The sequence below is a fragment of the Conexibacter stalactiti genome, assembly GCF_033542075.1.
GTDB lineage: Bacteria > Actinomycetota > Thermoleophilia > Solirubrobacterales > Solirubrobacteraceae > Conexibacter > Conexibacter stalactiti.
In genome coordinates this window covers 168408-223129 of sequence record NZ_JAWSTH010000001.1, presented here as the reverse complement: position 1 = coordinate 223129, position 54722 = coordinate 168408, and the positions used below count along the sequence as shown (strand labels likewise).

56 protein-coding genes (1 of these 56 only partly in view) are annotated in these 54722 nt (G+C 72.4%); 38 read left to right on the top strand and 18 right to left on the bottom strand.

Features of this window, described 5'->3' with window-relative positions; genetic code table 11:
* Nucleotides 1-36: 36 nt before the first annotated feature.
* Complete coding sequence (gene arfB / locus R7226_RS01025; protein ID WP_318595157.1) at nucleotides 37-450, bottom strand: alternative ribosome rescue aminoacyl-tRNA hydrolase ArfB; 414 nt, start codon at nucleotides 448-450, stop codon at nucleotides 37-39.
* A 154-nt stretch (nucleotides 451-604) separates the two neighbouring features.
* On the opposite strand from arfB, the gene R7226_RS01020 reads away from it, so the two are divergent.
* Together R7226_RS01020 and R7226_RS01015 are read left to right on the top strand one after the other, a co-directional pair.
* A complete protein-coding gene (locus R7226_RS01020; RefSeq protein WP_318595156.1) occupies nucleotides 605-874 on the top strand; it encodes a type II toxin-antitoxin system HicB family antitoxin in 270 nt (89 codons plus the stop codon).
* Nucleotides 875-882: 8 nt separating this feature from the next.
* A complete protein-coding gene (locus R7226_RS01015) occupies nucleotides 883-1299 on the top strand; it encodes a PIN domain-containing protein (RefSeq protein ID WP_318595155.1) in 417 nt (138 codons plus the stop codon).
* A 9-nt stretch (nucleotides 1300-1308) separates the two neighbouring features.
* Here R7226_RS01015 and R7226_RS01010 read toward each other — a convergent pair whose 3' ends face one another.
* The 4 genes from R7226_RS01010 to R7226_RS00995 form a co-directional block, all read right to left on the bottom strand.
* The gene (locus tag R7226_RS01010) at nucleotides 1309-1569 is read right to left on the bottom strand and encodes a LapA family protein (RefSeq protein ID WP_318595154.1); all 261 of its coding nucleotides are present in this window, start codon (nucleotides 1567-1569) and stop codon (nucleotides 1309-1311) included.
* 43 nt (nucleotides 1570-1612) lie between these two features.
* Complete coding sequence (locus tag R7226_RS01005) at nucleotides 1613-2215, bottom strand: biotin transporter BioY (RefSeq protein WP_318595153.1); 603 nt, start codon at nucleotides 2213-2215, stop codon at nucleotides 1613-1615.
* A gap of 175 nt (nucleotides 2216-2390) precedes the next feature.
* Nucleotides 2391-3098 (bottom strand): metal-dependent transcriptional regulator, encoded by a 708-nt coding sequence (locus tag R7226_RS01000; protein WP_318595152.1) that lies wholly within the window; start codon nucleotides 3096-3098, stop codon nucleotides 2391-2393.
* 51 nt (nucleotides 3099-3149) lie between these two features.
* Complete coding sequence (locus R7226_RS00995) at nucleotides 3150-3806, bottom strand: hypothetical protein (protein ID WP_318595151.1); 657 nt, start codon at nucleotides 3804-3806, stop codon at nucleotides 3150-3152.
* A 228-nt stretch (nucleotides 3807-4034) separates the two neighbouring features.
* Here R7226_RS00995 and R7226_RS00990 point away from each other — a divergent pair, with 228 nt between their 5' ends.
* Nucleotides 4035-4559: an RNA polymerase sigma factor gene (locus R7226_RS00990; protein ID WP_318595150.1), complete on the top strand. Its 525-nt coding sequence runs from the start codon at nucleotides 4035-4037 to the stop codon at nucleotides 4557-4559.
* An 11-nt stretch (nucleotides 4560-4570) separates the two neighbouring features.
* Entirely contained in the window at nucleotides 4571-5269 is a 699-nt protein-coding gene (locus R7226_RS00985) for a hypothetical protein (RefSeq protein ID WP_318595149.1), read from the top strand.
* Nucleotides 5270-5318: 49 nt separating this feature from the next.
* On the opposite strand, the gene R7226_RS00980 is transcribed toward R7226_RS00985, so the two are convergent.
* The 3 genes from R7226_RS00980 to R7226_RS00970 all read right to left on the bottom strand — a co-directional run bounded on the left by R7226_RS00980 (nucleotide 5319) and on the right by R7226_RS00970 (nucleotide 6971).
* On the bottom strand, nucleotides 5319-5723 hold the full coding sequence (locus R7226_RS00980) for an FHA domain-containing protein (RefSeq protein WP_318595148.1): 405 nt from the start codon (nucleotides 5721-5723) through the stop codon (nucleotides 5319-5321).
* A 125-nt stretch (nucleotides 5724-5848) separates the two neighbouring features.
* Nucleotides 5849-6538, bottom strand: a complete 690-nt coding sequence (locus R7226_RS00975; RefSeq protein ID WP_318595147.1) for a hypothetical protein — start codon at nucleotides 6536-6538, stop codon at nucleotides 5849-5851.
* A 4-nt stretch (nucleotides 6539-6542) separates the two neighbouring features.
* Entirely contained in the window at nucleotides 6543-6971 is a 429-nt protein-coding gene (locus R7226_RS00970; RefSeq protein WP_318595146.1) for a hypothetical protein, read from the bottom strand.
* A 196-nt stretch (nucleotides 6972-7167) separates the two neighbouring features.
* Between R7226_RS00970 and R7226_RS00965 the strand changes: the two genes are divergently transcribed.
* The 3 genes from R7226_RS00965 (at nucleotide 7168) to hemQ (ending at nucleotide 9440) form a co-directional block, all read left to right on the top strand.
* The gene (locus R7226_RS00965) at nucleotides 7168-7758 is read left to right on the top strand and encodes an RNA polymerase sigma factor (protein WP_318595145.1); all 591 of its coding nucleotides are present in this window, start codon (nucleotides 7168-7170) and stop codon (nucleotides 7756-7758) included.
* Nucleotides 7759-7883: 125 nt separating this feature from the next.
* Nucleotides 7884-8486: a hypothetical protein gene (locus R7226_RS00960; protein WP_318595144.1), complete on the top strand. Its 603-nt coding sequence runs from the start codon at nucleotides 7884-7886 to the stop codon at nucleotides 8484-8486.
* Between the two features lie 246 nt (nucleotides 8487-8732).
* Entirely contained in the window at nucleotides 8733-9440 is a 708-nt protein-coding gene (gene hemQ, locus R7226_RS00955; RefSeq protein WP_404827731.1) for a hydrogen peroxide-dependent heme synthase, read from the top strand.
* Nucleotides 9441-9496: 56 nt separating this feature from the next.
* Here hemQ and nudC read toward each other — a convergent pair whose 3' ends face one another.
* Nucleotides 9497-10426: an NAD(+) diphosphatase gene (gene nudC / locus R7226_RS00950; protein WP_318595142.1), complete on the bottom strand. Its 930-nt coding sequence runs from the start codon at nucleotides 10424-10426 to the stop codon at nucleotides 9497-9499.
* Between the two features lie 81 nt (nucleotides 10427-10507).
* On the opposite strand from nudC, the gene R7226_RS00945 reads away from it, so the two are divergent.
* The 4 genes from R7226_RS00945 (at nucleotide 10508) to R7226_RS00930 (ending at nucleotide 14007) form a co-directional block, all read left to right on the top strand.
* A complete protein-coding gene (locus tag R7226_RS00945) occupies nucleotides 10508-11125 on the top strand; it encodes a TetR/AcrR family transcriptional regulator (RefSeq protein WP_318595141.1) in 618 nt (205 codons plus the stop codon).
* Between the two features lie 152 nt (nucleotides 11126-11277).
* Complete coding sequence (locus R7226_RS00940) at nucleotides 11278-12741, top strand: DHA2 family efflux MFS transporter permease subunit (RefSeq protein WP_318595140.1); 1464 nt, start codon at nucleotides 11278-11280, stop codon at nucleotides 12739-12741.
* Nucleotides 12738-13445 carry an SGNH/GDSL hydrolase family protein gene (locus tag R7226_RS00935; protein WP_318595139.1) on the top strand — a complete coding sequence of 236 codons (708 nt, stop codon included), beginning with the start codon at nucleotides 12738-12740 and terminating at the stop codon, nucleotides 13443-13445. Before R7226_RS00940 ends, R7226_RS00935 begins: the two co-directional genes overlap by 4 nt.
* Nucleotides 13446-13464: 19 nt before the next feature.
* A complete protein-coding gene (locus tag R7226_RS00930) occupies nucleotides 13465-14007 on the top strand; it encodes an NUDIX hydrolase (RefSeq protein WP_318595137.1) in 543 nt (180 codons plus the stop codon).
* On the opposite strand, the gene R7226_RS00925 is transcribed toward R7226_RS00930, so the two are convergent.
* The 4 genes from R7226_RS00925 to R7226_RS00910 form a co-directional block, all read right to left on the bottom strand.
* Nucleotides 14000-14557: a gamma-glutamylcyclotransferase family protein gene (locus R7226_RS00925; RefSeq protein ID WP_318595136.1), complete on the bottom strand. Its 558-nt coding sequence runs from the start codon at nucleotides 14555-14557 to the stop codon at nucleotides 14000-14002. The genes R7226_RS00930 and R7226_RS00925 overlap by 8 nt on opposite strands.
* Nucleotides 14558-14567: 10 nt before the next feature.
* Complete coding sequence (locus R7226_RS00920; RefSeq protein ID WP_318595135.1) at nucleotides 14568-16247, bottom strand: cellulase family glycosylhydrolase; 1680 nt, start codon at nucleotides 16245-16247, stop codon at nucleotides 14568-14570.
* Nucleotides 16248-16389: 142 nt separating this feature from the next.
* Nucleotides 16390-16524, bottom strand: coding sequence for a hypothetical protein (locus tag R7226_RS00915; protein ID WP_318595134.1), 135 nt, complete (start codon nucleotides 16522-16524; stop codon nucleotides 16390-16392).
* A gap of 2 nt (nucleotides 16525-16526) precedes the next feature.
* On the bottom strand, nucleotides 16527-17711 hold the full coding sequence (locus R7226_RS00910) for a glycosyltransferase family 2 protein (protein ID WP_318595133.1): 1185 nt from the start codon (nucleotides 17709-17711) through the stop codon (nucleotides 16527-16529).
* A 464-nt stretch (nucleotides 17712-18175) separates the two neighbouring features.
* Here R7226_RS00910 and R7226_RS00905 point away from each other — a divergent pair, with 464 nt between their 5' ends.
* The 11 genes from R7226_RS00905 to R7226_RS00855 all read left to right on the top strand — a co-directional run bounded on the left by R7226_RS00905 (nucleotide 18176) and on the right by R7226_RS00855 (nucleotide 28475).
* On the top strand, nucleotides 18176-18847 hold the full coding sequence (locus tag R7226_RS00905; protein ID WP_318595132.1) for a sensor histidine kinase: 672 nt from the start codon (nucleotides 18176-18178) through the stop codon (nucleotides 18845-18847).
* On the top strand, nucleotides 18844-19485 hold the full coding sequence (locus R7226_RS00900) for a response regulator transcription factor (RefSeq protein ID WP_318595131.1): 642 nt from the start codon (nucleotides 18844-18846) through the stop codon (nucleotides 19483-19485). Before R7226_RS00905 ends, R7226_RS00900 begins: the two co-directional genes overlap by 4 nt.
* A complete protein-coding gene (locus R7226_RS00895) occupies nucleotides 19485-20084 on the top strand; it encodes an HXXEE domain-containing protein (protein ID WP_318595130.1) in 600 nt (199 codons plus the stop codon). Before R7226_RS00900 ends, R7226_RS00895 begins: the two co-directional genes overlap by 1 nt.
* A gap of 75 nt (nucleotides 20085-20159) precedes the next feature.
* Complete coding sequence (locus R7226_RS00890) at nucleotides 20160-20588, top strand: VOC family protein (protein WP_318595129.1); 429 nt, start codon at nucleotides 20160-20162, stop codon at nucleotides 20586-20588.
* Nucleotides 20589-20734: 146 nt separating this feature from the next.
* Nucleotides 20735-22417 carry a DUF1800 domain-containing protein gene (locus tag R7226_RS00885; protein WP_318595128.1) on the top strand — a complete coding sequence of 561 codons (1683 nt, stop codon included), beginning with the start codon at nucleotides 20735-20737 and terminating at the stop codon, nucleotides 22415-22417.
* Nucleotides 22417-23766: a DUF1501 domain-containing protein gene (locus R7226_RS00880; RefSeq protein WP_318595127.1), complete on the top strand. Its 1350-nt coding sequence runs from the start codon at nucleotides 22417-22419 to the stop codon at nucleotides 23764-23766. The genes R7226_RS00885 and R7226_RS00880 overlap by 1 nt, the downstream gene beginning before the upstream one ends.
* A gap of 177 nt (nucleotides 23767-23943) precedes the next feature.
* Nucleotides 23944-24957 (top strand): M48 family metallopeptidase, encoded by a 1014-nt coding sequence (locus tag R7226_RS00875; protein ID WP_318595126.1) that lies wholly within the window; start codon nucleotides 23944-23946, stop codon nucleotides 24955-24957.
* Nucleotides 24958-24997: 40 nt separating this feature from the next.
* On the top strand, nucleotides 24998-26101 hold the full coding sequence (locus R7226_RS00870) for a PIN domain-containing protein (RefSeq protein ID WP_318595125.1): 1104 nt from the start codon (nucleotides 24998-25000) through the stop codon (nucleotides 26099-26101).
* 82 nt (nucleotides 26102-26183) lie between these two features.
* Nucleotides 26184-27185, top strand: a complete 1002-nt coding sequence (locus tag R7226_RS00865; protein WP_318595124.1) for a Gfo/Idh/MocA family protein — start codon at nucleotides 26184-26186, stop codon at nucleotides 27183-27185.
* 47 nt (nucleotides 27186-27232) lie between these two features.
* Complete coding sequence (locus tag R7226_RS00860; protein ID WP_318595123.1) at nucleotides 27233-27823, top strand: hypothetical protein; 591 nt, start codon at nucleotides 27233-27235, stop codon at nucleotides 27821-27823.
* Nucleotides 27824-27866: 43 nt separating this feature from the next.
* Entirely contained in the window at nucleotides 27867-28475 is a 609-nt protein-coding gene (locus R7226_RS00855) for an RES family NAD+ phosphorylase (protein WP_318595122.1), read from the top strand.
* Between the two features lie 7 nt (nucleotides 28476-28482).
* On the opposite strand, the gene R7226_RS00850 is transcribed toward R7226_RS00855, so the two are convergent.
* Complete coding sequence (locus R7226_RS00850) at nucleotides 28483-29223, bottom strand: MBL fold metallo-hydrolase (protein ID WP_318595121.1); 741 nt, start codon at nucleotides 29221-29223, stop codon at nucleotides 28483-28485.
* 200 nt (nucleotides 29224-29423) lie between these two features.
* On the opposite strand from R7226_RS00850, the gene R7226_RS00845 reads away from it, so the two are divergent.
* From R7226_RS00845 to R7226_RS00795, 11 genes are read left to right on the top strand one after another with little or no spacing between them, the layout of a single operon-like run.
* Nucleotides 29424-30821 carry an ABC transporter substrate-binding protein gene (locus R7226_RS00845; RefSeq protein WP_318595120.1) on the top strand — a complete coding sequence of 466 codons (1398 nt, stop codon included), beginning with the start codon at nucleotides 29424-29426 and terminating at the stop codon, nucleotides 30819-30821.
* Nucleotides 30805-31788: a carbohydrate ABC transporter permease gene (locus R7226_RS00840; RefSeq protein ID WP_318595119.1), complete on the top strand. Its 984-nt coding sequence runs from the start codon at nucleotides 30805-30807 to the stop codon at nucleotides 31786-31788. The genes R7226_RS00845 and R7226_RS00840 overlap by 17 nt, the downstream gene beginning before the upstream one ends.
* Nucleotides 31785-32714 (top strand): carbohydrate ABC transporter permease, encoded by a 930-nt coding sequence (locus R7226_RS00835; RefSeq protein WP_318595118.1) that lies wholly within the window; start codon nucleotides 31785-31787, stop codon nucleotides 32712-32714. Before R7226_RS00840 ends, R7226_RS00835 begins: the two co-directional genes overlap by 4 nt.
* Nucleotides 32711-33661 carry a phosphotriesterase family protein gene (locus R7226_RS00830; RefSeq protein ID WP_318595117.1) on the top strand — a complete coding sequence of 317 codons (951 nt, stop codon included), beginning with the start codon at nucleotides 32711-32713 and terminating at the stop codon, nucleotides 33659-33661. Before R7226_RS00835 ends, R7226_RS00830 begins: the two co-directional genes overlap by 4 nt.
* On the top strand, nucleotides 33658-34890 hold the full coding sequence (locus tag R7226_RS00825) for an aminotransferase class V-fold PLP-dependent enzyme (protein ID WP_318595116.1): 1233 nt from the start codon (nucleotides 33658-33660) through the stop codon (nucleotides 34888-34890). The genes R7226_RS00830 and R7226_RS00825 overlap by 4 nt, the downstream gene beginning before the upstream one ends.
* Nucleotides 34887-35645, top strand: a complete 759-nt coding sequence (locus R7226_RS00820; RefSeq protein ID WP_318595115.1) for an SDR family NAD(P)-dependent oxidoreductase — start codon at nucleotides 34887-34889, stop codon at nucleotides 35643-35645. The genes R7226_RS00825 and R7226_RS00820 overlap by 4 nt, the downstream gene beginning before the upstream one ends.
* A 3-nt stretch (nucleotides 35646-35648) precedes the next feature.
* Nucleotides 35649-36812 (top strand): amidohydrolase/deacetylase family metallohydrolase, encoded by a 1164-nt coding sequence (locus R7226_RS00815; protein WP_318595114.1) that lies wholly within the window; start codon nucleotides 35649-35651, stop codon nucleotides 36810-36812.
* On the top strand, nucleotides 36809-37183 hold the full coding sequence (locus R7226_RS00810) for a RidA family protein (RefSeq protein ID WP_318595113.1): 375 nt from the start codon (nucleotides 36809-36811) through the stop codon (nucleotides 37181-37183). The genes R7226_RS00815 and R7226_RS00810 overlap by 4 nt, the downstream gene beginning before the upstream one ends.
* Complete coding sequence (locus R7226_RS00805; RefSeq protein WP_318595112.1) at nucleotides 37180-37995, top strand: IclR family transcriptional regulator; 816 nt, start codon at nucleotides 37180-37182, stop codon at nucleotides 37993-37995. The genes R7226_RS00810 and R7226_RS00805 overlap by 4 nt, the downstream gene beginning before the upstream one ends.
* Nucleotides 37992-39098, top strand: a complete 1107-nt coding sequence (locus tag R7226_RS00800) for an alanine racemase (RefSeq protein WP_318595111.1) — start codon at nucleotides 37992-37994, stop codon at nucleotides 39096-39098. Before R7226_RS00805 ends, R7226_RS00800 begins: the two co-directional genes overlap by 4 nt.
* Nucleotides 39099-39111: 13 nt before the next feature.
* A complete protein-coding gene (locus R7226_RS00795; RefSeq protein WP_318595110.1) occupies nucleotides 39112-40287 on the top strand; it encodes an ABC transporter ATP-binding protein in 1176 nt (391 codons plus the stop codon).
* 12 nt (nucleotides 40288-40299) lie between these two features.
* On the opposite strand, the gene R7226_RS00790 is transcribed toward R7226_RS00795, so the two are convergent.
* From R7226_RS00790 to R7226_RS00780, 3 genes are read right to left on the bottom strand one after another with little or no spacing between them, the layout of a single operon-like run.
* The gene (locus tag R7226_RS00790; protein ID WP_318595109.1) at nucleotides 40300-40734 is read right to left on the bottom strand and encodes a type II toxin-antitoxin system VapC family toxin; all 435 of its coding nucleotides are present in this window, start codon (nucleotides 40732-40734) and stop codon (nucleotides 40300-40302) included.
* Entirely contained in the window at nucleotides 40731-40961 is a 231-nt protein-coding gene (locus tag R7226_RS00785; RefSeq protein WP_318595108.1) for a CopG family ribbon-helix-helix protein, read from the bottom strand. The genes R7226_RS00790 and R7226_RS00785 overlap by 4 nt, the downstream gene beginning before the upstream one ends.
* A 56-nt stretch (nucleotides 40962-41017) precedes the next feature.
* Nucleotides 41018-42502 carry a sugar porter family MFS transporter gene (locus R7226_RS00780; RefSeq protein ID WP_318595206.1) on the bottom strand — a complete coding sequence of 495 codons (1485 nt, stop codon included), beginning with the start codon at nucleotides 42500-42502 and terminating at the stop codon, nucleotides 41018-41020.
* 94 nt (nucleotides 42503-42596) lie between these two features.
* Between R7226_RS00780 and R7226_RS00775 the strand changes: the two genes are divergently transcribed.
* Nucleotides 42597-44267 carry a CocE/NonD family hydrolase gene (locus R7226_RS00775; RefSeq protein ID WP_318595107.1) on the top strand — a complete coding sequence of 557 codons (1671 nt, stop codon included), beginning with the start codon at nucleotides 42597-42599 and terminating at the stop codon, nucleotides 44265-44267.
* A gap of 108 nt (nucleotides 44268-44375) precedes the next feature.
* Nucleotides 44376-47522 carry a TolB family protein gene (locus tag R7226_RS00770; RefSeq protein WP_318595106.1) on the top strand — a complete coding sequence of 1049 codons (3147 nt, stop codon included), beginning with the start codon at nucleotides 44376-44378 and terminating at the stop codon, nucleotides 47520-47522.
* A 111-nt stretch (nucleotides 47523-47633) separates the two neighbouring features.
* Here the strand turns inward: R7226_RS00770 and R7226_RS00765 are convergent, their stop codons facing one another.
* Nucleotides 47634-49301: an alpha/beta hydrolase gene (locus R7226_RS00765; RefSeq protein ID WP_318595105.1), complete on the bottom strand. Its 1668-nt coding sequence runs from the start codon at nucleotides 49299-49301 to the stop codon at nucleotides 47634-47636.
* Nucleotides 49302-49481: 180 nt separating this feature from the next.
* Here R7226_RS00765 and R7226_RS00760 point away from each other — a divergent pair, with 180 nt between their 5' ends.
* From R7226_RS00760 to R7226_RS00750, 3 genes are all read left to right on the top strand, one after another.
* Nucleotides 49482-52091 (top strand): TolB-like translocation protein, encoded by a 2610-nt coding sequence (locus tag R7226_RS00760; RefSeq protein ID WP_318595104.1) that lies wholly within the window; start codon nucleotides 49482-49484, stop codon nucleotides 52089-52091.
* Nucleotides 52092-52213: 122 nt separating this feature from the next.
* The gene (locus tag R7226_RS00755) at nucleotides 52214-54427 is read left to right on the top strand and encodes a sensor domain-containing protein (protein ID WP_318595103.1); all 2214 of its coding nucleotides are present in this window, start codon (nucleotides 52214-52216) and stop codon (nucleotides 54425-54427) included.
* Nucleotides 54424-54722, top strand: the beginning of a protein-coding gene (locus R7226_RS00750) for an ammonium transporter (RefSeq protein ID WP_318595102.1). Its footprint extends 1063 nt past the window's final position; 299 of the gene's 1362 nt are visible here — the first part of the coding sequence; the start codon lies at nucleotides 54424-54426; the stop codon falls past the right edge of the window. The genes R7226_RS00755 and R7226_RS00750 overlap by 4 nt, the downstream gene beginning before the upstream one ends.

The window sequence follows — 54722 nt, the reverse complement described above, 5'->3', positions numbered from 1 at the left end:
GCGGCGGAGGCTAGCGCGCAGGTGTGGCACGGCGCCTCAGTCGTCGCCGCGCGGCGGGCGCCGTGCCTGCTTGCGTGCTGAGTTGCGCTGCTTCGCCTGCGCGTGGCGTCTTCTCGACGCTCGTGTCGGTCTCGTCTTCGTCCGCGGGCGGGGGACGGCGAGCGCGGCAGCGAGCCGTTCGCGCAGGCGCTCGAGCGCCAGCTCGCGGTTGACCGCCTGGCTGCGGGCGTCCTGCGACACCGCCGTCACCCGCCGCCCGAGTCTCGCGGCGATGCGCGCCTTCTGCCACGGCGCCAGCGTCGCGGAGGCGTCGACGTCGAAGACGGCCTCGATCCGGGATGCGGTCACGTTCGCGTGCTGCCCGCCCGGGCCCGAGGAGCGGCTCGCGCGCAGCGTCACCTCCGACAGCGGCAGCGCGAGGTGGTCGGTGATCGGCATCGGATCGTCCACGCCGTCCAGTATCGCGATCGGCGCCGCTCGCTCGCTCTCAGACCTCCCTTGCTCGCCCCTCTGCAACAGGGAACGCGCAGTCTGCAACATCTGTGCTTCTTCCCTGCAAATTGCGGCCCTTGCCCGCTTGAGATAGCCGGGATATCCTGCTCTCATGGCCAAGGTGCTCGTAACCATCGAAGATCCCCTCCTCAAGCGCATCGACCGCACCGCTCGCGATCGCGGCCTGACGCGCAGCGCCTACATCTCCGACCTCGCGCGCAGAGACCTCGACGCGCAGATCGGCCCCGGCGCCGACCCCAAGGTTCATGAAGCGCTCGACAACCTGCGGGCGCTGTTCGCAGACGCCGAGTACGCGACCGATGAGGACGTCACGAGCCTCGTGCGGAGAATGCGCGACGAGCGACTGGACCGCTTCTCGTGATCGACCTGGTGGTGGACGCCAATGTCGTGCTGAAGTGGCTGAGACCGGATGAGCTGCCATCCTCACGGGAAGCCGACCTTCTCTACGTCGCCCACAAGGCGGGTCGTGTCCGCGTCACGGCTCCGACGATGCTTCCGTTGGAGGTGTTGAACGTGACGGCGCGCAAGTGGCGCGTCGCGCCGGCGGTGGTCGCTGAGACGGCGCACTGGTTTGATGTGCTCGGTCTTCAGCTGGCGGCGCCCGACCTGCCGGCCGTCGCGCGCTGGGTCAAGACCGGCCTCAGTGCCTACGACGCCGCGTACGTGGCGGTCGCGGAGGCGATCGGGGCAGAGCTGATCACCGCCGACCGGCAGATCGTCGCGGCGGCACCCGGCCATGCGCGGTCGCTCGCCGACGTCGCGGCCGTCCCCGGCCTCGGCGGCTGAGCGCGCCGCTCAGCTGTCGCGCCGGCCCTTGCCGCCGCGCCGGCCCAGCACCATGCCGATCGCCGCGCCGATCAGCAGGCAGAGGACGATCACGATGATCAGCGGCAGCTTCGCCGAGCCGAATATCAGATCGACTCTGACCTGCTCGAGGTTGACGATCGCGAAGAGGGCGGCGATTGCCGCGAGGATCGCGACCGCGATCAGACGTGCTCTGTCTCTGCTCGAACGGGTTGTGGCGGTTCCGTCGGGGTCCTGCGCGGGAGAGGCCATGGGCCGGGATCATCCCCGACCCGGCCTCCCGCATCAACCGTTGTCAGCCGCGCTCGACGCGTCTGACGATCTGCCAGGCGGACGGCAGCACGATCGCGCCGACGATGGCCTTGATGATGCCGCCGACGATGAAGATCGCGAAGCCGTTGTGGATCGTCCAGCTCCAATCCTCGCCGACCGCCAGCTTGAGGCCGACGAGGCCGAAGGCGAAGACGATCAGCTGCGCGGCGACGAACGAGATGAACGCCGTCAGCACCTTGCGGTCGGCGCCGCGCTCGGCGAGGTAGCCGACGACGCCGGTGGCGAAGATGAAGCCGATGATGTAACCGCCGCTGGCGCCGGTGATCACGTCCCAGCCGGAGTTGCCCTCGGCATAGACCGGCAGGAAGAGGCCGAGCAGCGCGTACAGCAGCATCGCGGCGGTGCCGCGACGAGCGCCGAGCGTCGCGCCGACGAGGCCGACCGCCAGCGTCTGACCGGTGACCGGGACCGGCGACGGCGGGACGGGGATCGCGACCTGCGCCAGCAGCGCGGTCAGCCCGGCGCCGGCCAGCACGAGCGCGAGGTCACGAACGCGCGCGCCAGGGATCGCGTCGGCGAGGACGAGGCCGCGCTGCTGCGCGGGCGCGGCGGATGCGATGGCCATGAAGCTCCTTTGCGGTGAAAGTCGGAACGGCGTACGACACGACGGGTCTACCTGATCTCAGGGGGAGACGCGTGCACGCGCGGCACATTTTGCGGCACCCGGGCGGCGGGAGCCCCCGGTCCGGGGGGTGGCCGCACGCCCGGAACGCGGCTGCGGCCGGAATGACCGCTCGCGCTCAGCCGCCGGAGCGGCGCACGAACAGGCTGCGGGCGGCCTTCGCGGCGATCACGCGCTCGTCGCCGAGGTCGCCGTCGCGGTCCATCCGCACGCGCAGGTGGCCGGCGGCGGTCTGCACGTCCTCGACGTGCACGTGCGCGCCAGGGCGGAAGCCCTCCTCCCACAACCAGCCGATCAGCTCGCCGTCGTCCTTCGCAACGCGCACGATCTCGCAGGCATCGCCGGCGCTCAGCTCCGCGAGCGTCAGCAGCTGCTCGTTCTCGGCCTGCTCCTCCTCCGGCGCGACCGGCCACCCGTGCGGGCAGCGCTCCGGGTAGCCGAGCCGCTCGTGCAGCCGCTCGACCATCTCGTCGGTGAAGCTGTCGCCGACGGTCTCGGCGGCGGCGTGGACGTCGGCCGGCGCGTAGTCGAGGAAGTCGGACAGGAAGCGCTCGACGATGCGGCGGCGCCGCACGACCTGCTCGGCACGCTCGATGCCCGCGGGCGTCAGCGAGATCCAGCGGTTGGGCATCCGCTCGACGAGGCCCTCGTCCTCCAGCCGTCTGAGCGTCTCGCCGACGGCGGCGCGCGAGACGCCCAGCCTGTCGGCGACGCGCGCGGCGATCGGCGTCGCCGCATCTGCCGGACGGTATTCCCCGACCGGGAAGACGAGCGCGTAGATCGCTTCGAGATAGTCGTCGGCCGTGTGGCCGCGGACGTTGCCCACGCAGCCGATCATAGGGGTTCGCTGCGATCCGCAGGCTGGCTCTCTCGCGGGCTAGTTGAGGCGTGCGCGCACGCGCTGGAGATCACGCTCCATCCGCTCGCGCGCCTCCTCTCCGACCGGCAGCGCCAGCCGCAGCTCGGCCGCCTGCAGCGCCCACGTCACGTTGCCGATCCGCTCGGCGCGCTCGGCGATGCGGTTCAGCAGCAGCGCCGCGAGCTGGTGCGCGCACTGCCAGCCGACCTCGTCCTCGCGGCCGCCGAGGTCGACGAGCCGGCCCGGCTGGGCCATGTCGGCGACGTGCGGGTCGGCGAAGGCGGCGTGCGCGAGGTACTGCTCGCGGCCGCGACCGACGATCCCGAGCGGTATGCCGACGCGCCGGCCGGCCTCGACGGCGACGACGGTCAGCGGCAGCGCGTGACCGGCGTTGCGGCGCAGCACGCGGTGCAGCAGGAGGTCGTCGAGCACGCAGTCGCGGGCGATTCTCTGCGGCGTCGCGACGGTCGTGAAGCGTTCGGCGACGGCGGCCGCGCAGCCGAGCAGCTGCTCGCGCGGCGCGGCGTGGCGCAGGTCCATCAGCTCGCCGGCGAGCGCGTCCAGCTCGGCGTCGGCCTCGTCGGCGTCGAGCGGCTCGAACTCAGCCCCGAGCGCGAGCGCGAGGTCTGCGTGAGCTGGGCATTCTGAGACGGCTTGGAGCGCGAATGGGAGCATGGAGGTCACGGTCGTTTTAGGGTGACCTAATACATACTGACATGGTCGGGAATCGAAACGCAAGTCAACCCACGCAGACCAGTGACGCGCCCGGCTCGAACGGCTGCGCTTCCGTGACGACAACGAGGCGGTCGCGCGCCAGCACCGGCGCGGCGGCCGCGCCAGCACCGGCGCGGCCGCGCTCGCGAATCGCGCCGCCGCGCTTGCCGCCGGCGCTACAGTCGCCCGATGGCGCGCCTCGAGCCGCAGGCGCTCGTCCGGCACCTCGACCGCCTGCACCGGGCGGCGTGGGCGCTGTGCGGCTCACGCGAGGAGGCCGAGGACCTGGTCCAGGAGACGGTCGCGCGGGTGCTGGAGAAACCGCGCGAGCTGCGCGGCGAGCAGGAGCTGGCGTACCTCGTGCGAGCGCTGCGCAACACCTTCCTGACGGGCCGCCGGACGGCCTCTCGACGCCCGCGCGAGAGCGCGCCGCTCGACGCGGTCGCGACGCCCGATCGGCGTGCCTCCGGGCGCCCGGAGGCGGCGCTCGCGGCCCACGAGCTGCTCGACGCGATCGCGGCGCTGCCGCAGGACTTCCGCCTCGCGCTCGTCGCCGTCGACGTCGCGGGTCTCTCCTATCGCGAGGCGGCTGACGTGCTCGGGACACGCGAGGCGACGATCGCGACCCGTCTGCATCGGGCGCGCGAGCGCGTCGCCCGCACGCTGGAGGGCGACGAGCGGGAAGGCACGGGCAGTGAACGGAGTCTGAAGTGACGGAAGAGCCGATGGAGCCCAGAGTCGACCTGACAGCGCTGGAGCACGTGACCCCCTCGCCCGCGCTGCGGTCGTGGGTGGAGGCGGCCGTCGCCGAGGCGGAGGCGGTGGAGAGCGCGGCGAGCCACGACTCCGCGCCCGGCGCAACGCCGTCGGCGGCCGCGACGTCGCGCCCCGCCCCTCCGCGCCGGCGCCGTTCGCGCCGCCCGCTCGCTCTGGCCGGCGCGCTCGCCTGCCTTGTCGTGGTCGTGCTGGCGGCGGCGCTGCTGCTGAGCGGCGGCGACGGAGGCGGTGCGCCGAGCGTGCCGCAGGTCGCCCCGGTCGCGCTGCGCTCCGCGAGAGCGCCGGCGCCGGCCGTGCGCGGCGACGGGCTGCTGGCGGCGTCGATCGACGGCGTCGCGTTCCCGGCGTGGGCGAGCTGGCGGGCGACCGGCGAGCGCAGCGACCGCGTCGAAGGGCGTGAGGTGCGCACGGTCTTCTACGCCAACCGCGGGGGTGACCGCGTCGGCTACGCGATCGTCGGGGGCGACGCGCTGCCCTTCGGCGGGCGCTACGTCAGATGGCGCGGGATCCCGATGTGGGTCTACGAGCTGGGCGACGCGACCGCGGTGATGTGGCTGCGCGACGGCCGCACCTGCATCGTCGCCGGGCGCGGGGTGGGAACGGACACGCTGCTGGCACTGGCCGGTGCGGACACGAGACCGGCCTGAACGCCGGCCGCGCGGCTGTCCCGCGACGGGAGAGCGCGGTGAGGCGCGCTCAGCCGGGGACGTCGACGTACTGCAGCACGACGCGACCGATCACGACGACGTCGCCGTGGCGCAGCTCCGCCTCCTGGATCCGCCGGCCGTTGACGAAGGTGCCGTTGGAGCTGCGGTCGTCGAGGATCCGCACGGCGCCGCGGCGCTGCGTGACGATCGCGTGACGGCGCGAGACGCTGACGTCCTCGAGCTGGATGTCGGCCGTGAAGCCGCGGCCGAGATGGGTGATCGTGCGTTCGAGCGGCAGCAGCCGCTCGCTGCCGCCCTCCTCGATCGTGAAGTAGCGGCCCGGTGCCGGGCGTCCGACGCCCGCGACGCGGTCACCGTCCGCCGGGCCCTGCAACGCGTCGAGCGCCACGGTGGGCTCGAACGCGGTGGTGTGTTCCGTCGGCGTGGTGGTCATCACTTCACCTCAGCGCGATTACCTCAAGAGAACCTCAAGGAAAGCGAAGATCGCCGTGCGAGCGGTGAGGATCCGGTGAACGACGGGTGCGCGGGCGGCCGCGCCGCCGCCCGCGCACCGCGCTCTCAGTCGCCGCTGCCTGCGCCCAGGCTCTGCTCGACGCCATCGGCGTCGGTCCAGTTGACCGCCACGGTCGGCTGGTCGAACCGCGCGAGGTAGCCGTTGGAGATGACCGGCAGCGTCACGCTGCTGCCGTCGGCGAGGTCGACGGTGACCTCGTCGACGCCGTCGGGCATGAGGCCGTACAGCTCCGTGATGACGTTGTCGGGGCTGTACGTCAACAGGAAGTAGCCGTCGGCGGCCTGATCCGCGAATGCGCAGGTCTGGCCCGGGCCGTGCAGCTCCGGGAAGACGGCGAGCAGGCACTGCGATCCGTCCGCCTTCGGCGTCACGAAGACGATCGCCTCCGGCGCTTCGACGTCGCCCTCGCCCGCGAGCCGTGCCGCCGGCGGCGGCGTCAGCTGCCGGGATTCTGCGACGTCGAGGCGGGGATCGTCGATGTGCGTGGTGGCCGGGATCGCGTCGCCGCCCGGTTCGCGCAGCAGCGCGAACTGCTCCTCGAACTCGGCCTCGAGCTCGGCGACGACGGCAGCCGGCGGCTGCGGGTCGTAGCTGTGGGCGGGCTGCGGCGCCGCCGTCGGCGCGTCCTCGGAGTGGGCGGTGCCGCCGCCGGTCAGGGCGACGAACGCCGCGACGATCGCGGCGCAGGCGAGCAGGGCAAGCAGCCGCTGCACCGTGGCTGTGGTGAATGACATGCGTCTAGTGATCCTTGATCCCGGAGAAGAGGCTCCACGTGAGCCCCATCGTGTCCTCGTTCTTGCCGCGCGCGTAGCCCCACGTCCCGCCCGCGGGAGCCGGCGAGATGACCTCGCCGCTTCCGGTCGCGCCGTAACCGCACCAGGCCGCGAACGCGTTTCCGCTCGAGCCGTCCTGCTGTGGGCCGTTCTTGCCGACGGCGCAGTGGTACATGGCGTTGGGTTGGTAGTACTTCACACGGATCAGCAGCGTGTGGTCCGTGTTGGTGCAGCCGACACCGAACGCGAGCGTCATCGTGCCGCCGCCGGCTGGGCAGAAGGCCGTCGATGCCGCATGCGACGACGCGACGCACGTCAGCAGCGTCGCGCACGCCGCGACGAGCGCCACGACGCCGCGCCACGGCCGCGCGCGGGTGATGAGGCGATATGACATAGACCCCCCTGGTTGGGTTCCAGCGCCGAATATGGATGTTTGATGAGGTTTCCGGCGCGATCGGCAGGTTAAGTGGACCCACTGTCACCGTCAAGCAGTCACAGTGAGAGGTGAGGAAGGTGACAAGCGGCGTCGCCCGTTCTGCTGAGGCGAGGTCGCTGTCACAAGATCAGGTGCTCGTGGCACTACCTCTCCGATGAGCCTCCGGCGCACATCCGGCGACAGCTGCGACCTCGCTCGGTCGGTCACCGACCCGCGCGCGTTCGAGCTGGTCTATGACGCCTACGCGACGCGGGTGCTGGCCTTCCTGGCACGCCGCACCTTCGACGCCGAGGCGGCGCGCGACCTGACGGCTGAGACCTTCGCGCAGGCGTACCAGGGCCGCCGTCGCTTCCGCGGCTCAACCGACGACGAGACGGCGGCGTGGCTGTACGGCATCGCGCGCAACCTGCTGAACCGCTACATACGAACGGGCGTCGTCGAGCGCAAGGCGGTTGAGCGGCTCGGCATCCGCGTGCCGCAGCTGGTCGAGGCCGACTACGAGCGGATCGTCCAGCTCGCCGGCCTCGCCGACCTGCGCGCGGTGATCGCCGAGGAGTTCAGCAGGCTGCGGCCCGATCAGCAGACGGCCGTCCACCTGCGCGTCGTCGAGGAGCTGTCGTATCCGGAGATCGCGACGCGGCTGGCGATCAGCGAGCAGACGGCGCGTGCCCGCGTCTCGCGCGGGCTGCGTCAGCTCGTCGCCGGCGTCGAGAACGTCCCCGGGATGAAGGAGGGGCTGACGTGAGCGCCGTCGAACCGCCCTTCCTCGCCGGTCTGCGGCAGGAGTTCGAGCGCGTCGCCGAGGCCGATGCGGCGGCAGGTCGCCCGGCGCCACGGCGCCGCCCGCGGCCGCGAGCGCTGCGGCTGCGCGTGGCGCTGCCGGTGCTGACGGCGTTCGCGCTGCTGGCGGCGATCGCCGTGGTCGCGACCGGGGCAGTCTCGCTCTCGATCGATCTCGGCGGCTCCGACCCGGTGCCGATGAACGCTCCGAGCGAGGGCGCCGCGAGCGGGTTCAGCGATGAGCTGGTTGCCCGCGTCGGCGTCCTGAGCCGCGCGCGCACCGACGGCGACGCGATCGATCCGAGCCTTGTCAGATCGTTGCCGCCTGACCTGCGTCTGGGGCAGTCGCTGCGTGTCGTGCCGCCGCCGGGCGCCGATCCCACGGCCGCGTCGCAGCTCGCGATCTGGTTGGTGCCGACCGCAAGCGGCTCTGTGGCGGTCACCGTCTGGCAGGCCCAGGGTGGTGAGGCGGGCAACCCGACGCAGTTCGATGCCGCTGGGTTGGCGAGCGGGCGTACGTCTGCGCTCGTCGGCGAGCAGATCTTCGGCGTCGCGCCCGATGGCGTCGATCGGGTCACGGTCAGGGATGGGGCTGGCCGCGAGACCGAGCTGCCCGTGAACGACAACGTGTTCATCGGGAACTTCGAGGGTGCTCGCCCCCTCATCACCTGGGAGGGGATGAGAGGACCTTAGTTTCACGAAGCCGGGGCGGCGGGGATCGGGGTTGCCGCAGGTCGCGTGGCCTGCGGCAGCCCCGACACGAAGTCGCCAGCAAGTGTCCGGGGGAGACGGCCGGGCGAGCGCGTGCGGGAGCGCGCTCCACGGCCGATCGCTTCCGGTGGGTCGCCGGTCGGTAGCGGACGTCGCCGGGCAGCGGCGCACGCGGGCACCAGCAACTGCGGGCGGACGAGACGGACCGGGCGCGCGTCGTCGCCTACGATGGCGGGACCGCCGCAGCGAGACGCTTGGAGACCGCCAGTGACCGCCGAACAGAACCTCTTCACCCTCTACGCCGCCTTCAGCGCGCCGGCCGCCCGCCGGCTGGCGCCGGAGCGGCGCGCGGCGGCGGCCGTCGAGGCGGCGGCCGCGCTCGCGAGCAGCGGGGCGACGGTTCGCGGCACCTACTCGCTGCAGGGCTTCCGCGCCGAGGCCGACCTGCTGCTGTGGCTGATCGCGCCGACCGCCGACGCGCTGCAGGACGCGATCGTCGCCTTCCGTCAGACCGAGCTGGGCCGCTCGCTCGACGCGCACTGGACCAACATCGGCGTCCATCGCGAGGCCGAGTTCGCGAAGTCCCACATCCCCGCGTTCCTCGCCGGGGAGGAGCCGCGCAAGTACGTCTGCGTCTACCCGTTCGTGCGCTCGCTGGAGTGGTACCTGCTGGAGCCCGACGCGCGCTCGGGGATGCTGCGCGAGCACGGCATGATGGGTCGCGAGTACCCGGACGTCCGCGCCAACACGGTCAGCGCCTTCGCGCTCGGCGACTACGAGTGGCTGCTCGCCTTCGAGGCCGACGACCTGACGCGGATCGTCGACCTGATGCGCCACCTGCGCGGCGCCGACGCGCGCCGCCACACGCGCGAGGAGCTGCCGTTCTTCACCGGAATCCGCAAAGGGCTCGCGGATGTTGTCGCTGACCTTCCGTAGCGGATTCCGCGAATCCAGCAAGCGCCTGGCCGACGTGGTGGCCGACCTGCCGTAGCTCAGTCGCCGGCGAGCCAGCCGTCGAGCAGCCGCCGCGCGATCGCCAGCGGCGGCGGCAGCAGCAACGTCGCGCCGGCGTCGGTCGCCTCCCACGTGCCCGACGCCTCGGCGGCCGCGGCCGCCGCGACCTCGGCGCGCGTGAACCAGCGCACGTCCTCCAGCTCGCCGTCGAGCACGGCCGCCTCGCCGCCGGCGTACTCGGCGGTGAAGCCGAGCATCAGAGAGCTGGGGAAGGGCCACGGCTGGCTGCTGACGTAGCGCGGCGCGCGCACCGTCACGCCGGCCTCCTCCAGTACCTCGCGCGCGACCGCCTCCTCGAGCGACTCGGCCGCCTCGACGAAGCCGGCGAGCGCCGAGTAGCGCCCGCGCGGCCACGACGGCTGCCGCCCGAGCAGCACGCGGTCGCCGTCGAGCACGAGCATGATCACGACGGGGTCGGTGCGCGGGTGGTGCTCGCCGTGGCAGACCGGGCAGCGGCGGACGTGGCCGCCGTCCTCGACGTCGGTCACCGCGCCGCAGCGCGCGCAGTGCGCGTGGGTCCGATGCCAGCCGAGCAGCGCGGAGGCGTAGGCGGCGAGGCCGCCGACCTCCTGCGGCAGCAGCGCGCCGGCCTCGCGCAGCCCCAGCACGCGCGCGCCCGGCGTCAGCGGCCGGTGGGCATGGACGTGCTCGACGTCGACGGCGAACAGCGCGCTGCCGTCCGGCTCGACGCCGAGCAGCACCGTCGTGCCGGCGCCGCCGGGGATCAGCTCCAGCGGCAGCCGCACCAGCTGCGGCTCCTCCTCGCCGCTGACGAGGATCCCGTCGCGCGTGACCGCGAGCGTGCGGCTGGCGGGGTCGTGCAGCCGCTCCTGGACCCACGCGGCATCTCTGCGGCGGGGTCCGGCGCGGTCGAGCTGCGCGCCCGTGAACGTGTTCGGCGGGACCATCCATGGACTGTCGCAGATGGGACGGGAGGCGCAGTCTTCGCTCCGACCGGCCACAGACCGACCGGTCGCTAAGATCGAGGCATGGCACGCAGAACCGCCGCTGACGCGCGCGACACTCGTGGACGGATCGTCTCCCGCGCGCTGAGGATCGCAGCGACCGACGGGCTCGAAGGGGTCACGATCGGCCGTCTCGCCGACAGCCTGGAGATGAGCAAGTCGGGCGTGCTCAACCACTTCCGCACGAAGGAGCTGCTGCAGCTCGCGGTGATCGAGCAGGCGTCGGAGATCTTCCGCGTGGAGGTCTGGGAGCCGGCGCGCGAGGAGCAGCGCGGCCTCGACCGGCTGCTCGCGATCGAGCACAAGTGGATCGACCTGATCAGCGGCGAGACGTGGCCGAGCGGCTGCTTCTGGACGGCTGCGGCGGCCGAGTTCGACGGCCGGCCGGGCCCGGTCCGCGACGCGCTGGCGGAGGCGCTCGGGCGCTTCGACGCGGCGATGCAGCGCGAGGTCGGCCGCGCGGTCGAGGCTGGCGAGCTGCCGGAGGGCACCGATCCCGGGCAGGTCGTCTTCGAGCTGCGCGGCGTCGTGATGGCGACCAACCAGCAGCTCCAGCTGCAGGACGACACCTCCGCGCCGGAACGCGCGAAGGCGGCAGTGCGGCGGATCCTCGGCGCTCCGGCGCAGCTTCCGGCGTCCTAACGCGGCCGCAACATACAGTCCGACCGATCGGACTCTAAATGCGCTAGAGTGGGCGCCGAGTTCGCCACCCCTGCACCCGGGCGGCGTCGATCGGCAGTCGCGCGGCGACGCCGCAGCGACGCTGCCCGGGTTCTCGCCCAGGAGGTTCCGAGATGTCTTTCACCGCCTCGTCGCCGGAGGCTCCTCCGGCGACGCGTCCACGCGTGCCCGAACCGGCCAGGCCGGGACCCGCGATCGCCGTCGCCTCGGCCGCGACCTTCGTCGCGTTCCTCGACGTGACCGTCGTCAACGTCGCGCTGCCCGACCTCCAGCGCGACTTCCCCGGCGACTCGCTCGTGGCGCTGTCGTGGGTCGTCGCGATCTACGGCGTGCTGTTCGCCGCGCTGCTGACGCCGGCCGGCCGGCTCGCCGACGTCGTCGGCCGCAAGACCGTCTTCCTCGGCGGCTTCGCCGCCTTCACGCTCACCTCGGCGCTCTGCGCGCTGGCGCCGAGCGTGCCGCTGCTGATCGCGCTGCGCGCGCTCCAGGGCGCAAGCGCCGCGTTCATGATCCCCGCCGCGCTCGGGATCGTGCTCGCCGTCTCCAGACCGGAGAAGCGCGCCGCCGCGGTCGGCCTGTGGGGCGCGACGACCTCGATAGCGGCCGCGCTCGGCCCGGCGCTCGGCGGCCTGCTGATCGACGGCTGGAGCTGGCGCGCCGTCTTCCTCATCAACGTGCCGATCGGCCTCGCCGTGCTGTGGGCCGGCTGGCGGCTGCTGCCGTCGCTGCGGCGCGGCGACCGGCAGCTGCCCGACCTGCTCGGCTCGCTGCTGCTCGCCGCCGGCTTCGCGCTCGTGCTCGTCGCGCTGACCGAGACGGCGCAGTGGGGCTGGCTCGACGGCCGCACCTTCGCCTGCGCGCTCGCCGGCCTGCTGCTGCTCGCCGTCGTCTGGCGGCGCACGCGCACGCATGCCGCGCCGGCCGTCGACACGACGCTGTGGCGCAACCGCGTCTACGCCGCCGCCAGCGTCGGCGCCGCGCTCTACGGCGTCGCGCTGTTCGCCTGGATGCTCGCCTGCGTCCTGTTCGTGACGGGCGTCTGGGGTTACTCGATCGTCGAGGCGGGGCTGGCGATCACGCCCGGCGCCTTCAGCTCGGCCGTCGCGGCGGTGCTCGCCGGCAGAGCGGTCGAGCGGCACGGACCGGCGCCGGTCGTCGCGATCGGCTCGCTGCTGTTCGCCGCCGCGGGCGTGTGGTGCGTGCTCGGGATCGGCGAGACGCCTGAGTTCTTGGCCTTCTGGCTGCCGCTCGGGATCGTCGGCGGCGCCGGCATGGGCAGCGCGACCGTCGGCCTCACCGCGGCTGGCGCGCGGGCGCTGCCGCCGGAGCAGTTCGCCGCCGGCACCGGCCTGCTGATGACCGCCCGCCAGCTCGGCGGGGCGCTCGGCGTCGCGGCGCTGGCGGCGATCCTCGACGCGAGCGACGGCGGCCTCGGCGGCTTCCGCGGCGTCTTCGCGATGTGCACCGCGGCGACCGTGCTGACGGCGATCTCGGCGCTGTGGCTGAGGCGCCGGCCGGCCGCCGGCGAGACGACCACGACCACGACCACCACGACACCCGAGGCGGTGACGGCATGAGCCTCCCACTCCATCCCAACGAGCTGGTCGACCCCGACGTGCTCGGCGGCCATCAGGAGCACGCGCTGTTGCGCGAGCTGCCGTGGTCGCGCTTCGCCGTGCTCGGCGACAGCGTCGCCGAGGGGGTCGGCGACCCGGTCGACGGCTACGCCGGTCTCTTCTGGGCGGACCGTGTCGTGCGCGCGATGCGCACGCAGCGGCCGTCGCTGGCCTACCTCAACCTCGGCCGCCGCGGGCTGCTCGCGGCCGAGGTGCGCGAGCAGCAGCTGGCGCAGGCGCTCGCCTTCGCGCCCGATCTCGCGGTCGTCTGCGCCGGCGGCAACGACACGATGCTGCGCCAGTTCGACCATGAGGCGGTCGAGCGCGAGCTCGACGCGACCGTCGGCGCGCTGCGCGACGGCGGCGCCGACGTGCTGCTGTTCACGCTCTTCGACATCGGGCAGGCGGTCGAGATGCCGGAGCCGTGGGGTTCGCGCCTGCGCGACCGGCTGTCGTCGCTGGCGCTTGTGACGACCTCGGTCGCGCGCCGCCACGACGCGCTCGTCGCCGACTGCGCGACGCACCCGCGCGCCGCCGATCCGTCGATCTACAGCAGCGACATGATGCACCTCAACATGCGCGGCCACGCGATCGCGGCCGGCGCGGCGATTCGCACGCTCTCGCGCGCGATCCATCCGCCGGTGGAGGCGGCTGGCGTGGCGTGAGCGGCTAGGGTGTCGAGCCGTGTCCTGGCAGAGGCTCGACACCCGCATCGCCTATGAGAACCAGTGGATCCGCGTGCGCGAGGACCAGGTCGTCAAGCCCGACGGCTCGCGCGGGATCTATGGCGTCATCGAGGTCGTCAACCCGGCCGTCTTCGTCGTCGCGCTGACGGCGCGCGAGGAGGTCGTGCTGGTCGAGCTGGAGCGCTACACGATCGGACGCACGTCGCTGGAGGTGCCGGCCGGCGCGACCGACGGCGAGGATCCGCTCGTCGCCGCCAGACGCGAGCTGCGCGAGGAGACCGGCCTCGTCGCCGCGCGGTGGCAGCAGGTCGGCGAGATGAACGCGCTCAACGGCGTCGCGAACGCGCCGGAGGTCGTCTTCCTCGCGACCGAGCTGAGCGACGGCGGCGACGGCGACGAGCGCGCCGAGGAGGGGATCACCGCCGTGCGCGAGGTCCCGTTCGGCGACGCGCTGAGACTGATCGGGACCGGCGAGATCGTCGACGGCGAGACGATCGCCTCGCTCGCGCTCGCCGGCATCGCGCTCGGCCGCTTCAGCTGAGGTCGATCCGCTCCAGCGCGACGATCTCGCAGCCCTCCGGCGGCGGCTCTGTCGAGGCGCGGTAGGCGGCCAGCTGCTCGTCGCCGAGCCGGCGGAAGGCGTGCTCGACGTCGTCGACGTACTCCTGGCTGATCAGCAGCCGCCGCTCGCGCGCGCCGGCGCGCAGCCGCTCCCGCCCCGCCGCGCTGCCGACGTACGCCCAGACGCGCCCCGGCGCCGCGCTGATGCGGTCGGTCACCTCGACGCGGCGGTAGTTGCGTTCGCGCTCGTCGAGCCGTTCGAGACCGGCCGCGTCGACCGGGAGGCAGAGGCCGTTGACGCTGCTGCCGGCGGCGCGCACGATGTCGAGAAAGGCGACGAAGGCGTGCGGACGGGCATGCGTCGCACGCTGGCGATACCACTTGTAGCCGGGCAGGTCGCGGCGGTTGTCCATCGCCACGCCCCAGCAGCGGCGATGGCCCGAAAGCGTCGCCAGGCGGCCATGACCGAAGTCAGCCGCCAGCGAGCCGTAGCCGAAGATCCAGTCGCCGCTCGCCGAGATCGCGCTCACGCGCGAAGGCCTACCCGATCGTGACGTCGCCGGCGCTCCCGGAGCCCTCGACGCAGAAGCCGGTCGCCGCGTAGGCGGCGCCGCCGGCGAGCTGCGCCCATGCCGGCAGCGTCAGCGTGATCCGCCCGCTGTCGCCGGAGCGCTCGGCGTTCCAGGTCTGCGTCACGCGCGTGCCGGCCGGCAGCGTGAAGGCGGCGCGCACGCCGGCCAGCGCCGCATCGGGGCCGCTGATCTCGAGATGGCCGCACCAGCCGGCGTTCCAGCTGTTCTCGACGACGACCGTCGCGCTCAGCGAGCCGGGCGCGGGCGGCCCCGGGGCGGGCGCGGCCGGCTGAGCAGGAGCGGCCGGCTGCGCGGGGGCGGGCTGGGAGGGCGCCGCGGGGCTCGCGGGGCTCGCGGGCGCTCTCGCGGCCGGCTTGCCCGCTCTTGGCACAGCACCTCTGCGGACTCTGCCGCGCGACCGTCTCGGCGCGGTGAAGACGGCGCCGCTGCCGCGGAAAGCGACGCGCTGGCGGGCGATCATCCGCTGCAGCAGCGCGGTCTTCGCCGGCTGCACCGAGGTCCAGTCGTCCTTCAGCACGCCGCCGGTGTCGCCCGAGTTCGGGTTCAGCGCCCAGTAGGTCCACGACGCGCCGGTGCGGCTGATGTAGTCGAAGAACTGGCGCTGCCAGCGACCCTCGGCGCTCGTCATGTCGACGTTGCGGCCGCCGAACTCGCCGACGAGGATCGGCGCGATCCCCTGCTCGGCGATGAAGCCGAAGCCGGTCTTCCAGCGCTGCTCCAGCAGCGCCGGCGTGTTCGCTCTGCCGAACCACGGCTGCGGGAAGACGCCGGGACCGTACTCGTGCGGCGAGTAGACGAGGCGGCCGGCGCGGTCGAGGCGCACCGGGTGCTTGCGCACGCCTTCGAGGTTGCCGCCCCACCAGTGCGTGTCGAGCTGCTGGCCGGGCACGGGCGCGCCGCCGCCGACCCCTTCGACGACGATCAGCCAGTTCGGCGCGATCCCGAGCACGGCGTTGCCGGCGCGCTCGGCCGCGCGGCGCCAGTCGGTCGGGCCGCCGGTCCCCCACGTCGCCTCGGCGTGCGGCTCGTTCTTGAGGTCGGCGCCGATCACGTTCGGCTGGTCGCGGTAGCGCTTGGCGAGCAGCTTCCAGGTCTCGACCCAGTCGTCCTCGCTGAAGCCCTGGCCGTACCAGAGCCCCTCGGTGTAGGCGTTGTCCGCGTGCGAGTGGTTGTCGAGCAGGATCAGCAGGCCCTGGCGCTCGGCCTCCTGCACGATCGCGTCGATCGCCTCCAGCGGCGTCGCGCCTCTCAGCGCCGCGTTCTTGCCGGCGGCGAAGTCGGCGCCGGTGACGGCCTCGCGCGAGCGGATCGCGGCGAGCGAGAACGGCAGCCGGATCGTGTTGAAGCCGAGTCGGCGGACCTGTGCCAGCACGTCTCTGTAGTCGCGCGACCAGAGCCCGTGGGCGAGGTGGTTGCTGGTCTCGAAGCCGAACCAGTTGACGCCCTGCAGCACGACCGGGCGGCCGGCGGCGTCGACGATTCTGGAGCCCTTGGTCGCCAGCGGCGTCGCGATCATGCCGCCAGCCTTGCGGGCTCTGGCGCCGGAGGCGCCGGGAGCGCCGCTCGCGGCCGCGACAGCGAGTGCGACGAGCAGGCTGGTGGCGATGAGGGTGAGGGAGCGACGCATGGAGGAACTATGCACATTGATCGGAGCTTTCGACGCGGTCTGGAGCGGAAAGCGGCAGCGGCGGACGAACGGCCGAAAAACACGCAAAGGCCCGCCTCTCCGGAAAGGCGGGCCCTCGCGTGGTACTTCCCCAGGTTGGCCGCTAGGGGAAGATGTGGCGCACTCGGCGGAAGAGGTTGCGCACCATCTCCAGCGTCGAGAGCAAGGTCAGGACGATCAGCACCTTCCAGCCGATGTCGACCGGGGTCGACAGCACGTTGTTGAGCGTGTCGCGCATGCTCAGACCACCTCTCCGGTCGCGATCATCGTCTGGCCGGCGGGGAGCCCCTCGGCCTTGTACTGGCGGGCCCAGCCGTCGCGGCGGATGCCGACGACGACGGTCGCCCAGGAGGTCACCCACGCGAACAGGCGGAACCAGAGGTAGATCTCGACCATCACCAGCGTGCCGGCGAGGAAGAGGTCGAGCCGCGTGTGGTTGGGGACCTTGCGGGCGTGCTTGAAGTTCAGCACGGCGGCGAGCACCGGCGGGACGACCCAGATCCAGTTCCACTCGAAGGCGCCGATCAGCAGCGAGGTGCCGAGCAGCAGCACGAAGAGGCCGCGCGTCAGCGCGTTGATGCCGTTCTTCAGCTGCACGCGCCACGGGTACATCGTCGTGGCGCCGATCTTCGAGCCGAGCAGCAGGCGGATCATGCCCTCGTCCCACTTGCGGCGCTGGGCCCACAGCGATCTGATCGTCAGCATCGGGCCGGCGTAGGCGCGCGCCGTCGCCGAGACCTTCGTCTCCCAGCCGCGCGCGGACAGCATCCACGTCAGCTCCATGTCTTCGACCTGCGCCTCTGGATCCCACGGGGAGAGGCGGCGCTCCTCGTCGACGATCTGCTGCAGCGCGTCGACGCGGAAGAGCGTCGCCTGACCGCCGAGCACGTACGTGTTGCGCTTGCGGTGGAGGATGTCGATCGTCCAGGAGGCGAACTCGAGCCGCTGCATGCGCACGAGCAGACGCGCCCACTTCGACTGGCCGAGGTCGGGGTCGAAGGTGTAGCGGGCCATCACGCCGCCGACCTTCGGGTTGGCCTCCAGCTCGTCCTCCATCGCCGCGAGCGAGTCGGGCGAGAGGACGGTGTCGGCGTCGACGCCGAGCATGTAGTCGAAGCCGTAGGCGACGTACTGCTGCCAGGCGGTGCGGAGCGCGCCGACCTTGCGGTCTCTGTTGCCGACCGTCTCGATCACCGTCACGCGGCGGCCGAAGCGGCGCGCGATCTCGACTGTCTTGTCGGTGCAGTTGTCGGCGACGACGACGATCCGCTCGGGCCGGCGGGTCTGCGCCAGCAGCCCCTGCAGGACGCTGGCGATCGTGCCTTCCTCGTTGTGCGCGGGGACGACCACGACGATCTTCGCGGTGCGCGTCTTCGGCGGGCGGTTCTGGAAGCGGTGCACCGCCATCGATGCGTTCCAGTACATCTGCGTCAGCTTGTTCGAGACGCTCGCGCGCGGCTGCGGCCGGGCCGACGCGGGCTGCTCGTACGGGACCAGCGCGGTGCTGGTGCTCTGACGCTGCGCCTTGCGCAGCTTTCGGCTCAGCCGGCCCCGCTTGGGGGCTCCGTGGCTTTGCCTGCGGTCGAAACGCGTGCCGTCCTCGTGAGGACTGCGCGAGCGTCTCGTCGCGGGGGAAGTCGTGCGATCTGCGGCCATGCACCGATGGTGGGGCACGCAAGATGTGCGCACATGGGGCATTCACGCGCAAAACCTGTGCGAGATCTCGCACCTTTGGTGAGGTTTGTGCATGCCCTGTGAACTTCGGGAGGGCATGCCCACCTATCTGTGGTCTTGAAACACGATGAGTTGACATGCGCCTAAAGCAAGGGGGTAAGGCTGCCGACATGGGACACGTGGAGCGTTCCGCACCCCCTTTCCTGCGCAGTCGCGTGCAAGAGGCCGTCGAGGCCGAGCGTGCGCAGACGCGCGCGTGGCTGCACGACTCCGTGCTGCAGGTGCTCGAATACCTCGCCAGCGGCGGCTACGCCGACGAGCCCGACGCGCGCGAGCTGGCGCGCATCGCCGCGGACGCCGCCACCGAGCTGCGCGCCTACGTCGAGGGCGAGGACCCGGACAGAGCGGCCAGGGGCGAAGGCGAGCTGTGCGCCCGCCTCCTCGCCGCCGTCGAAGAAGAGCGGGCGCTCGCCGACCACGAGATCGGCCTCGTCTTCGGCGAGTTCGAGACGCCGGTCGAAGGCTGGGCGGCCGAGCAACTGGCGCTCGCCGCGCGCGAGGCGCTGCGCAACACCCGCAAGCACGCGCGCGCGACGCGCGCGCTCGTGACCGCCGACGTCGTCGGCGGAGCCGCGACCGTCATCGTCAGCGACGACGGCGCCGGCTTCGTCGTCGGCGCGGTGCGGCGCGGCGGCGCGGGTCTGCGCGAGTCGATCGTCGGCCGGCTGGCGCGCGCCGGCGGCCACGCCGGCATCCGCTCGCGACCCGGCCATGGCACGCGCGTGACGCTGCGGCTCCCGCTCACCGACGCGCAGGGCGACGCGACGCCCGGCGCCGAGCGTGACGTCGACATCGATGACGGCACGAGCGCGGGGCGCGCGGCGTGAACATCCGCGTGCTGGTCGTCGAGGACTTCCCGCTCGTCCGCGACGGGGTCGTCGCCGCGCTCTCGCGAGACCCCGGGATCGAGGTCGTCGGCGCCGCCGGTGACGGCCGCGAGGGACTGGAGCTGGCGCACAGGCTCCGCCCCGACGTGATCCTGCTCGACCTGCACATGCCGGAGCTGGGCGGGATGATGGTGCTGGAGCGGCTGCGCACCGAGCTGCCGGCGACCCGCTCGATCGTGATGACCGCGAGCGAGAAGGCCGAGCCGCTGCTCGACGCGGTCGCGGCGGGCGCCGCCGGCTACCTCACCAAGCGCACCAGCGGGGAGGAGCTGCGCCAGGCGATCCTGACCGTCCACGGCGGCGGCTCGGTGATCGCGCCTCAGCTCGCGCCCCACCTGCTGCAGGCCTACTCGCGCGCGTCGACCGGCGAGGCGCCCGACGTGCGCCAGAAGCTGACCGCGACCGAGCACGAGGTGCTGCGGCTGGTCGCGCAGGGGCTGACCGACAGACAGATCGCCGAGCACCTCTTCGTCTCGCCGCGCACGGTCCAGAACCACCTCGCGCGGATACGCGACAAGACCAACCTCAGACGCCGCTCGGAGCTGGCGCGCTGGGCCGTTCTGCACGCCGTCTACTGATGGCGCTGCCGGCCGATCGCACCCACGGCCGCTGGCCGTACCTCGCCGCCGCGGCCGCGCCGATCGCGACCGCCGTCGTCGTCGCGCGCCGCGACCAGCTCGGCGAGGACGTCCGCTGGGCGCTGTGGACGGCGCCGGCGGCGCTGCTGTGGCACCAGACCGAGGAGTGGTTCTGGCCCGGCGGCTTCCTGCCGTGGTTCAACCGCGAGGTGCTCGGCAGCGACGCCGACGAGTTCCCGATCACGCGCCGCGGCGGGCTCGTCATCAACGTCGCGATCGGCTGGGGCGTGACGGCCGCTGCCGCGCGCGGCGGGATGCGCACGCCGGCGCTCGGGGCCAGCGCGCTCGCCGTCAACGTCGCCAACGGCGCGATGCACGTCGCGCTCGCCGCGCGCAGACGGCGCTTGAACCCCGGCACCGTCAGCTCCGCGACGCTCTTCCTGCCGCTTGGCGTCGCCGGCCTCGCAGCGATCGCGCGCGACCCGCGCGGCGGCGCCCGGCCGCTGGCGATCGGGCTCGCGGTCGGCGCCGCCTCGGGCGCCGGCACCTTCGCCGGGATGCGCGCACGGCTGGCGCGATCCCGTCGCCGCGCCGGCTGACTCCCGCCGCATCGCCGGCTGACCTCGCCGCCGCCTGAGCCCTCGCCGCGCGCGCCGCGCGCTACCGTCAGCGCCATGCCCACCGCCTTCGTCCACACCTGCGTGCGCGCGCTCGACGTCGATGCGTCACTGCGCTTCTACGAGCTGCTTGGCTTCGAGCAGCGCGGCCGGCTGACCTTCGAGTCGGCCTACAACGTCTACCTCGGCCTGCCTGGCGGCGGCGACACGCTGGAGCTGACGGTCAACGTCGGCCGCACCGAGCCGTACGACCTCGGCGACGGCTACAACCACCTCGCGCTGACGGTCGACGACCTCGACGCGCTGCTGGCGAAGCTCGCCGCGGCGGGGATCAAGCCGGAGAAGCCGCCGTACGCGCCCGGCGGGCGCGAGGAGATCGGCCGCATCTGCTTCGTCGCCGACCCCGACGGCTACCGCATCGAGCTGATCGACGGCGGCGCCTTCCCAACGCCGCAGGACCCGCCGCACCCCGCCACGACGGCCTGACACGCCCGCCTCGACTGTTCGTCCATTCCTCCCTCCGTTGGGGGAGGTGGGAGGGAGGAACGTCGCATGACGCGGCCCTGCCGCCGCCGTAGCTTCACGGTTACGCCGCGCTCCTCGCCAGGAGGGCAACGGGTGCGGCGCCCACGATGCCGAGACCGTCGAGATCAGCGAAGAAGCGCAAGGCGCGCAAGCCCGTCTGTCGCAAGACGACGGTCAAGCCCAAGCGCGCGTCGAACAAGCGCGCCGCGAAGAAGCAGCGCGCCGCCGCGCGCTGCAGAGCGCCGGTCAAGCGAGCGGCGAGAAGAAGAACGACGCCGAAGAAGCGTCCCGTCGTCAGACGGCCGCCCTCGACCACCCATCCGTCGCTGCCGTCGCTGCCCGCTGACACGCCCGTCCCGGGACTGCCGCCGGTCGACACGCCGCCGCCTCCACCCCCGCCGCCCGATCCGCCGCCGTCGGATCCGCCGCCGGCCGGCGTCCATCGCTACAACGGTCCGTTCGGGATCGAGCAGGCGACGCGCCTGCTGTGGCGCGCCGGCTTCGGCCCACGCCGCGGCGAGGCGGCGCACTACGCCGCGCTCGGGCTCGACGGCGCGGTCGCCGCGCTGACGCGCGCCAGCGGCGCCGCCCAGCTGATCGGGCCGGAGCCGTACGCCCAGAACCCCGACGGCGGCGGCTACGAGCCGATCCAGCCCGGCGTCAGATTCGAGCACGACCATCTCCACTGGATGGACCGGATGGTCCGCTCGACGCAGCCGTTCGTGGAGCGGATGGCGTTGCTGTGGCACGACTGGTTCGGCGTCAGCGACGACAACGTCGGCCAGTACACGCTGCTGGCCAGACACATCGACCTCTTCCGCGCCCACGGCCGCGGCTCGTTCCGCGACCTCGCACGGCTGGTGATGCAGGACGGCGCGATGCTCGTGCGGCTCGACGGCGTCTTCAGCCAGCGCCACCGCCCCAACGAGAACTTCGCGCGCGAGCTGATGGAGCTGTTCACGCTCGGCCCCGACCGCGGCGCCTACACCGAGCGCGACATCCGCGAGGCGGCGCGCGGGCTGACCGGCTGGAGCGGCGACTTTCACCAGCCCAACGGCTGGGCCCACTTCTACTTCGACGCGCAGTGGCACGACACGACGACGAAGAGAATCTTCGGCGTCGTCGACGACTACGACCCCGACGACGTCGTCGACGCCTGCGTCACCCATCAGCTGCATCCGTCGTTCTTCGTGCTGAAGCTGTGGTCGGCGTTCGTCGCGACGCCGCCGCCGGCCGACCAGCGGGTCGCGCTCGAGCGGCTCTACATCGAGCGCGGGCACGCGGTCCTGCCCGTGGTCGAGGCGATCCTCAAGCACCCCGCCGTCTACGAAGGGCCGCCGCTCGTCAAGTCACCGGTCGTCTACGCCGCCGGGCTGCTGCGCGCGCTCGGGAGCGGAATCCAGACGATCGGCTGGACGGGGATCACCGCCAACGCCGGTCAGCGGCTCCACTACCCGCCGAACATCTCCGGTTGGCGCGAGGACCGCTGGCTCGACACCTCGACGCTGCACGCGCGCTGGGAGCTGGCCGGGCTCGCGCTCGATCCGCACGCGCTCGACGGCAGCTCGCCGTATCCCGCGCAGGAGACGCCGGCCGAGGCGGTCGCGATGGCGCTGCGCTTCTGGGACGACCCGCCGCTGCGCGGCGACACGGTGGAGATCCTGGTCGAGACCGCGGGGCGGCTGGCGCAGGTCGCCGACGGCAACCTGCCGCCGCAGGGCCGCAACGCGCTGCGCCAGACGATCCTGCGCCATCTCGTGATCGCCAGCCCCGACGGACAGGTCTGCTGATGAGCGGTTGCAACGAGAATGTCCGCGCCGGCCAGGTCCGCCGCGCCGTCGCCGGCGAGGGGCTGCCGGCGATCGAGCCGGGGATGCCGCTGCCGGCCGGCACCGGCATGACGCGCCGCTCGCTGCTGCTCGGCGGCGCCGGGCTGGCGCTGACCGTCTTCGGCGGCCGCATGCTGGCGCCGGAGGCGTTCGCCGAGGGGGTCGCTGCGGCCAGTGCCTCCTCGGCGGACGCGCCCGTGATCGTCTCCGTCTTCCTCTCCGGCGGCGTCGACGGGATCGCGCTGCTGCCGCCGGTCACCGATCCGCGCTACACGCCCTCGCTGCGGCCGACGCTGTGGGTCGACCCGGCCGGCACGCTCGCGCTGAGAGGCAGCACGGCGATGCGGTGGCATCCGAGCGCGACCGCGTTCAAGGACCTCCACGACCGGGGGCGGCTGACGCTCTTCCCCGCGATCGGCTACACCAACGCGAACGGCTCGCACTTCACCTCGCGTCACTTCTACGAGGTCGGCGCGACCGACCCCGACGGCGTCACCGGCTGGCTCGGCCGCTGGCTCGACGTCGTCGGCGAGGACCACAACCCCGTCCAGGGCTTCACCGTCGGCCAGACGCTGTCGCCGTCGATGGCGACGGCGCGCGTCGCCGTCGCGGCCGCCGAGTCACCGCAGCAGTACGACTTCACGACTCCCGGCGTCTACGGCGGCTGGCACCAGGAGCTGCTGCGCGGCTACGAGCGTCTCGGCACGCTGACGTCGTCGGATCCGGTGCTGGGCGCGGCGCGCGCGATGCACCGCGACGCCGCCGACCTGCGTCGCTCACTGTCGGCGCCGTTGGGGAGCGGCGCGGACGGCTATCCGGGGAACCGCCTCGGCAGCCGGCTGCGCGACATGGCGCGACTGCTCGGCGTCGGCCTGCCGATCCGCGCCGCGGCCGTCGACGCGCACGCCGACTTCGACACCCACGCCGGCCAGGGCGACACGTTCCCGGAGCAGATCGACGAGTGCGGCAGAGCGCTCGCCGCCTTCCAGGCCGACCTCGAGGCGCGCGGCATCGCCGATCGCGTGCTGACGGTGATCTGGAGCGAGTTCGGCCGCCGGCCCGATGAGAACGGCTCGGGCGGGACCGACCACGGCGCCGGTGGCGTCGCCTTCGTGATGGGCACGCGCGTGCGCGGCGGGATCGAAGGCGAGTTCCCCGGCCTGCAGTCGCTCGACGGCGAGGGCAACCTGCTGCCGACGACCGACTTCCGCGCGCTCTACGCGAGCATCCTGGAGCAGTGGGTCGACGCCGACGCCGAGGCGCTGATCCCCGGCGCCGCCGGCTTCGCGCGTTATGCGCTCTTGAGATAGTGGCGTGACCGGCCACGTTTGCTTGGTCGGGCTTGTCCTCGCCGCGCCTGGCGGCGTCCTCGATCACTCGAAAGACCCCGGTCTTACTCGGATCTGCGTCCTTGCCAGCCACGACGATGACTGCGCCGGACCCAGCAAACGCAACCGGTCACACCACAGCCCGCTAACGTGGCGTGAATGACCGCGTCTGACGCACCCGTCAAGGGCTTCCAGCTGAAGGACATCTCGCCGCGCGCCTGGCAGCACCCTGCCGACCGCGCCGCGACTGCCGCACTGGCCTCCGTGCCGTACCTCGACAAGGTCGTGCGGATGTTGATCCAGCTGGGCTACGAGCGGGCGCTGCGGCAGGCGTCGCTGGGCGCCTCGGTGCGGCTCGGCGAGCAGCAGCTGCCGGAGGTCTGGAGCGACCACGTCTTCGCGTACACGACGCTCGACATGGGCGACACGCCGTCGCTCTACGTGACGCAGAGACCGTTCGCCAACGCCTTCGCGATCGGCGCCAAGGCCCCGATCGTCGTCGTCAACTCCGAGCTGCTGCGGCTGCTCGACGCGCCCCAGCGCCGCGCCGTCTTCGCGCACGAGGCCGCGCACATCCTCAGCGACCACCAGCTCTACCGCACGGCGCTGTTGATCCTGTTGCAGCTGACCGAGTCCTCGCGCATGCCGCTGCCGCTGATGCCGGTCCGCACCGCGCTGCTGGAGTGGTCGCGCGCGACCGAGCTGAGCTGTGACCGCGCCGCGGCGCTCGTGACGCGCGACCCGCTCGCCGTCTGCCGCACGCTGATGTCGATCACGGCCGGCGCGATGACCGACCAGCTCGACCTCGACGCCTTCATGACGCAGTCGATGGAGTACGCCGAGAAGGGCAACGGGATAGAGCGGCTGACACGCCTGATGCTCGACCTCGGCGTCACCCATCCGCTGCCGGTGCGGCGCACGCGCGAGCTGATGACGTGGGTTCGCAGCGGCGACTTCGACCGCATCGTCGGCGGCGAGTACATCAAGCGCGACGACCCGGTCAGCGTCAGAGCGGAGAGCGGTGAGGCCGTCTCGTTCTACAGCGATCGCTTCAAGGACGCCTTCAAGGACGCCGGCGAGACGATCGGCCAGGGCGGCCAGCAGCTCGCCGACTGGCTGCGCAAGGCGAAGGACGACCTCGGCGGCAGCGGCGGAGACGACGCCGACAGATAGCCGCGGAGGGCCGATGAGAGCAGGAGGTGGGACCGGCGTCGTGCTCGACACGAACGCCGTCGGCCTGCAACGCCCGCTGCGTGGCAGCGACGTGCGCTTCCTCGTCGAAGCGCATCGGGATGAGCAGATCAACCTGCTGTGCCCGCGGGTCGTCTTCGACGAAGTGGTCGGCCGTTGGGACCGCGAGTTTCGCGTGGCTGTCGAGCGGCACACGCAGGCCCAGGAGGCAGTCGCGCGCTTCGACGTCCGCGTCACCCACCAGACGAGACTGGACCCGGACGACGAAGCGAGTCGCCTGCGTGCACGTCTGACGGCTTCGCTGCAGGAGGCAGGCATCGAGCTCGTCGAGCTGCCTTCTGTCGGGCACGCTGAGGTGCTTGCTCGCGCATTGCGGCGACAGCAGCCGTTCGACGCCAGAGGCCGAGACGGCTACCGAGACACGCTCCTCTGGGAGACGGTCCTCTCGCTGGCACCGCGGTTCGAGCGCCTGCTGCTGGTCTCGACCGACGTTGTGGCATTCGGCGAGCAGCGAAAGCGCCGCGAGCTCGCTCAGCAGCTCAGGGCTGAGTATGTTGCTCGGGGCGGCAGGGAGAACGGACTGCAGTGGGCGACCGATCCGCGTGAGGCGATCGCAATGCTGGCGCTGGCCCCCTCAGATGCTCGCATCGCGGCTCAAGAGGTCTTTGACCACCACCGTCGGGCCTTCACCGCACGCCTGGCAGAGATCTGGGCAGACAGCGGAGAGTCTCCTCTGATGCACCTCCCCATCGATCTGAGTCGGTTCGGTCCGCCGTGGAACGAGCTGACCGCGAACTCAACGTGGGTTTCATGGGTGAACAGCGTGACGCAGGTGCGGATCGGTCAGGCGCGGGCTAAGGACGACGAAACGCTCTTCGCGACCATCGTCGCCGAGGTAGGTGTCGAGATCACCCTCGTCCTTTCGACGACACAGTTCGAGCAGGCTGCGCAGCGAGCGGATCTGAATCGACTGCTTCGCGCGCACCTGTCCTCGATCGAGGATGACCGCTGCGACTTCGTGCTGCCGGCGCGGGTCGAGGTCACGATGACTGCCACGTTCCAGCCAAGGGCACGCGTGATGCACGTCGGGGACGACATCGAGATCCTCTCGGGACGGATCGCCTGAGATCTGACACCAGAGATGTTTGCGGTAGCGTCACGTTCCTAGCTGTGATTCGGGATTCACGTATGGGAACGGAGTGCTGGTGATGGAAGCTGTCGAGGGCGCGCCGATCCGGCTCGGGATCGCCGGTGGCGGGATCATGGGCGAGCGCATCGCGGAGGCTGCGGCGGCGCTGCCCGGCGTCGACGTGCGGGCGCTCGCCGACGCCAACGCGGACAGCCGCGCGCGGCTGCACGAGCGCTTTGGCGGCGCGGCGTTCGCGAGCTGGGAGGAGCTGGTCGCAAGCGAGGAGATCGACGCGGTCTACATCGGGCTGCCGCACCACCTGCACGCCGCCGCCGCCTGCGCGGCGGCGGAGGCCGGGCTGCACATCCTGCTCGACAAGCCGCTCTGCAACACGCTGGAGGAGGGCGACCGGATCCTCGCGGCGGTGGAGCGCGCCGGCGTGCGGCTGATGGTCGGCTTCAGCCACCGTTTCCACGTCGAGCTGGCGACCGCGCGGCGGCTGCTGGCGGCCGGCGAGCTGGGCGATCCCGTCGTGGCGGTCGACACGATCGTCGACAGCGCACCCGGCGGGCCCGGCTGGTACTGGGACGCCGCCGCCGGCGGCGGCGTCGTGCAGCTGCAGATGCACCACAGCTTCGACCGCCTCGCCTGGCTGCTCGACAGCCCGATCGTGCGCGTGCAGGCGAGCATCCACGAGCGGCCGGTCCGCGGCGATGCGCCGGTTGACGTCTCCGCCGCCGTCGCGCTGACCTTCGCCAACGGCGCCGTCGGCACCTCGGCCGCCTCGTTCGTCACCGGTTACGACGGCGACGGGATCGTCGAGCTGGCAATCCAGGGCACGCACGGCCACGTCCGGATCGAGACGTGGCAGTCGATCGCGGTGCAGACCACGCGCTCTGCTTTCGACCAGCGCCAGCGCCGTGACGACTGGCTCGGCGCCGAGATCGCCGAGTTCGCGGCCGCGATCCGCGAGCGGCGCGAGCCGAGCGTCAACGGCAGGGACGGCCACCGCGCGCTGCGCGTCGCGCTCGCGGTACGGGAGTCTGCCCGCAGCGGCATGGCGGTCGACGTCGCGCCGTAGCAGTTGGCGTTTGGGAGTAAGTCCTTACATGCCTTACACTGTCTCTCATGAGTGCGCTCAGAGAGCTCGACCGGCTGCTCGCCGCCGACCGGATAGCGGCGGGCAAGCTTCCTGAGCGCGAGCTGCGGACGCTGCGGGAGGAGACCGAGCGGCTCGCCGCGGCGCTGGAGAGCCCGGCGGGCGACCTGCTCCCCGCGGTCTCGTCGCTCACCGGCGAGCGGATGCCGACGCCCGTCGCGGTCGCGATCGCGCGTCGCGCCAACCTCCGCCACAGCTTCGAGCTGCGTCGCGCCGTGCTCGCGGACACGCTCTCGGTCGGCGAGGTCGCGGAGACGCTGGGGATCGGGCGCCAGTCGGTTCACGATCGCATCCGCCACCGCACGCTGTTGGCGGTCAAGGACCACGACCGCTTTCGGCTGCCGGCGTGGCAGTTCGACGCCGCGCAGCCGAGCGGCACGCTGGTAGGGCTCGCGCAGGTGCTCGGAGAATTGCGCGACCGCCCGCTGAACCCGTTCGCGCAGCTGGTCTGGTTCACGACGCCGAAGCGGTCGCTGCGCGACCGCGCGCCGTTCGACGCGCTCGCCGCCGGCGATCTCGCCGACGTGCTCGCCGAGGCGCGCACGGTCGGCGCCGCCTGACCGGCGTATGGCCAGAGGTCGCCGCGTCGCCTCGGGGCGTCGCATGCTGCTCGCCGCTCCGCCTGGTCGTCTCGCGAACCCGCGCATCGTGGTGCTGGGCCCCGGCGATCCGCTCCTGCGGATCGACGCCCCGGCTGCGCACGACGCGCCGGCAGCCGGCTTCCGTCGCTATGGGCCGCTGCTGCGGTTCGACCACCATCGCGCCGCGGCCGCGGCGCCCGAACACGATGACGAGCGCGGCGTCCTCTACTGTGCGCGCACGCTCGTCTGCTGCGTCGCCGAGGTCTTCGGCGACCGGGGCGTCGTGCAGCGCGACGGCCATCGCTTCGCGCGGCTGGCGCCGACGCGGGAGCTGCGACTGCTCGACCTGCGCGAGACGGCGGCGACCGCGGCCGGCACGATCCCCGCGATCGGGAGCGTCGGCGAACGCGAGCTGACGCAGGCCTGGGCGCGCTGGTGGTACGAGCAGCCTGAGCTGGGCCGCCTTGACGGGGTGATCTACTCGAGCGCCCAGTGCGGCCATGACGCGGTCGCGCTGTGGGAGCGTGCGGATGGCGCCGTCAGCGCGGTTGTCCAGCTTCCGCTCGACGCCGCGGAGCTGGCCGACGAGCTGGTCGTCGCGGCAGCGGCCGTCCAGCTCGCGGTCGTCTGAGGCCCATTCACGGGAAGCGCGCCGCCAGGCCGGGGTCGTGGTCGGCGACGACGAGGTCGCAGGTGCGCTTCCAGCGCTTGATCTCGCGGCGGCACTGCGCCACGTCCTCGCTCACGCCGACGGGGATCTCGTGGTCGAGGTTGGCCTGCAGGAAGGCGGTCTCGAGGATCCCGACGAGGCCGTCGGCGGTCGTCACTCTCACGCCGGCCGAGCCGGGGTGGTGGCCGCCGGTCGTCTCGAAGGTGACGCCGGGGACGACCTCGACCGGGCCGTCGGTGACGTGCAGGCGGCCGTCGATCGCCAGCTCGCGCAGGAAGGCCCACGAGCGGGCGGTGAAGTAGAGCGCGGTCGGTGGGTGGCCGGGCGGGTCGCACAGCAGCTCGGCGATGCCGGCCTTCGAAAGGTAGACCCGCGCGCGCGGCAGCAGCTCCGGCAGCAGCCCGCCCGAGTGGTAGGTGACCGGCTGCGTGATGCAGCACCAGTCGACGTCGGCCGGCACCAGGTCGTGGGCGGCGAGCACGTCGCCGAGCGGTGTCACGTCGCGGTACTCGTCGGTCGCGCGCAGGGCGGCGAGGTCGTCGGCGTGCGGCGGCAGGCCTGCGTCGACGAGGCCGACGCCGTGCGGCCCGCGCACGATCCAGACGTGGAAGGTCAGCTCGTGGATCGCGTCGTCGCTGCGGCCGAAGAAGCACTTCGAGGTCGGCACGGGGTGGATGGCGACCGGGCAGGCGGTCAGCGCGTGGTGCATGGCGCGGACCCTATCTGGACGTCACCCAACGATTCAAGTATGAGTATCTGGATTCTCCAGTGAGAAATTTTCACGGTGAACCCTTGCGCTCGGTGCACGCGGTGGGTAAGAATATCCATACAAGAATTCAGATTCACGTATGAGAATCTGATTCGGAGCTCCCCCGCTGTCGCGCTGAGGAACTACGAAAGGGAAGAGGGATGCACGAGGAGCATCAGGACGGCGCACGCGCCGACGAGGGTCTGCGCGTCTCGCGCAGATCGCTGCTGCGCGGCGCCGCCGCGGCCGGTCTCTCGCTGCCGCTGATGGGCGCGCTCGCCGCCTGCGGCAGCAGCGACGACGACGGCGCCTCGGCGGGCACCGGGACCGGCACCGGCGGTGGCGGGGACGCCTACACCGGCGCGCTCGCGATGACCGCGTGGGAGGCCTATCCCGACCAGATCAGAGAGAACCTCAGAGCCTTCCAGCAGCAGTACGGCAACGAGGTCGACCTCACGCTGATCCCCAACATCGGCTACGGCCCCGCGATCCAGACGCGCCTGCAGGGCGGTCAGGAGATCGACGCCTACTACAACTTCGCGTACAACTCGACGAAGTTCGTCGACGCCGGCTGGGCGAAGGAGCTGAACGACCTCCCGGGCGTCGACGAGATGCTCGCCGACATGTTCGAGACCTCCGCCGCGCGGCACAAGCTGCCCGACGGCCGCATCGTCTCGGTGCCGTACTTCTCGGCCGTGCACCTGCTGATGTACAACGAGGCGCAGCTCAGAAGAGCCGGCTTCAGCGCCCCGCCGGAGTCGTACAGCGACATCTACGACCAGTGCGAGAAGCTCAAGGCCGACGGCGTCCGCGCGCCGTACGCCGCCTACTGGACGAAGCAGTTCTCGGAGGAGTACTTCACGCTCTACCTCGTCTCCGAGGGCGTCGTGCCGTTCGACGACGAGGGCAACCCGACCTTCCAGGACGACCCCAAGACGGAGGCGATCTTCGACTGGTGGGTCTCGATGTACCAGGACGGGATGACCGCCAAGTCGATCCTCACCGACGACCCGGGCAAGCACGTCGCGGCGATGGCGCAAGGGACCTCGAGCTTCTTCACCCTGCACCACTACTTCCTCAAGGAGATCCGCAACGCGAGAGGGCCGCAGTCGAGAAACGTGACGATGAGCTACCGGATCCCCGGCAGCTCCGGCGAGTCGCTGCAGATCGGCGAGGTCGTGCAGATGGGCACCTCGGCCGAGGGCGGCCGCGCCGACAGAGCGTGGGAGCTGCTCAAGTTCTACGGCTGGAAGGACAAGGACGGCCGCTACGGCACGTTCATCTCGTGGGCCGAGTCGGCCGCGCTGCTCGGCCCCTACCCGGGCCTCTTCCAGGATCCGGACTTCAGAGCCGCCTTCCCCGACTACTTCGACCTGCCCGAGCTGCAGAGAGCGTTCGAGACCTCGCAGGTCGTGCCCGCGCGCGTGCTGCCGTGGTACTCGTCGTTCGCGACGAAGGTCGGCGACCGCGTGCAGGCGATGCTGCTGGGACAGGCGAGCGTGAAGGACACGATCTCCTCGCTGGCGGACGACGCGAAGAACTTTGCCGCCGCAGGCTGACAGCCCGGCGGTCCCCGGCCGCCCGTCCGAATCCCCCCGGCCGCGTGAGCTGCGGGCGCGAGCGCGGCGGCGCTCGCGCCGCGCCGCGGCCGACCGCCGCTTCGGCCTCTACCTCGCGCTGCCGGCGATGGTCGTCGTGCTCGGGCTGATCGCCTGGCCCGCGATCCAGACCGTCGTCTACAGCCTCCAGAGAGTCGCGCTCAACGGCGACACGAGATGGGTCGGGCTCAGAAACTTCGAGCTGCTGTTCAAGAACCCGGACTTCATCCACTCGCTGTGGCTGACCTCCCTCTACGCCGTCCTCTTCCTGCTCGTCTCGACGCTGCTGGGGCTCGCCTTCGCGCTGCTGCTGAACGAGCGCTTCCGCGGCCGCTGGCTGGCGCGCACGCTGCTGATCGTCCCGTGGGCCTGCCCGTGGGTGATCGCCGGCATCATCTGGAAGTGGTTCGCCGACGGCGACGTCGGCGCCCTCAACGGCGCGCTCTACCAGCTCGGCGTCATCGACGAGTACAAGGCGTGGCTGTCGACCGACACCGGCGCGCTCATCATCTCCGTGCTCGCTGCCGCGTGGCGGCAGGCGTCGTTCGCGGCGCTGCTGTTCCTCGCCGGCCTGCAGACGATCCCGCACGAGCTGCCGGAGGCCGCCAAGGTCGACGGCGCGACCGCGTGGCAGCGGCTGCGGCTGATCACGCTGCCGTGGCTGAAGCCCGTGATCGTCGTCGTGATCGTCATCAACGTGATCTTCGGCTTCATGCAGTTCGACGTGATCTACGCGTTGACGCAGGGCGGCCCCGGCAACGCGACGGAGGTGCTGTCGATCTTCCTCTACCAGCAGCTGTTCGTGTACACCAACGTCGGCATGGGCTCGGCCGTCGCGGTCGTGCTCGGCGTCGTGGCGCTGCTGATCGGGCTGCTGTTCGTGAAGCTGCTCTACCGCTCCGGCGACGTGACGGAGGGCAACGCATGAGTGCCGTCGCAGCAGGCGCGGCGCCGATGCGCAGACGCCGCCCGAAGAGACGCAACACCGTGCGGCAGTGCCTGATCTACATCGGCGTCCTGCTGTTCGCGATCTGGGTCCTCTTCCCGCTCTACTTCACGATCGCCTCCAGCTTCATGAAGCCCTCCGAGGTCGGCAGCGTGCCGTACCACTGGATCCCGCAGGAGCCGACGCTGAAGAACTACACGGCGATCCTGCAAGGCGACTCGACGCCGTTCGCCGACGATGCCGGCGCCGGCGTGACCGCCTCGAGCACCAACGCCGTCGAGCGGCTGATGCCGGCGATGGGCCGCAGCGTGCTCGTCGGGCTGGTGGTCGTCCTGATCAACCTCGTCGTCGGCGGGGCGGCGGCGTACGCCTTCTCGCGCTACCCCTTCCGCGGCGCGAAGATCGCCTACCTCGGCCTGCTCGCCTCGCGCGTCGTGCCGGCGATCGCGATCGTCTCGCCGTTCTTCGTCTTCTTCCGCAAGACGGAGCTGTTGAACACCGCGCCCGCGCTGATCATCAGCTACCTCGTCTTCACGCTGCCGTTGGCGATCTGGCTGTTGAAGTCGTACTTCGACAGCGTGCCGAAGGAGCTGGAGGAGGCAGCGATGCTCGACGGCGCGTCGCGCCTGAAGTGCCTGATCTCGATCGTCCTGCCGCTCGCGCGGCCGGGGTTGATCGCGGCCGGACTGCTCGTCTTCCTCGAAGCGTGGAGCGAGTTCTTCTACGCGCTCGTGCTGACCAACGAGCTGACCGTGCCGCCGGTCGTGGCGGGCTTGCAGAACCTGCAGCAGTTCTCGTGGACCACGTTGGCCGCGGCGTCGATCTTCAGCCTCATCCCACCGGTGCTGATCGCCGTCGTCTTCCAGCGCTACATCGTCAGCGGGCTCGCCCGCGGGAGTGTTCGATGAGCAGCAGCAACGACCGCGTCATGACCGTGCTCGGGCCGATCGCGCCCGAGCAGATGGGCATCACGCTCAGTCACGACCACATCCTCGTCGACGGGTGGGGGATCCGCGAGCTGTACGACGCGATCCTCGACGACGAGGAGCTGGCCGTCGCCGAGGTCGCCCGCTACAAGGCGGCCGGCGGCGGCACGATCTGCGACCCGACCAACATCGGGCTCGCGCGCGACCCCGCCGCGCTGAAGCGGATCAGCGAGCGCACCGGCGTCAACGTCGTGATGGGCGCGGGCTGGTACCGCGAGCGCGTCTACCCCGACTACGTCCAGGAGGAGCTGCCCGACCAGCTCGCCGAGCGGCTCGTCGCCGAGATCGTCGACGGCGTCGACGGGACCGGCGTGCGGCCGGGCTTCATCGGCGAGATCGGGACCGAGCGCCACCACGTGACACCGGCGCAGGAGCGCGTCTTCCGCGCCGCCGGTCGCGCGCACACGCGCACCGGGATCCCGATCATGACCCACACGACCCACTGGGGCGAGCTGGCGCTGGAGCAGATCGACCTGCTCGGCGAGGAGGGCGTCGACCCGAGCAGGGTGATCATCTCCCACCTCGGCGACCGGCCCGGCATCCGCCACTGGCTGCCGATCGCCGAGCGCGGCGCCTGGCTCGACGTCGACAACCTCGCCTTCATCGGCGGCTACGCGCCGCTGTCGGTGCGCGCCGACAACGTCGCGGGGCTGTGCGCGGAAGGACTCGTCGGCCAGATCATGCTGTCGAACGACATCTGCGAGCTGGGCCAGCTCGCCTTCTACGACGGCTGCGGCTACGACAACGTGATCGTCACCTTCATGCCGATGCTGCGCGAGCGCGGCGTCAGCGAGGAGCAGATCCACACGATGACGGTCGAGAACCCGGCGAAGGCGTTCGCGTGGGACTTGGCTCGGGTCGGGCTGTGAGCGGACTGCTCGACAGCCTCGGCGTCCGCCCGCTGATCAACGCGGTCGGCCCCGCGACGCGGCTCGGCTCCGGCGTGCTCGCGCCGGAGGTGCTCGACGCGATGCGCGAGGCGGCCGGCGCCTACGTGCGGATGCATGAGCTGCAGGCCGCCGCCGGCGCCGAGATCGCAGCGCTCGCGGGCGCCGAGGCCGCGTACGTCACCAACGGCGCCGCCGGCGCGCTGCTGCTGGCGGCCGCCGCCTGCATCGCCGGCGACGACCCGGCGCTGATGAACCGGCTGCCGGACGCGCGCGGCGCGCGCGACGAGATCGTCGTGCACCGCGGCCAGCGGATCGGCTACGACCACGCGCTGCGGACCGCCGGCGCGCGGCTGGTCGAGATCGGCTTCCCCGACCTCACCTTCCCCTACGAGCTGGACGCGGCGATCGGCGAGCGCACCGCCGCCGTCGCCTACTTCTCCAACAGCGGCGCCAACGCGCTGCCGCTGGAGCAGGTCGTCGCGATCGCGCACGCGCGCGGGGTGCCGGTGATCCTCGACGCCTCGCTGGCGGTGCCGCCGTTGGAGAACCTCAGACGGTTCGCCGCGCTCGGCGTCGACCTCGTCGCCGTCAGCGGCGGCAAGTGGATCGCCGGCCCGGCCGCCTCCGGCTTCCTCTACGGCCGCGCCGACCTGATCCGCTCGGTCGCGCTGCAGCAGCAGGACCAGGACGTGCGGATCGAGACCTGGCACGGCGCGCCGCTGATCGCCGACGGCACCGTCGCGGGTCCGCCGCACCAGGGGATCGGCCGCGCGTTGAAGGTCGGCAAGGAGGAGATCGCCGGCCTGCTCGCCGCGCTGCGCGCCTATGCCGCCCGCGACCACGCCGCCGACCAGGCGCACTGGCGTGCCGACGCGCTTGCGGTCGTCGACGCCTGCGCCGGGATCACCGGCGTCGACGCCCGTCTGCTGCCCACCGGCGGCCGCGAGCGCGGCTGGCCGGTCGCCGAGCTGGCGCTCGACGAGGCGGCACTCGGCCGCACCGCCTACGACGTCGTGCGCACGCTCGCCGACGGCGAGCCGGCGATCGCGCTCGACGAGGCGCTCGCCTGGCGCGGGCTGCTGCGCGTCACGCCGACGCACCTGCGGGAGGGTGAGGCGGCGGTCGTCGCGACCGCGCTCGCCCGGGTGCTGCGCGCGGCGCCGAGAACTTCGACTCAGACCATGGACAGGAAGGACACGGAGGCATGACCGGGACGGCGGTAGTGGTCGGCGGGGGGCGTGGGATCGGACGCGCGATCGCGATCGAGCTGGCGCGCGACGAGGGCGTCGAGCGGCTGATCGTCGCTGACATCGACGAGGCGCTCGCGCAGGAGACGGCGAGCGCGGCCTCGGCGGACGCGGAGACCGTCGCGCTGCCGGTCGACCTCGCCGACGCCGCGTCGGTGCAGGCGCTGTTCGACGCCAGCCGCGACGCGACGCGCGTTGCGATCCCGGGCGGCGTCTTCAGCGCCGCGCCGTCGCTGGAGCTGGAACGCGACGAGATGGAGCGGATCCTGCGCGTCAACCTCGTCGGCTGCTTCCACGCCGCGCGGCTGTACGCCGGCGAGATGGCGGCCGGCGACGGCGGCGCGATCGTCGGGATCGCGTCGATCGCCGCGCGCATGCCGCGGATGCGGCAGGCCGCCTACTCGGCCTCGAAGGCCGGGCTGCGACAGGCGCTGAGGGTGCTCGCGATGGAAGTCGCCGGCGACGGCGTGCGGATCAACACCGTCTCGCCCGGCCCGACCGACACGCCGATGATGCGCGAGCTGCAGAGCGACCACTCCTCCGTCGACGACCTCGCCGCCGGCAGCGCCGTCGCGCTGCGGCCGCGGATCCCGACCGGCCGTGTCGGCCGCGTCGAGGACATCGCCGTCGCGACGCGCTTCCTGCTGTCGCCCGGCGCCGCCCACATCGTGATGCAGGACCTCGTCGTCGACGGCGGCGAACTGCTGGGGATGTAGCCGGTGGACGCACTGCTCCTCCATGGCGGCGAGGTCTACGACCCGGAAGCGGCGGGTGCCGGCGGTCACGGCGCGCTGCGGCGCGCCGACGTGCTGCTGGTGGACGGGCGCGTCGCCGCGGTCGGCGAGGCGCTGTCGCTGCCGGAAGGGACGCGCGCGGTCGACTGCGCCGGGCTGCTGGTGACGCCCGGCCTCGTCGACCTGCACGCGCACGTCTTCGTCGGCCAGGACCTCGGCGTCGACCCCGACGTCGTCGGCCCGCCATCCGGCACGACGACCTTCGTCGACACCGGCAGCGCCGGCGCGCACCTGTTCGGCGCCTTCCGCCGCGGCACGATCGACCGCGCCGGCACGCGCGTGCGCGCCTTCCTCAACATCTCCTCGATCGGCGCGACCTCGATCCTGCTCGCGGGCGAGCTGGAGAACCTCGCCTACGCGAACGAGGACGTCTGCCTCGCCGGCGCGCGCGAGCACGCCGATCGCGTGATCGGGATCAAGGTGCGCGCCTCCGGCAACGTCGTCGGTCGCTCTGGAGCGGAGCCGATGCACCGCGCCCGCCGCGTCGCCGACACGCTCGGGCTGCCGCTGATGGTCCACCTCGGGCCGGCGCCGCCCGGCAGCGACGAGATCATGGCGACGCTGCGCAAGGGCGACGTGCTGACGCACTGCTACACCGGCTTCGAGGACAACCGTCTGTCGGTCGGCGGCCGCGTTCGCGAGTCAGTGCTGGAGGCGCGCGAGCGCGGCGTCGTCTTCGACGTCGCGCACGGCATGTCGGCCTTCGACGCCGAGGTCGCGACCGAGATGCTGGCGGCCGGCTTCCGCCCCGACACGATCTCCAGCGACGTGCACGCCTACTCGCTCGACGCCGTCGGCGACCTGCCGACGGTGATGTCGAAGTTCCTCGCGCTCGGGATGGAGCTGGAGGAGGTGCTCGCCTGCGCCACGCTGAAGCCGGCGCTGCACGCGGGGATGGCGGCTGACGGCGTCGGTACATTGCGCGTCGGGGCACCCGCCGACGTGGCCGCGTTCGAGCTCGTCGCAGGTCCGGTCGCCTACGCGGACACGCGCGGCGGCACGTTCGAGGGCAGCCGGCGCCTGCGCACGGCGCTGACGGTGCGCGCAGGGGTCATCGTGCATGAAGCGCTGAAGGAGGGACGGCAGTGAAGCAAGCTGTTGACGGAGGCTCGCCGACCGGGGCCTACTCGCCGGGCGTGATCGCCGAAGGGCGGTTCGTGCACGTCTCCGGGCAGGGACCGCTCGCCGACGGCGCCTACAGGCCCGGCACGATCGAGCAGGAGACCGCGCTGACGCTGCGCAACCTGGAGGCGATCCTGGTCGCGGCCGGCGCCTCGCTCGCCGACGTCGTCAAGTGCGGCGTCTTCCTCAGAGCGATCGACGACTTCGCCGGGATGGACGCTGCCTACCGCGCGGCGTTCGCCGGCGCCGAGGTGCTGCCGGCGCGTACGACCGTCGGGGGCCAGGAGCTGGCGTTCGGGATCAAGGTCGAGATCGACGCCGTGGCGGTGCTGAGATGAGCGCCGAGGAGCAGGGCTTCACGAGCGTCAAGTCGGCCGACCGCGTGCTGGTCGTGCTGGAGCTGCTGGCCGGGCGCGAGCCGATGCGGCTGATGGACATCGCCGACGAGCTGGAGCTGCCGCGCTCCTCGACGTCGAACCTGCTGCGCACGATGGCCCGCCGCCGCTTCGTCGAGATGACCGACGACGGCCGCCGCTACCGGATCGGCTCGCGCGTGCGCGAGCTGGCGCGCGCGAGCGAACGTGACGGCGACATCGTCTCGCTCGCGCAGCCGCTGATGGACCGCCTCGTCGAGCAGACCGGCGAGACCGTGCAGCTCGCGCAGCTGGAGGCGATGGAGGTCGTCTACCTCGCGATCAGCGAGTCACCGCACCCGATGAAGCTCGTTTCGGAGGTCGGCAAGCGGCTGTTCGCGCACGGCACCGGCGTCGGCAAGACGCTGCTGGCGATGCTCGACCCGGAGGAGGCCGAGCGGCGGCTGCGCTCGGTCGAGCTGCCGCGCTTCACCGCCTCGACGATCGTCGACGTCGACGAGCTGCTCGACGGGTTGACGGAGATCCGCGCGAGGGGCTACGGCACCGACGACGAGGAGTACGTGCTCGGCTGCCGCTGCGTCGCGATGCCGGTCTTCGGACCGCGCGGCGACACGATCGCGGCGATGTCGGTCTCGATACCGACGCCGCGCTACGACGACGAGGTCGGCGAGCGCGCGCTGGCGACGCTGCGCGCCGCCGTCGAGGAGCTGTCGCGGCAGGCCGGCTACGTCGCGCCGGCGGCCCCGGCCGGCGGCGCCGTGACGGGAGCGGCGTGACGCTCGACGCGCTCGACACGCCCGCGCTCGTCGTCGACCTCGAGGCGCTGCGCGCCAACGTCGTCGCAATGGCCGCGACCGCCGACGCCGCCGGCGTCGCGCTGCGTCCGCACGCGAAGACGCACAAGTCGCTGCACGTCGCGCGGCTGCAGCTCGACGCGGGCGCGGTGGGCCTCACGGTCGCCAAGCTCGGCGAGGCCGAGGTGTTCGCGGACGGCGGCGTCGAGGATCTGCTGATCGCCTATCCGCTCGTCGGCTCGCTCAAGCTCGCGCGGCTCGTCGCGCTGGCGCGGCGCGTGCCGCGGCTGTCGGTCGCCGTCGATGCGATCGCGACCGCCGAGGCGATCTCCGCCGCGGTCGCGGCCGCCGGCGGGATCGAGCTGGGCGTGCGCGCCGAGGTCGACACCGGGATGCACCGGCTCGGCCTCGCGCCGGCCTCCGACGAGCTGGTCGCGCTGGCCCAGGCCGTCGACCGCCTGCCCGGGCTGCGCTTCGACGGCGTGATGACGCACGAGGGCCAGGCGTACCAAGCGCGCGACGAGGCCGAGCTGGCCGCCGCGGCGGCCACCGCCTGCGACGCGATGGTGCGCAGCGCCGAGGCGATCCGCGCGGCCGGCGTCGACTGCGCGGTCGTCTCGATGGGGTCGACCGCGACCGCTCGCTTCGCCGCCGGCCATCCCGGCGTCACCGAGATCCGCCCCGGCACGTACGTCTTCAACGATCGCAGCCAGCTCGCGCACGGCAGCGCGACCGTTGCCGGTCTCGCCGCGACGGTGCTGGCGACGGTCGTCAGCCGGCCGTCGGCGGGGATCGCCTGCATCGACGCCGGCGCGAAGGCGCTGACCTCCGACCGCATGATCGTCCGCGACGCGGCGCCCGACTACGGCGCCGTGGCCGAGCGCGGCTGGCCGGTCGTGCGCGCCAGCGAGGAGCACGGCCTCGTCGCGCTGCCGGAGGGCGCGGTGGTTGCCGTCGGCGACCGCCTCGCGATCGTGCCGAACCACATCTGCCCCGTCGTGAACCTGTTCGACGCCGTCGCGGTCGTCGAGCGGGGACGCGTCGTCGACCACTGGCCCGTGGCTGCCCGCGGGCGCATGACCTGAGAAGGAGCACCCGATGGCCGCGATCAAGCTGAACGGCGTCTGCAAGGAGTACGAGGGCAGCGGAGCGCTCGCGGTCGAGGACGTCGACCTGGAGATCGCTGACGGCGAGTTCATGGTGCTCGTCGGCCCCTCCGGCTGCGGCAAGTCGACGCTGCTGCGGATGATCGCCGGCCTCGAGGACGTCACCTATGGCGAGATCGCGATCGGCGACCGCGACGTGACCGACCTCGAACCGCGCGAGCGCGACGTCGCGATGGTCTTCCAGAACTACGCGCTCTACCCGCACCTGTCGGTGCGCGAGAACATCGGCTTCGGGCTGAAGCTGCGCAAGACCGCGAAGGCCGAGATGAACGAGCGCGTCGAGCGGGTCGCGCGCTCGCTCGGCCTGACCGAGTACCTCGACCGCAAGCCGGCGCAGCTCTCCGGCGGCCAGCGCCAGCGCGTCGCGATGGGCCGCGCGATGGTGCGCCAGCCGGCGGCGTACCTGATGGACGAGCCGCTCTCGAACCTCGACGCGAAGCTGCGGGTCGCGATGCGCGCCGAGCTGGCGCGGCTGCACGAGCAGCTCGGCGTCACGACCGTCTACGTCACGCACGACCAGGTCGAGGCGATGACGCTCGGGACGCGCGTCGCCGTCCTGCGCGGCGGGCTGCTGCAGCAGTGCGACACGCCCGAGACGCTGTTCGAGCGGCCGGCCAACGCCTTCGTCGCCGGCTTCATCGGCTCGCCGGCGATGAACCTGATGGAGGCCGTCGTGCGCGACGGCGCGGTCGTCTTCGGCGCCGAGTCGCTGGCGCTGGCGCCCGCGGTCGCGGAGCGGCTCGGTGAGCGGGAGCTGATCGTCGGCGTGCGCCCGACTGACTTCGTCCTCGCCGGCCCGGACGTCGATCCGTCGCTTCCGCGCCTGCGCGTCGTGCCCGACGTGGTCGAGCGGCTCGGCTCCGAGAACCACGTCCTCTTCGGCCTCGACGCCAGACAGCTCGACCTCGACGGCCGCGGCGGCCTCACCGGCGAGCGCGACGCGCAGCTGATCGGCGACGCCCGCGCGCTCCTGACCGCCCGCCTCGAAGCCGGCGCCCCCGTCGCCGTCGGCACCCCCGTCGAGCTGGCCGTCCGCCGCGAGCGCCTCCACTTCTTCTCGCGCGAGAGCGGCGAGCGGATCGACACCGCCGCCTTGGCGGCGGTGTAGGGAGGCGGTCGCTCAGCTGGCGGCTGCGACCGGTCTCGCGACCTGCTCAGGCGACACGGCGTGACCTGGCTGGACGAGATCCCGGTGGTCGCAGCTGATCCGCAGCCAGCCACGCCGCCGAGCGATGGTCACGTAAGCGGCGTCGTAGGCGCTGAGGCCGTAGTCGTCAGCGTCGTCGACGGTCGCCCACAACGTTTCCCCGTCAACCCGCTCGAGCCGGTCGGCGACGGCGATCTCGACCAGCTCTGTCACGCGCCGCGCCCGCTCAACAGATCTCCAGCGGCGGATCGCGACGTTGGCGACCTCGAACAGCGTCAAATCGAGGGCTGCGAGATCGCGCTGATCCGGTCCGAAAGAGACAAGGTCCTGCGCCGCAGTGTGAAAGCGGTCGTCAGGATCGTGCGCGGCGAGCCAGACACCTGAGTCGAGCAGCAGCACGTCGCTCATCGCGAGTCCCGTGCCTCGCGGATGTACTCGGTCCCGCGGCCTCCGTAGCCTTTCGCCGGAGGGGCCAGCAGCTCGCGAATTCGTCTGCGGCGCAGGTCATCGCTTGCGGCGATCTCACGCTCAGCGAGATCCCGCACCAGCTCGCTGCGGGTCGTTCGCTTCCAGCGTGCAAGCGCGTCGATCTGGCGAACCAGATCGTCGGGGAGATCGATCATCGTGACGGTCATGCACCGGATCTTGGCCGGCGCATGACCCAAGGTCTACAGCGTCTGTGTGTGACTTCTCAGGCGGTCGCCTCGACGCCGGCGCGGCGGCGCCACTCCTCTTCGATCTCCTCGAGCGTCTTGCCGCGCGTCTCGGGCACGAGCTTCCAGGTGAACCACAGCGCCAGGACGCCGAAGCCGGCGAGCATGCCGAAGACCGGCGCGCCGCCCCAGGCGGTCAGGAGGATCGGGAACAGCAGCGAGATCGCGAAGTTCGCCCCCCACTGGACGGAGTTGCCGATCGAGATCGCCTGGCCGCGGATGAAGAGCGGGTAGATCTCCGACGCCATCACCCAGAAGCCCCAGCCCCAGCTGACGGCGAAGCAGGCGATGAAGCCGAAGAGGCAGAAGACGGTGACCCATCTCCAGATGCCGCTGAAGTCGTCGACGGCGAAGGCGATCGCGATCAGCGCCATCGTTCCCGCCATGCCGATCATGCCGCCGATCAGGATCTTGCGGCGGCCGATGCGGTCGACGAACAGCAGCGCGAGGATCGTCGCGACGAAGTTGAGCGTGCCGATCCCGGCGGTCGTCAGCGTCGAGGCCGAGTCGCCGAAGTCGACCTCCTTCAGGATCGTCGGGGCGTAGTAGATGATCGTGTTGATGCCGGTGATCTGCTGGAAGATCCCGAGCCCGATGCCGACGACGAGGATCATCCGCGCCAGCGGGCTCGTGAGCGCGGCGCCGATCGACTCGTGCGGCCGTCTGCGGTCCTCCTCGACGGCGGTGACGATCTCCTGCAGCTCCTCCTCGGTCTCCGGCGCCTCCGGGTCGCGCAGTTCGTGCAGCACCGCGCGCGCACCGTCGACGTCGCCTCTCATGACGAGCCAGCGGGGGCTGTTGGGCAGCACCAGCATGCCGAGGAACAGCAGCGTCGCGGGCACCGCGGCGAGCGCGAAGACGATCCGCCACTCCTCCGCCGTCGCCGCGTTGACGATGTAGGCGAGCAGGATGCCGGCGGTGATCGCGAGCTGGAACAACGCGACCATCGAGCCGCGCCTGGCCGTCGGCACGACCTCGGAGATGTAGAGCGGCACGACGGTCGAGGCGAAGCCGACCGCGAGGCCGATCACGAAGCGCGCGCCGATCAGCACCTCGACGCTCTGCGCGACCGCCGCCAGCACCGCGCCGACGATGAAGACGACCGCGGCGAGCTTGACGATCCCGCGCCGTGACAATCTCGTCGTCAGCCAGCTGGAGAAGAGCGCGCCGACGAGCGCGCCGGCGGTGACGGCGCTGACGACGACGCCGATCTCACCCGACGAGAGGTCGAACTCGCGCTCGATGAAGAGCTGCGCGCCCGAGATCATGCCGGTGTCGTAGCCGAACAGGATGCCGCCCATCGCGGCGACCGCGGCCGTCAACCAGACGTGCGCCTGGAACCCCAGCCGGTGCTCCTCGGCCTCCGGCTTGCTCGACGTCATCGCCCGCTCCTCGTCATCCATGCCGCCCCCGCTGGGCCGCGTGCGGGCGCGAGCATAGTCGGCCGGGCGGCGCTGTGACAGCGTCGCGTCCGCACGCGGCCGCGGCGACGTGACCGAGGCGCGGGCGATCGGAAGCGCTACGGTCGTGGGACGTGCGAATCGGGGTGTTGACGCGATGACCTTGCTGAGCGAGATCGCCGGCCGCTCGATGCGGCTGCCGCGGGCGCAGACGCGCGACCTGCTCGTCGAGCGCGACCTGCCGGCGACGATGGACGACGGCGTCGTGCTGCTGGCCGATCGTTACGTCGCGCGCGCGGAGGCTTCGAGCGACAGAAGTTCGCCCCCTCCGACGGTGCTCGTGCGCTCGCCCTACGGCCGCCGCGGCTTCTTCGGCTTCGTCTACGGCCGCCTGCTGGCCGAGCGCGGCTTCCAGGTCGTCGTCCAGAGCGTCCGCGGGACGTTCGGCTCCGGCGGCGTCTTCCGCCCCTTCGACGAGCGCGCCGACGGCCTCGCGACACTGCGCTGGCTGAGAGCGCAGCCGTGGAGCGAGGGTCCGATCGGCATGATCGGCAGCAGCTATATGGGGCTGACGCAGTGGGCGGTCGCGAGCGCGGCCGACGGCTCGATCGGGGCGCTGGCGCCGTCGATCACCGCCTCGCAGTTCCACGGCCAGGCGTACGGCGGCGGCTCGATCTCGCTCGACACCGCGCTGTCGTGGACGCTGATCATCGCCGCGCAGGAGCGCCGTCTCGCGCCGCTGCGGCTGATCTTCGGCCTCCGCCGCAAGCTGCCGCAGGCGTTCGACGAGATTGCCCTCGGTGAGGTCGACGCCGTGATCGCCGGCGAGCCGGTGCCGTTCTTCCGCGAGTGGTTCGAGGTCGCCGCGCCCGACGACCCGTACTGGCGTGAGCGCGACTTCTCCGCCGACGTCGCCGGCGTGACGGCGCCGGTCCAGCTCGTCGGTGGCTGGCAGGACATCTTCCTGCCGTGGCTGCTGGAGGACTACGTCGCGTTGCGCAGAGCGGGCCGCACGACCCAGCTCGTGATCGGCCCGTGGGCGCACACCTCGACGCCGCTGCTGGCGCGCAGCACGCGCGAGGGCCTGGCGTGGCTGCGCGCCCACCTGCTCGGTGACCGGCGGCTGCTCGACGAGGCGCCGGTGCGGATCTGGGTCGGCGGCGAGAACGCCTGGCGCACGCTGCAGGAGTGGCCGCCGGCCGGCGTGCGCCCGTGGCGGCTGCACCTGCACGACGGCGGGCGATTGAGCACGACGCCGCCCGGCCACGCCGACGACGGCGCCGTGAGCCGCTTCACCTACGACCCCGCGCACCCCACGCCGTCGCTCGGCGGCCCGGTGCTGCTGGCGCGCGAGCCGGTCACCGACAACCGCCCGCTGGAGGCGCGCGACGACGTGCTGACCTTCACGAGCGGGCCGCTGGAGCAGGACGTCGAGGCGATCGGTCCCGTCCAGGCCGACGTGCACCTGCGCACCTCCAGCCCCTTCGCCGACCTCTTCGTGCGCCTCTGCGACGTCGACCCCGACGGCCGCTCGCTGAACGTCTGCGACGCGCTGATCCGGCTCGACGACGCCGCGCCGCCGGTCGCCGCCGACGGCAGCCGCCGCGTCTCCTTCGCGCTGTGGCCGACCGCCCACCGCTTCCGTGCCGGCCAGCGGATCCGCGTGCTCGTCGCCGGTGGCGCCCACCCGCGCTACGCCCGCAACGCCGGCACCGGCGAGCCGCCGCAGAGCGCGACCCGCCTGGTGGCCGTCGAGCACGAATTGCTGCATGACGCAGCGCACCAGTCGGCGGTCGAACTGTCGGTGCTTGGCGACCGGCCCGCCTGAGACTCAAACGAGACCGCGCCGCTACTGCGGGCGCGCCACGCGCCGCCTAGCCTCCGCCGCTCGGACAGCTGAGGAGGACCCATGCAGCGACGCAGCATCCCCATCGCGGTGGCCACCGCCACCGCTCTGCTGCTCGCGAGCAGTGGCGCCGCGTCCGGCGCCGGCCCCGGCGACACGTTCCCGACGGCGCTGCTGCCGCTGCCGCCCGGCGCGATCGCCGGCGCCGACAGCGGCCTCGACGCGCTCGGCTATCCGAGCGACGCCGGCGTCAGCAGCGACGGGCGCTACGTCGCGTTCCTGTCGGCGGCCGACACGCTCGCGCCGGCAGCGGCGCTCGACGTCGTCAACGTCTTTCGCAAGGACCGTGCGACCGGTGCGGTCGCGCTCGTCAGCCGTGCCGACGGCGCCGATGGTGCCAGCGCGCCGGCGGACGCCGACAACGTCACGATCAGCGACGACGGCAACCGCGTCGGCTGGACGACCCAGGCGCGGCTCGTCCCCGCCGACGTCGATGACGACGAGGACGTCTACGTGCGCGATCTGGCGACCGGCCAGACGCTGCTGGCGACGGCCGTGGCCGGCCCCGGAGCGGGGGTCTCCGACTACGACCTCTCCGGCGACGGCGCATGGATCGCGTTCACGAGCGACGAGAGACTGACCGCCGGCGACGTCAACGCGGACGACGACGTCTACCGCGTCGCGGTCGCCGGCGGCGCCGCGCTGCTCGTCTCGGCGGGAGATGGCACGAGCACCAGCGGCGACGACGACTCGGGCAGCCCCTCGATCAGCGGCGATGGCACGTGGGTCGCGTTCGACTCGTCCGCCGGCGACCTGATCGGCGGCTTCGTCGACGGCAACGGAGGTCGCGACATCTGGGCGCGCGACGTCACGGCGAGAGCGACGTACCTCGTCAGCACCGCCTACGGAGTCGCGGGGAGAAGCGCCAACAACTCGAGCTCGACACCGCTGGTCGCCGGCTCGCCGCCCTCCGGTGGCTCGACCAACGTCGACGTCATCTACAACAGCTACGCCACCGACCTGGCGGCGCCCGGCACCGACGTCGACACGGAACAGGCCGTCTACCGCCGCAACCTCGGGACGAGATTCATGGCGAGACCCGTCTCGGCGCTGGTCAGCCGCGCGGACGGCGTCGCCGGCACGGCAGCGGACGACTCCGCGTATGCGGAGAGCGTCTCCGACGACGGCCGTCACGTCGTCTTCAGCACCCGCGCCGACAACCTCGGGGTCACCGGGCAGGGCTTCGGCGCCTACCTGCGCGACATGACGGCTGGCACGACCGCGCTCGGATCGGTCGGTCGCGACGAGGTCTACAACGGCGCGATCTCCGGCGACGGCTCGCTCTTCGTATGGGTCTCGGGCAACGGCGTGACGCCCGACTCCGACCCCGATGCGAGCGGCGTCTTCGCCCGCGCCCACGTCGTCTCGCCGCCGACGCTCGGCGCGCCCGAGCTGGTCTCGCGTCCGGCCGGCACCGCGCCGTTCCTGCTCCCGGCGCTGTGGGACCGGCCGGCCGGTCATGGCGAGCGGTCGATCAGCGCGAACGGCCGCTACGTCCTCTTCGTCGGCGCCACGAGCCGCGACCTGGTGGGACTCGGGAAGATCGGCGTCCAGGTCTACCGTCGCGACGTGCTGACCGGAGCGCTCGAGCTGGTCTCGCGCGCGAACGGGGCAGCGGGCGGGCCGAGCCCGAGCCCGCCGGCGGAGCGGTCGATCAGCGCCGACGGCACGCGCGTCGTCTTCGTCACCGACGCGGCGCTCGATCCCGCCGACGGCGACGGCTTCGCCGACGCCTACCTGCGCGATCTGGCGAGCGCGACGACGACGCTCGTCTCGCGGGCCGACGGCCTCGGCGGCGACGACGCTGACGCCGACGTGCGCGCCGCTCGCATCAGCGCTGACGGGACGCACGTCGTGTTCGACTCGACGGCGACCAACCTCGGCACGCCGGGCGGCGACCGCCACGTCTACCTGCGTGACGTGGCAGCGGGAACGACGGTCGTCGTCGACCGCGCCGACGGAGCGGCTGGGACGCTCGCCAACGACGACAGCGGCGCGGCGACGCTGTCGGCCGACGGCCGGCTGGTCGCTTTCGTCTCCAACGCCAACACGCTCGATCCCGCCGACCCGGGCCCGTCGGTGATGCCCGACGTCTATGTGCGCGACACCGTCGCCGCCACGGTCGAGCTCGTCTCGCGCCGCTCCGGCGCGGGCGGCCAGAAGGCCGCGAGCGCGGCCGGGCCCGTCATCAGCGCAGATGGCCGCACCGTCGCGTTCATGTCCGATGACGAGACGCTCGCGCCGGAGGGAGGCGCCTGGGGCGCCACGTCGCAGATCGTCGCGCGCGACCTCGTCACGCACCAGAACGCGCTCGTCAGCCGCGCGGCCGGCGGCGCCGTCGCCAACGCCAACGCGAGCGTCCCCAGCATCAGCGACGACGGCGGCACGATCGCCTTCGTCTCGGAGGCGACCAACCTGCTGCCCGGCGTCGGCGGCGGCGGCCGCCCCGCCGTCTTCGCGCGCACGAGCGCGACAGGCGTATTGGCCGGCCCGCCGGCCTTCGGCACGCTCGACGGGTCCGACTTCGGCGCCGTCGGCCCGTCGCTGAGCGGCGACGGCCGCTGTCTGTCGTTCACGGGGACCGGGCACAACGTCTTCACCGGCGCCGCCGGCGACACCCCGACCGCCTACGTGCACGTGCTCGCGGGCACCTGCTCGACACCGCAGCCGCAGTTGCCGCCGCCGCCGAGAGCTCCTCAGCAGCCGCCGAGCAGACCGGTCATCTCAACGCCGCTGCCGCGCCCGACGCTGACGCAGGTGTCGCTGCTGCGTGCGAGATTCCGCGTCGGCAAGAGTGCGACGGCGGTTGCGGCGGCGCGCAGAGCCGGCGCTCGCAGACGCAAGCCGACGCCGGCCGGCAGTGCCGTCCGCTTCACGCTCAACACGCGCGCGAGCCTGACGATCGCGATCGAGCGGTCGAGCAGGGGGCGCAAGGTCGGCAAGGCCTGCCGCAGAGCGACGCCGAGACTGCGCAGACGACGCGCCTGCGCGCGCTGGACGACGGTCGCGACGCTCCGACGCAACGGCATCGACGGCGGCAGACGGTCGATCGCGTTCAGCGGCCGAATCGGGCGCCGAGCGCTCGCCGCCGGCGGCTACCGCGTAACGGTGAAGGCCGGCAACGCGAGCGGCGCATCCAAGCCCGTCACGCTCGCGTTCACGATCGTGCGCAGATAGCGCGCGCCTGCCCGCGTCCGTCGCGGCGGTGGGACGACCGCGACGGACGCGAGGGCGGGAACGCGGCGGGCGGAGAGTGCAGCTCCGCCCGCGCCCCGTTCCCCATCTCCGCTACGGCAGCGGCAGCGGTTTGACGTGCGGTGCCAGCCGCTCGATCCGCTCCAGTCGCTGCGCGAGGCCGCTGCGCTGCGCCAGCGACTGCGGCGCGACGTCGCCCTGCGGCGTCGCGGCCGGCTCCGGCGGCGGCTGCTCGAACGGCACCTCCTGGCGGCAGCTCATGCCCTCGGCGGGCAGCGCCAGCTCCTCCAGGTAGGCGTCGACGGCCGCGTCGATGCAGGCGGAGTTGCCGCCGTAGGCGGTGTGGCCGTCACCGCGCATCGTCAGCAGGCGAGCGTTGCCGAGCTGGCTGACGAGCCGCTTCGCCTCCTTGTACGGCGTCGCCGGGTCGTAGGTCGTGCCGACGACGAGCGTCGTCGGGGCGTTCGCCGGGTTGCGGAACGGGCCGTAGAAGGCGCTGTTGGGCTTGACCGGGTAGAGGCCCCACGCCAGCTCGCCGTAGCCGTGGTTCCAGAACGCGTGGTCGTAGTCCTGGTAGGAGCGCTTGCCCTCGCGCAGGAAGGTGCCGACGTCGTGCGGGTAGCGCTGCTCCAGCGCGCTGATCGTGAAGTAGCGATCGGTCAGCGGGTCGTAGGTGCCGTCCTCCAGGCGGCCGTAGAAGATGTCGACGAGGGCCCGCAGCACGGTGCCGTCGTTGTCCTGCTGCGCTCTCGCGAGCGCGTACGCGAGGTCGGGCCAGAGGTCCTTCGAGTAGACCGCCTGCGTGACGGCGGCGTCGATGTCCTCGCCGTCGACCGCCCGGCCGTCGGCGGTCGGGATCGGCGTGACGGCCGCTCTCTCGATCAGCTCGTCGAGCGCGGACCACGGGTCCTCGCCGCCGAAGCCGAGGCAGGCGTCCTGTCTGGCCGCGCATGCCTGCAGGAAGCGGCCGATAGCGCGTTCGAAGCCGGCTGTCTGCTCGTCGAGGCTCGAGAGCGGGTCGTTGACGTACTGGTCGGGATCGAGCGCACCGTCGAGCACGAGCGCGCGCACGTGGTCGGGGAACATGCTCTGGTAGGTGGCGCCGAGGAAGGTGCCGTACGAGAAGCCGAGGTAGGTCAGTCTGTCGTCGCCGACGGCGGCGCGCAGGTGGTCGATGTCACGCGCGACGTTCGCGGTCGAGACGTACGGCAGGATTGCGCTGTTGAGCGTCAGGCATCTGCGGATGTAGCTCGTGTCGCGCTGGATCATCGCGCGGATGTCGAGCGTGTCGGGCGTCTCGAACGGCTGCGCGTAGACGCCCTCGGTCTCCTGGTTCGATCTGCAGTCGATCGCCGGTCTGCTGCCGCCGACGCCGCGCGGATCCATGCCGATGATGTCGAAGCGGTCGTTGACGCCTCTGAACAGCCGCGCGCCGACCGCCTCCACCGTGCTGGCGGCGTCGCCGCCCGGACCGCCGAAGTTGACGAACAGCGAGCCGATCCGTCTGTCGGGATCGGTCGCCGGGATTCTCACGACGGCGAGGTCGAGCGTGCCGCGGCGCGGCTTGGACCAGTCCTTCGGGACGGTCGCGGTCGCGCACTGCGCGACGCCCTCGTCGCTGCAGGCGCTCCACTGCAGCGGTGGTGCGGGGCCAGGTCGGTCGGCGAGCGCGCTCGGTGCCGTGGACGCGGCGGTCGCCGCGACGGCGACCAGACCGGCGCACGCGGCGGCAAGCCGCCTCCCCCGGGGGCTTGGGCTCATGGGTGCTCCCCTCTAAAAGATTGGATGGGCCTCGCGCCGGGCTACCCACCTGCTGTCGCCGTCGCACCGCGCGCGGTCATCCGGCAGACCAGAGAGAAGTGGACCGGGCTGGCGCGGGGTGGGACGCGGCTCCCTACGATCGCGCGAGGGCAGGGTCATTCGACCAAAAAGGGGACTGTCATGCGAAGGACCGCAGCTGCCGCGACGCTCGTCGCGGCCGGCATCGTGCTCATCACAGGAGGGAGCGCGAGCGCGCTCAGACCGGGGGCGACGGCGGCGACCGGCGCGCTCGACCTGCTGCCAGGCGAGATCGCTGCCGGCGAGAGCGGCGTCGTCGACCGCGCCGGCAGCCATGGGTCGTCGCGGCCGAGCGTCAGCGCCGACGGCCGCTGGGTCGCCTTCCTCTCCGGCGTCGACGCGCTCTCGGGCGAGGCAGAGCGCGACGCCGCCAACGTCTTCCGCAAGGACCGCAGAACCGGCCGCGTCGTCTTCGTCAGCCGCGCGACCGGCGCGAGAGGGACGCCGGGCAGCGGCTCCGCCTGGAACCCCGTCATCAGCGACGACGGCAGACGGATCGCGTGGGCGACGGCAGCCGCGCTCGATCCCGCCGACACCGACGGGGCGACCGACGTCTACGTGCGCGACCTCGCCGCCAAGACGACGACGCTCGCGACCCCCGGGACGGTGCTCGACGTCGACGACGAGTTCGGCTTCTCCGGCGACGGCGACCACGTCGTCTTCACGACGGCCGACGGACTCGTGCCCGGCGACGTCAGCGGACGGCGCGACGTCTACCGCCGTCAGCTGAGCAGCGGCACGACCGCGCTCGTCTCGCTCGACGCGGCCGGCGGCGAGGCCGACACCGAATCGCGCGACCCGTCGATCAGCGCCGACGGCCGCTGGGTCGCCTTCGTCTCCGCGGCGAGAGATCTCGTCACCGGGATCGGCTTCGGCAGAGAGAGAAACCCGCGGGCGCAGGTCTACGCGCGCGACATGACCGCGACGACCGACGCGACGACGCTCGTCAGCCACAGCTACGGCCTGCCGCTGCAGACCAGCGTCGCCGACGCGCGTGACCCGCACATCACCGTCGACGGCGGCGGCGACGTGCACGTCGCCTTCGCGAGCCGCTCGTGGGACCTCCATCAGCTCCTGCCGAATCCGGCGGCGGTCGAATGGCACGGCTACGTGCGCAACCTGTCGCAGCCGGAGACCGAGTTGCTGGCCACGGGCTACGGCGTGCTGGCGAGAGGGGACACGACCGTCGACGGGATCAGCGCCGACGGCAGACGCGTCGTCTTCTCCTCGTCGATGACGAGCATCGGCGGACCCGCGACCAACTACTGGAACATCTACGTCCGCGACGTGGCGAGCGCGACCACCACGGTCGTGACGGGCGGCAGCGGCAGAGCCGACTTCGAGCGCGACGGCGCGATCTCCGACGACGGCGCGGTCGTCTCGTGGCTGGTGCACGAGTCGATCGTCCCCGACCTCGACCGTCCCTTCCAGGGCGTCTACGCGCGCACGCTGCCGGCCGGTCCGGTCGAGCTGATCTCGCGGCCGAGAAGAGCCGGCGCGCTGCGCACGCCGGCGCTGTCGGTGAGCACGCTCGGACAGACGTCGCGGCGGATCAGCGCCGACGGCCGCTATGTCGCGCTCGAGGTCGACGGACCGACCTACCGCAGCGTCTACCGGCGCGACACGTGGACCGGAGCGCTGGAGCCGGCGGCGCGGCTGACCGGAGCGAGCGGCGCGCTCGCGACCGAGGGCAGCTATGCCGCGTCGATCAGCGACGACGGCAGCCGCGTCGTCTTCGTGACCGGCGCCAGCCTCGATCCGGCCGACCCCGTCGCCGGTCGTGCGGCGCAGTCGGTCTACCTGCGCGACTTCGCGACCGCGACGACGACGCTCGTCTCACGCGCCGACGGCTTCGGCGGCGCGAACGAGACCGGCAACATCACCAGCGCACGCATCAGCGGCGACGGCAGACATGTCGTCTTCCCCGGCTCAGGCCTGCTCGTGCGCGACGTCGACGCCGGTAGAACGACGCTCGCCGGCCGCGCCGACGGCCCGAGCGGCGCGGCTGTCGGCGGGATCGGGGACTACGCGATCTCCGACGACGGGACGGTCGTCGCCTTCGACACCAATCAGGCGATCGACCCCGACGACCCGGATTCGTACCGCGACGTCTACGTGCGCGACGTGGTCGCCGAGACGACGCGGCTGGTCACCCGCCAGAGCGGCGCGACCGGCGCCAAGGGCTCCGGCCGCGCGCCGGCGCTCAGCGGCGACGGCGACGTTGTCGCCTTCCTGACCAGCGAGGATGCGCTCGCGCCGGAGGCCGGCAGCTTCGGCGGGATCGAGCAGGCGGTCGCGCGCGACCTGACGACGCACCAGAACACGCTCGTCAGCCGCGCGCCCGGCGGACCGCCGGCGAACGCCGAGGTCAGAACGATCAGCGTCGACGCGGACGGCGCGCAGGTCGCGTTCGACAGCGTGGCGACGAACCTGCTGCCGGGGCATGGCGGCAGATACCGCTCCGGTGTCTACGTGCGCGCGACCGCCGACGGCTCGCTGAGCGCGCCGCCGCCGTTCGGCCCGGCCGGCGACGCCCTCTTCGGCGGCGGCGCCTCGCTGCCGTCGCTGAGCGCGAGCGGTCGCTGCCTGGCCTTCGTCGGGATCGGCGACAGCGGCACGCAGAGAGCGGGCGTCGGCGATCTGCCCACGGCGTACGTCTACGCGCTCCCGGCCACGGCGCCGAGAACGCCGCGCTGCAGAACGCAGAGATAGGACAGACGGGCGGCGGCGCGCGGGGCGCGCCGCCGCTCTCCTGAGCTGGCGCGTGTCCGCTCATCGCGGCGAACGCCGCCCACGGCTCAAGTGAAACGGTTTTCTGTCGAGGAACCGTGGAGATGAGCTCTCGTCCGAGCTTCAGCGCTCCATTCGGCGAACGCGACCGCGACGGCAGGCGCGGCGGGCCCCTGGTCAGCCGCGGCCTCGTCGTCGACGCCGCGCCGCAGCAGCGCGCACGCCAGGCGCTGCGTGCCGCCGAACGGCTCAGCCGCGCCGTCGTCGAAGGGCTCGAGGAGGGCGTCGTCGTGCTCGACGCCGAGCTGAAGCCGCTCAGCTGGAACGCCAGCGCGCTGCGGATCCTCGGCGTCACCGCCGACGAGATGGCCGACGAGGCAGGCTCGGTCCTGCGGCGCGACACGCTCCGCTACGACAACGGCAAGCCGCTCTCCGAGCAGGACAACCCCGCCCAGCGGGCGGTCCGTCAGAGCGCGCCGGTGCGCGCGACGCTGCGCCGCGCCGCGCCCGATGGCGGCGAGCGCTGGATCACGATCCTCGCGCGCCCGATCGGCGGCGCCCACGGCACGACGCGCCGCGGCGTCGTCGTGACCGTCGCCGACGTGACCAGCTCGGTCGAGTCGGCGCGCCGCCTGCGCGAGGAGCGCGACCGCGCGCAGCGCTACCTGGAGGTCGTCTCGACGCTCGTCGTCGTGCTCGACCCGAGCGGCCACGTGGAGCTGGTCAACCGCCAGGGCTGCGAGCTGCTCGGCTTCTCCGAGCACGAGCTGGTCGGCCGCGACTGGTACGAGACGGTCGTCCCGGCCGGCGACCGCGAGGAGGCGCGCGACGTCCTCCGCAAGCTCGTCGCGGGCGAGCAGCTGCCGGAGGAGCGCCATGAGACCTTCCTGCTGACGAAGGCCGGCGAGGAGCGCAAGATCGCCTGGCGCAACGCGGTCGTGCGCGACGCCGACGGTCACGTCACCTCCGTCTTGCGCTCCGGCGAGGACGTCACCGAGCGCCGCCGCGCGGAAGCGCAGGTCGCCTACCTCGCCCACCACGACCGCCTCACCGGACTGCCCAACCGCGCGCTGCTGGAGGAGCAGCTGCAGCGCGACCTCGCGCGCGCCCGCCGCACCGGCGGCGCCGTCGCGCTCGTGCAGATCGGGCTCGACAACTTCAAGCTCGTCAACGACTCGCTCGGTCACGGCGCCGGCGATGCCGTCCTGCGCGAGACGGCGCAGCGCGTCGCCGAGCTGACGCGCGCGGGCGACGTGATCGCGCGTCAGGGCGGCGACGAGTTCATGCTGCTGCTCGACTGCGGCGCGGAGGACGCGCAGGTCGTCGCCCAGCTCGCCGGAGAGCGGATCATGGAGGCGCTGGAGCGGCCGTTCGCGGTCGCCGGCGCCGAGTTCCACATCGGCACCTCGATCGGGATCGCGCTCTTCCCCGGCCACGCCAACAACGCCGAGTCGCTCTTCAAGCACGCCGACATGGCGATGCACCAGGCCAAGCGCGCCGGCGGCGGCGCCGTCGCCTTCTACGAGCGCGGCGCCAGCGAGGCGCGCGAACGGCTGTCGCTGACGAGCCGGCTGCGGAGGGCGATCGACAGCGACGAGCTGCGCCTCCACTTCCAGCCGATCTACCGCGTCGACGACGGCGTGCTGGTCGCCGTCGAGGCGCTCGTGCGGTGGCAGGATCCCGAGCACGGGCTGGTCCCGCCGGCCGGCTTCATCGCCGTCGCGGAGGAGACCGGGCTGATCGAGGGGATCGGCGCATGGGTGGTCGAGGCGCTCTGCCGGCAGGCGTCGCGCTGGGCGCAGGAGGGCTTCCGCCCGCGGCTCTGCTTCAACCTCTCGCCGCGCCAGCTGCGCCAGCCCGACCTCGTCGCCTCGATCGCGCAGACGATCGCTCGCCACGACCTCCCGCCGGGCCAGTTCTGCGCCGAGCTGACCGAGAGCGCGGTGCTGAGCGACGAGCGGCGTGACAGCTCGCTGCTCGACGAGCTGCACGAGGCCGGCCTGGCGATCGCGATCGACGACTTCGGCAGCGGCCACTCGTCGCTCGCGCGCCTGCGCGACCTGCCGGTGCAGGTGCTGAAGGTCGACCGCTCCTTCCTCAGACGGGTGCCCGAGGATCCCGGCTCGACGGCGATCGTCGCCGCGGTCCTGGAGCTGGGCACCGCGCTCGGGATGACGACCGTCGTCGAGGGCGTCGAGGACGTCGCCCAGCTGGAGCTGCTGCGCCAGCACGGCGCGCCGCTGGCGCAGGGCTTCCTGCTCGGCCGGCCGGTCCCCGCCGACCAACTCGACCGCCGCCCGGCGCGCGTGCCGACGTGACCGGGGCGCTCGTGATCGGCGCGCGCACGCTGGAGAGCGTCACGCTCGACCTCGACGCGCTCTGGATCGTCGTCGCCGCCGTGCTCGTGATGTTCATGCAGGCCGGCTTCGCCTGCCTCGAGATCGGCTTCTCGCGCGGCAAGAACGTCGGCTCGGTCGTCGCGAAGGTGCTGCTGAACTTCTCCGTCGTCTCGCTCGTCTGGTGGGCCTGCGGCTTTGCGCTCGCGTTCGGCGGCGGCGCGTGGCTGGCAGGCGACTCCGGCTTCTTCCTGCACGTCGGACAGACGCTCTCGCC

Excerpts from the sequence above, each read along its gene's own strand:
- R7226_RS00885 (WP_318595128.1), top strand. The coding sequence starts at position 20,735 with ATGCCGAGACCGTCGAGATCAGCGAAGAAGCGCAAGGCGCGCAAGCCC.
- R7226_RS00760 (WP_318595104.1), top strand. The coding sequence starts at position 49,482 with ATGCGAAGGACCGCAGCTGCCGCGACGCTCGTCGCGGCCGGCATCGTG.
- R7226_RS00855 (WP_318595122.1), top strand. The coding sequence starts at position 27,867 with ATGCTGCTCGCCGCTCCGCCTGGTCGTCTCGCGAACCCGCGCATCGTG.
- R7226_RS00895 (WP_318595130.1), top strand. The coding sequence starts at position 19,485 with ATGGCGCTGCCGGCCGATCGCACCCACGGCCGCTGGCCGTACCTCGCC.
- R7226_RS00985 (WP_318595149.1), top strand. The coding sequence starts at position 4,571 with ATGGAGCCCAGAGTCGACCTGACAGCGCTGGAGCACGTGACCCCCTCG.
- R7226_RS00785 (WP_318595108.1), bottom strand. The coding sequence starts at position 40,961 with ATGACCGTCACGATGATCGATCTCCCCGACGATCTGGTTCGCCAGATC.
- R7226_RS00980 (WP_318595148.1), bottom strand. The coding sequence starts at position 5,723 with ATGACCACCACGCCGACGGAACACACCACCGCGTTCGAGCCCACCGTG.
- R7226_RS00865 (WP_318595124.1), top strand. The coding sequence starts at position 26,184 with ATGGAAGCTGTCGAGGGCGCGCCGATCCGGCTCGGGATCGCCGGTGGC.
- R7226_RS00970 (WP_318595146.1), bottom strand. The coding sequence starts at position 6,971 with ATGTCATATCGCCTCATCACCCGCGCGCGGCCGTGGCGCGGCGTCGTG.
- R7226_RS00850 (WP_318595121.1), bottom strand. The coding sequence starts at position 29,223 with ATGCACCACGCGCTGACCGCCTGCCCGGTCGCCATCCACCCCGTGCCG.
- R7226_RS00995 (WP_318595151.1), bottom strand. The coding sequence starts at position 3,806 with ATGCTCCCATTCGCGCTCCAAGCCGTCTCAGAATGCCCAGCTCACGCA.
- R7226_RS00890 (WP_318595129.1), top strand. The coding sequence starts at position 20,160 with ATGCCCACCGCCTTCGTCCACACCTGCGTGCGCGCGCTCGACGTCGAT.
- R7226_RS00790 (WP_318595109.1), bottom strand. The coding sequence starts at position 40,734 with ATGAGCGACGTGCTGCTGCTCGACTCAGGTGTCTGGCTCGCCGCGCAC.
- R7226_RS00965 (WP_318595145.1), top strand. The coding sequence starts at position 7,168 with ATGAGCCTCCGGCGCACATCCGGCGACAGCTGCGACCTCGCTCGGTCG.
- R7226_RS01020 (WP_318595156.1), top strand. The coding sequence starts at position 605 with ATGGCCAAGGTGCTCGTAACCATCGAAGATCCCCTCCTCAAGCGCATC.
- R7226_RS00755 (WP_318595103.1), top strand. The coding sequence starts at position 52,214 with ATGAGCTCTCGTCCGAGCTTCAGCGCTCCATTCGGCGAACGCGACCGC.
- R7226_RS00990 (WP_318595150.1), top strand. The coding sequence starts at position 4,035 with ATGGCGCGCCTCGAGCCGCAGGCGCTCGTCCGGCACCTCGACCGCCTG.
- R7226_RS00860 (WP_318595123.1), top strand. The coding sequence starts at position 27,233 with ATGAGTGCGCTCAGAGAGCTCGACCGGCTGCTCGCCGCCGACCGGATA.
- R7226_RS00775 (WP_318595107.1), top strand. The coding sequence starts at position 42,597 with ATGACCTTGCTGAGCGAGATCGCCGGCCGCTCGATGCGGCTGCCGCGG.
- nudC (WP_318595142.1), bottom strand. The coding sequence starts at position 10,426 with ATGGTCCCGCCGAACACGTTCACGGGCGCGCAGCTCGACCGCGCCGGA.
- R7226_RS00975 (WP_318595147.1), bottom strand. The coding sequence starts at position 6,538 with ATGTCATTCACCACAGCCACGGTGCAGCGGCTGCTTGCCCTGCTCGCC.
- R7226_RS00940 (WP_318595140.1), top strand. The coding sequence starts at position 11,278 with ATGTCTTTCACCGCCTCGTCGCCGGAGGCTCCTCCGGCGACGCGTCCA.
- R7226_RS00820 (WP_318595115.1), top strand. The coding sequence starts at position 34,887 with ATGACCGGGACGGCGGTAGTGGTCGGCGGGGGGCGTGGGATCGGACGC.
- R7226_RS00920 (WP_318595135.1), bottom strand. The coding sequence starts at position 16,247 with ATGCGTCGCTCCCTCACCCTCATCGCCACCAGCCTGCTCGTCGCACTC.
- R7226_RS00845 (WP_318595120.1), top strand. The coding sequence starts at position 29,424 with ATGCACGAGGAGCATCAGGACGGCGCACGCGCCGACGAGGGTCTGCGC.
- R7226_RS00795 (WP_318595110.1), top strand. The coding sequence starts at position 39,112 with ATGGCCGCGATCAAGCTGAACGGCGTCTGCAAGGAGTACGAGGGCAGC.
- R7226_RS00935 (WP_318595139.1), top strand. The coding sequence starts at position 12,738 with ATGAGCCTCCCACTCCATCCCAACGAGCTGGTCGACCCCGACGTGCTC.
- R7226_RS00765 (WP_318595105.1), bottom strand. The coding sequence starts at position 49,301 with ATGAGCCCAAGCCCCCGGGGGAGGCGGCTTGCCGCCGCGTGCGCCGGT.
- R7226_RS00830 (WP_318595117.1), top strand. The coding sequence starts at position 32,711 with ATGAGCAGCAGCAACGACCGCGTCATGACCGTGCTCGGGCCGATCGCG.
- R7226_RS00915 (WP_318595134.1), bottom strand. The coding sequence starts at position 16,524 with ATGCGCGACACGCTCAACAACGTGCTGTCGACCCCGGTCGACATCGGC.
- hemQ (WP_404827731.1), top strand. The coding sequence starts at position 8,733 with ATGGCGGGACCGCCGCAGCGAGACGCTTGGAGACCGCCAGTGACCGCC.
- R7226_RS01005 (WP_318595153.1), bottom strand. The coding sequence starts at position 2,215 with ATGGCCATCGCATCCGCCGCGCCCGCGCAGCAGCGCGGCCTCGTCCTC.
- R7226_RS01010 (WP_318595154.1), bottom strand. The coding sequence starts at position 1,569 with ATGGCCTCTCCCGCGCAGGACCCCGACGGAACCGCCACAACCCGTTCG.
- R7226_RS00805 (WP_318595112.1), top strand. The coding sequence starts at position 37,180 with ATGAGCGCCGAGGAGCAGGGCTTCACGAGCGTCAAGTCGGCCGACCGC.
- R7226_RS00880 (WP_318595127.1), top strand. The coding sequence starts at position 22,417 with ATGAGCGGTTGCAACGAGAATGTCCGCGCCGGCCAGGTCCGCCGCGCC.
- R7226_RS00875 (WP_318595126.1), top strand. The coding sequence starts at position 23,944 with ATGACCGCGTCTGACGCACCCGTCAAGGGCTTCCAGCTGAAGGACATC.
- R7226_RS00945 (WP_318595141.1), top strand. The coding sequence starts at position 10,508 with ATGGCACGCAGAACCGCCGCTGACGCGCGCGACACTCGTGGACGGATC.
- R7226_RS00910 (WP_318595133.1), bottom strand. The coding sequence starts at position 17,711 with ATGTACTGGAACGCATCGATGGCGGTGCACCGCTTCCAGAACCGCCCG.
- R7226_RS00835 (WP_318595118.1), top strand. The coding sequence starts at position 31,785 with ATGAGTGCCGTCGCAGCAGGCGCGGCGCCGATGCGCAGACGCCGCCCG.